Annotated in this window: 52 protein-coding genes (2 of these 52 running past the window's edge); 27 read left to right on the plus strand and 25 right to left on the minus strand. The window is 65.5% G+C overall.

Features of this window, described 5'->3' with window-relative positions:
- The 6 genes from lipP1 to NA5_RS13500 form a co-directional block, all read left to right on the plus strand.
- On the plus strand, positions 1-396 hold the 3' end of the coding sequence (lipP1, locus tag NA5_RS13475; RefSeq protein ID WP_062985595.1) for a LipP1 family hormone-sensitive lipase. The gene continues 552 nt to the left of window position 1, outside the view; only the last 396 of its 948 coding nucleotides appear in the window; the start codon falls outside the window, past its left edge; it ends in the stop codon at positions 394-396.
- Positions 393-737, plus strand: coding sequence for a VOC family protein (locus NA5_RS13480; protein WP_062985597.1), 345 nt, complete (start codon positions 393-395; stop codon positions 735-737). Before lipP1 ends, NA5_RS13480 begins: the two co-directional genes overlap by 4 nt.
- 92 nt (positions 738-829) lie before the next feature.
- A complete protein-coding gene (locus tag NA5_RS13485; protein WP_063813353.1) occupies positions 830-1,342 on the plus strand; it encodes a hypothetical protein in 513 nt (170 codons plus the stop codon).
- A gap of 104 nt (positions 1,343-1,446) precedes the next feature.
- Positions 1,447-1,863: a nuclear transport factor 2 family protein gene (locus NA5_RS13490; RefSeq protein ID WP_062985599.1), complete on the plus strand. Its 417-nt coding sequence runs from the start codon at positions 1,447-1,449 to the stop codon at positions 1,861-1,863.
- Between the two features lie 86 nt (positions 1,864-1,949).
- On the plus strand, positions 1,950-4,013 hold the full coding sequence (locus tag NA5_RS13495; RefSeq protein ID WP_084484096.1) for a TRAP transporter permease: 2,064 nt from the start codon (positions 1,950-1,952) through the stop codon (positions 4,011-4,013).
- Positions 4,010-5,005 (plus strand): TAXI family TRAP transporter solute-binding subunit, encoded by a 996-nt coding sequence (locus NA5_RS13500; protein WP_062985601.1) that lies wholly within the window; start codon positions 4,010-4,012, stop codon positions 5,003-5,005. Before NA5_RS13495 ends, NA5_RS13500 begins: the two co-directional genes overlap by 4 nt.
- Before the next feature lies 1 nt (position 5,006).
- On the opposite strand, the gene NA5_RS13505 is transcribed toward NA5_RS13500, so the two are convergent.
- Entirely contained in the window at positions 5,007-5,873 is an 867-nt protein-coding gene (locus tag NA5_RS13505) for a helix-turn-helix domain-containing protein (RefSeq protein WP_062985750.1), read from the minus strand.
- An 89-nt stretch (positions 5,874-5,962) separates the two neighbouring features.
- Here NA5_RS13505 and NA5_RS13510 point away from each other — a divergent pair, with 89 nt between their 5' ends.
- Positions 5,963-6,757 (plus strand): SDR family oxidoreductase, encoded by a 795-nt coding sequence (locus NA5_RS13510; RefSeq protein WP_062985602.1) that lies wholly within the window; start codon positions 5,963-5,965, stop codon positions 6,755-6,757.
- Positions 6,754-7,827, plus strand: a complete 1,074-nt coding sequence (locus NA5_RS13515; RefSeq protein ID WP_062985604.1) for an NAD(P)H-dependent amine dehydrogenase family protein — start codon at positions 6,754-6,756, stop codon at positions 7,825-7,827. Before NA5_RS13510 ends, NA5_RS13515 begins: the two co-directional genes overlap by 4 nt.
- A 48-nt stretch (positions 7,828-7,875) precedes the next feature.
- Here the strand turns inward: NA5_RS13515 and NA5_RS13520 are convergent, their stop codons facing one another.
- The 3 genes from NA5_RS13520 to NA5_RS13530 all read right to left on the minus strand — a co-directional run bounded on the left by NA5_RS13520 (position 7,876) and on the right by NA5_RS13530 (position 9,854).
- Positions 7,876-8,922 carry an aminotransferase class V-fold PLP-dependent enzyme gene (locus NA5_RS13520; RefSeq protein ID WP_062985605.1) on the minus strand — a complete coding sequence of 349 codons (1,047 nt, stop codon included), beginning with the start codon at positions 8,920-8,922 and terminating at the stop codon, positions 7,876-7,878.
- Between the two features lie 78 nt (positions 8,923-9,000).
- Complete coding sequence (locus NA5_RS13525) at positions 9,001-9,477, minus strand: nuclear transport factor 2 family protein (RefSeq protein WP_062985607.1); 477 nt, start codon at positions 9,475-9,477, stop codon at positions 9,001-9,003.
- A 44-nt stretch (positions 9,478-9,521) separates the two neighbouring features.
- Positions 9,522-9,854: a hypothetical protein gene (locus tag NA5_RS13530; protein ID WP_062985609.1), complete on the minus strand. Its 333-nt coding sequence runs from the start codon at positions 9,852-9,854 to the stop codon at positions 9,522-9,524.
- A 160-nt stretch (positions 9,855-10,014) separates the two neighbouring features.
- Between NA5_RS13530 and NA5_RS13535 the strand changes: the two genes are divergently transcribed.
- A complete protein-coding gene (locus NA5_RS13535) occupies positions 10,015-10,266 on the plus strand; it encodes a three-helix bundle dimerization domain-containing protein (RefSeq protein ID WP_157110384.1) in 252 nt (83 codons plus the stop codon).
- Positions 10,267-10,411: 145 nt separating this feature from the next.
- Positions 10,412-10,972, plus strand: coding sequence for a hypothetical protein (locus NA5_RS13540; protein WP_062985614.1), 561 nt, complete (start codon positions 10,412-10,414; stop codon positions 10,970-10,972).
- Positions 10,973-10,988: 16 nt separating this feature from the next.
- Here the strand turns inward: NA5_RS13540 and NA5_RS13545 are convergent, their stop codons facing one another.
- The 6 genes from NA5_RS13545 to NA5_RS13570 all read right to left on the minus strand — a co-directional run bounded on the left by NA5_RS13545 (position 10,989) and on the right by NA5_RS13570 (position 15,854).
- Complete coding sequence (locus NA5_RS13545; protein WP_062985616.1) at positions 10,989-11,951, minus strand: NAD(P)H-dependent flavin oxidoreductase; 963 nt, start codon at positions 11,949-11,951, stop codon at positions 10,989-10,991.
- A 71-nt stretch (positions 11,952-12,022) separates the two neighbouring features.
- Positions 12,023-12,910, minus strand: a complete 888-nt coding sequence (locus NA5_RS13550) for a VOC family protein (RefSeq protein WP_062985752.1) — start codon at positions 12,908-12,910, stop codon at positions 12,023-12,025.
- A 7-nt stretch (positions 12,911-12,917) separates the two neighbouring features.
- Entirely contained in the window at positions 12,918-13,919 is a 1,002-nt protein-coding gene (locus NA5_RS13555) for a ferredoxin--NADP reductase (protein WP_062985618.1), read from the minus strand.
- On the minus strand, positions 13,916-14,143 hold the full coding sequence (locus NA5_RS13560) for a hypothetical protein (RefSeq protein ID WP_062985620.1): 228 nt from the start codon (positions 14,141-14,143) through the stop codon (positions 13,916-13,918). Before NA5_RS13560 ends, NA5_RS13555 begins: the two co-directional genes overlap by 4 nt.
- An 11-nt stretch (positions 14,144-14,154) precedes the next feature.
- Complete coding sequence (locus tag NA5_RS13565; protein ID WP_062985622.1) at positions 14,155-15,288, minus strand: 3-ketosteroid-9-alpha-monooxygenase, oxygenase component; 1,134 nt, start codon at positions 15,286-15,288, stop codon at positions 14,155-14,157.
- Between the two features lie 92 nt (positions 15,289-15,380).
- On the minus strand, positions 15,381-15,854 hold the full coding sequence (locus tag NA5_RS13570; RefSeq protein ID WP_062985624.1) for a flavin reductase family protein: 474 nt from the start codon (positions 15,852-15,854) through the stop codon (positions 15,381-15,383).
- A 241-nt stretch (positions 15,855-16,095) separates the two neighbouring features.
- On the opposite strand from NA5_RS13570, the gene NA5_RS13575 reads away from it, so the two are divergent.
- Complete coding sequence (locus tag NA5_RS13575) at positions 16,096-16,938, plus strand: IclR family transcriptional regulator (protein ID WP_062985626.1); 843 nt, start codon at positions 16,096-16,098, stop codon at positions 16,936-16,938.
- A gap of 111 nt (positions 16,939-17,049) precedes the next feature.
- Here the strand turns inward: NA5_RS13575 and hemC are convergent, their stop codons facing one another.
- Entirely contained in the window at positions 17,050-17,979 is a 930-nt protein-coding gene (gene hemC / locus NA5_RS13580; protein ID WP_062985628.1) for a hydroxymethylbilane synthase, read from the minus strand.
- A gap of 100 nt (positions 17,980-18,079) precedes the next feature.
- Between hemC and NA5_RS13585 the strand changes: the two genes are divergently transcribed.
- The 3 genes from NA5_RS13585 (at position 18,080) to NA5_RS13600 (ending at position 21,125) form a co-directional block, all read left to right on the plus strand.
- Positions 18,080-18,712 (plus strand): PadR family transcriptional regulator, encoded by a 633-nt coding sequence (locus tag NA5_RS13585; protein WP_245672218.1) that lies wholly within the window; start codon positions 18,080-18,082, stop codon positions 18,710-18,712.
- A gap of 60 nt (positions 18,713-18,772) precedes the next feature.
- Positions 18,773-20,026, plus strand: coding sequence for a bifunctional 3,4-dihydroxy-2-butanone-4-phosphate synthase/GTP cyclohydrolase II (locus NA5_RS13590; RefSeq protein ID WP_062985632.1), 1,254 nt, complete (start codon positions 18,773-18,775; stop codon positions 20,024-20,026).
- Positions 20,027-20,273: 247 nt separating this feature from the next.
- Positions 20,274-21,125: an expansin EXLX1 family cellulose-binding protein gene (locus tag NA5_RS13600; RefSeq protein WP_084484097.1), complete on the plus strand. Its 852-nt coding sequence runs from the start codon at positions 20,274-20,276 to the stop codon at positions 21,123-21,125.
- Positions 21,126-21,261: 136 nt separating this feature from the next.
- Here the strand turns inward: NA5_RS13600 and NA5_RS13605 are convergent, their stop codons facing one another.
- Together NA5_RS13605 and NA5_RS13610 are read right to left on the minus strand one after the other, a co-directional pair.
- Complete coding sequence (locus NA5_RS13605) at positions 21,262-22,953, minus strand: FAD-binding dehydrogenase (protein WP_062985638.1); 1,692 nt, start codon at positions 22,951-22,953, stop codon at positions 21,262-21,264.
- A complete protein-coding gene (locus NA5_RS13610) occupies positions 22,950-23,591 on the minus strand; it encodes a TetR/AcrR family transcriptional regulator (RefSeq protein WP_062985639.1) in 642 nt (213 codons plus the stop codon). Before NA5_RS13610 ends, NA5_RS13605 begins: the two co-directional genes overlap by 4 nt.
- Before the next feature lie 162 nt (positions 23,592-23,753).
- Between NA5_RS13610 and NA5_RS13615 the strand changes: the two genes are divergently transcribed.
- The 5 genes from NA5_RS13615 (at position 23,754) to NA5_RS13635 (ending at position 30,723) form a co-directional block, all read left to right on the plus strand.
- On the plus strand, positions 23,754-24,794 hold the full coding sequence (locus tag NA5_RS13615) for a zinc-binding alcohol dehydrogenase family protein (RefSeq protein ID WP_062985641.1): 1,041 nt from the start codon (positions 23,754-23,756) through the stop codon (positions 24,792-24,794).
- Positions 24,795-24,977: 183 nt separating this feature from the next.
- Positions 24,978-25,637: a cutinase family protein gene (locus NA5_RS13620; protein ID WP_062985754.1), complete on the plus strand. Its 660-nt coding sequence runs from the start codon at positions 24,978-24,980 to the stop codon at positions 25,635-25,637.
- Positions 25,638-25,735: 98 nt separating this feature from the next.
- Complete coding sequence (locus tag NA5_RS13625) at positions 25,736-27,436, plus strand: bifunctional metallophosphatase/5'-nucleotidase (protein ID WP_062985756.1); 1,701 nt, start codon at positions 25,736-25,738, stop codon at positions 27,434-27,436.
- A gap of 304 nt (positions 27,437-27,740) precedes the next feature.
- The gene (locus NA5_RS13630) at positions 27,741-29,774 is read left to right on the plus strand and encodes an SDR family oxidoreductase (RefSeq protein ID WP_062985642.1); all 2,034 of its coding nucleotides are present in this window, start codon (positions 27,741-27,743) and stop codon (positions 29,772-29,774) included.
- Positions 29,775-30,081: 307 nt separating this feature from the next.
- Complete coding sequence (locus NA5_RS13635) at positions 30,082-30,723, plus strand: GAF and ANTAR domain-containing protein (RefSeq protein ID WP_157110385.1); 642 nt, start codon at positions 30,082-30,084, stop codon at positions 30,721-30,723.
- A gap of 1 nt (position 30,724) precedes the next feature.
- On the opposite strand, the gene NA5_RS13640 is transcribed toward NA5_RS13635, so the two are convergent.
- Positions 30,725-31,486, minus strand: a complete 762-nt coding sequence (locus NA5_RS13640) for a GAF and ANTAR domain-containing protein (protein WP_062985644.1) — start codon at positions 31,484-31,486, stop codon at positions 30,725-30,727.
- Positions 31,487-31,815: 329 nt separating this feature from the next.
- Between NA5_RS13640 and NA5_RS13645 the strand changes: the two genes are divergently transcribed.
- Positions 31,816-32,535: a GAF and ANTAR domain-containing protein gene (locus tag NA5_RS13645; protein ID WP_063813362.1), complete on the plus strand. Its 720-nt coding sequence runs from the start codon at positions 31,816-31,818 to the stop codon at positions 32,533-32,535.
- 328 nt (positions 32,536-32,863) lie between these two features.
- Positions 32,864-33,394 (plus strand): sigma-70 family RNA polymerase sigma factor, encoded by a 531-nt coding sequence (locus tag NA5_RS13650; RefSeq protein ID WP_245672219.1) that lies wholly within the window; start codon positions 32,864-32,866, stop codon positions 33,392-33,394.
- Positions 33,395-33,578: 184 nt separating this feature from the next.
- On the opposite strand, the gene NA5_RS13655 is transcribed toward NA5_RS13650, so the two are convergent.
- On the minus strand, positions 33,579-35,387 hold the full coding sequence (locus NA5_RS13655) for a hydroxysqualene dehydroxylase (RefSeq protein ID WP_245672220.1): 1,809 nt from the start codon (positions 35,385-35,387) through the stop codon (positions 33,579-33,581).
- A 76-nt stretch (positions 35,388-35,463) separates the two neighbouring features.
- Here NA5_RS13655 and NA5_RS13660 point away from each other — a divergent pair, with 76 nt between their 5' ends.
- The 4 genes from NA5_RS13660 (at position 35,464) to NA5_RS42180 (ending at position 38,965) form a co-directional block, all read left to right on the plus strand.
- Positions 35,464-36,123: a TetR/AcrR family transcriptional regulator gene (locus NA5_RS13660; RefSeq protein ID WP_062985763.1), complete on the plus strand. Its 660-nt coding sequence runs from the start codon at positions 35,464-35,466 to the stop codon at positions 36,121-36,123.
- 58 nt (positions 36,124-36,181) lie between these two features.
- Positions 36,182-36,418 carry a hypothetical protein gene (locus tag NA5_RS13665; RefSeq protein ID WP_157110388.1) on the plus strand — a complete coding sequence of 79 codons (237 nt, stop codon included), beginning with the start codon at positions 36,182-36,184 and terminating at the stop codon, positions 36,416-36,418.
- Between the two features lie 93 nt (positions 36,419-36,511).
- Positions 36,512-37,747: a tryptophan synthase subunit beta gene (gene trpB / locus NA5_RS13670; RefSeq protein ID WP_062985647.1), complete on the plus strand. Its 1,236-nt coding sequence runs from the start codon at positions 36,512-36,514 to the stop codon at positions 37,745-37,747.
- Between the two features lie 39 nt (positions 37,748-37,786).
- Positions 37,787-38,965: a hypothetical protein gene (locus tag NA5_RS42180; RefSeq protein ID WP_063813355.1), complete on the plus strand. Its 1,179-nt coding sequence runs from the start codon at positions 37,787-37,789 to the stop codon at positions 38,963-38,965.
- Here NA5_RS42180 and NA5_RS13680 read toward each other — a convergent pair.
- The 4 genes from NA5_RS13680 to NA5_RS13695 all read right to left on the minus strand — a co-directional run bounded on the left by NA5_RS13680 (position 38,909) and on the right by NA5_RS13695 (position 46,953).
- Complete coding sequence (locus NA5_RS13680) at positions 38,909-43,159, minus strand: type I polyketide synthase (RefSeq protein WP_062985648.1); 4,251 nt, start codon at positions 43,157-43,159, stop codon at positions 38,909-38,911. The genes NA5_RS42180 and NA5_RS13680 overlap by 57 nt on opposite strands.
- On the minus strand, positions 43,156-43,422 hold the full coding sequence (locus NA5_RS13685) for an acyl carrier protein (RefSeq protein WP_062985649.1): 267 nt from the start codon (positions 43,420-43,422) through the stop codon (positions 43,156-43,158). Before NA5_RS13685 ends, NA5_RS13680 begins: the two co-directional genes overlap by 4 nt.
- Positions 43,423-43,434: 12 nt before the next feature.
- The gene (locus NA5_RS13690; protein ID WP_062985650.1) at positions 43,435-45,102 is read right to left on the minus strand and encodes a fatty acyl-AMP ligase; all 1,668 of its coding nucleotides are present in this window, start codon (positions 45,100-45,102) and stop codon (positions 43,435-43,437) included.
- A gap of 285 nt (positions 45,103-45,387) precedes the next feature.
- Positions 45,388-46,953, minus strand: coding sequence for a threonine/serine exporter family protein (locus NA5_RS13695; protein ID WP_084484099.1), 1,566 nt, complete (start codon positions 46,951-46,953; stop codon positions 45,388-45,390).
- Between the two features lie 147 nt (positions 46,954-47,100).
- Between NA5_RS13695 and NA5_RS13700 the strand changes: the two genes are divergently transcribed.
- The gene (locus NA5_RS13700) at positions 47,101-47,955 is read left to right on the plus strand and encodes a TIGR03619 family F420-dependent LLM class oxidoreductase (RefSeq protein WP_062985768.1); all 855 of its coding nucleotides are present in this window, start codon (positions 47,101-47,103) and stop codon (positions 47,953-47,955) included.
- A gap of 27 nt (positions 47,956-47,982) precedes the next feature.
- Here the strand turns inward: NA5_RS13700 and NA5_RS13705 are convergent, their stop codons facing one another.
- The 4 genes from NA5_RS13705 to NA5_RS13720 form a co-directional block, all read right to left on the minus strand.
- The gene (locus NA5_RS13705; protein WP_062985651.1) at positions 47,983-49,896 is read right to left on the minus strand and encodes a VWA domain-containing protein; all 1,914 of its coding nucleotides are present in this window, start codon (positions 49,894-49,896) and stop codon (positions 47,983-47,985) included.
- A 170-nt stretch (positions 49,897-50,066) separates the two neighbouring features.
- The gene (locus NA5_RS13710; protein WP_062985660.1) at positions 50,067-51,704 is read right to left on the minus strand and encodes an ABC transporter permease; all 1,638 of its coding nucleotides are present in this window, start codon (positions 51,702-51,704) and stop codon (positions 50,067-50,069) included.
- Positions 51,701-52,633, minus strand: a complete 933-nt coding sequence (locus NA5_RS13715; protein WP_062985669.1) for an ABC transporter ATP-binding protein — start codon at positions 52,631-52,633, stop codon at positions 51,701-51,703. Before NA5_RS13715 ends, NA5_RS13710 begins: the two co-directional genes overlap by 4 nt.
- Complete coding sequence (locus NA5_RS13720; RefSeq protein ID WP_084484105.1) at positions 52,633-53,283, minus strand: TetR/AcrR family transcriptional regulator; 651 nt, start codon at positions 53,281-53,283, stop codon at positions 52,633-52,635. Before NA5_RS13720 ends, NA5_RS13715 begins: the two co-directional genes overlap by 1 nt.
- A gap of 227 nt (positions 53,284-53,510) precedes the next feature.
- Here NA5_RS13720 and NA5_RS13725 point away from each other — a divergent pair, with 227 nt between their 5' ends.
- Entirely contained in the window at positions 53,511-55,463 is a 1,953-nt protein-coding gene (locus tag NA5_RS13725) for an acyl-CoA dehydrogenase family protein (RefSeq protein WP_062985671.1), read from the plus strand.
- Between the two features lie 5 nt (positions 55,464-55,468).
- On the opposite strand, the gene NA5_RS13730 is transcribed toward NA5_RS13725, so the two are convergent.
- Both NA5_RS13730 and NA5_RS13735 read right to left on the minus strand, forming a co-directional pair.
- Complete coding sequence (locus NA5_RS13730) at positions 55,469-56,101, minus strand: phosphatase PAP2 family protein (protein ID WP_063813357.1); 633 nt, start codon at positions 56,099-56,101, stop codon at positions 55,469-55,471.
- 67 nt (positions 56,102-56,168) lie between these two features.
- Positions 56,169-56,895 carry the 3' portion of a nuclease-related domain-containing protein gene (locus NA5_RS13735; protein ID WP_062985673.1) on the minus strand. Its footprint extends 176 nt past the window's final position, so 727 of the gene's 903 nt are visible here — the last part of the coding sequence; the start codon falls outside the window, past its right edge; it ends in the stop codon at positions 56,169-56,171.

The raw sequence follows: 56,895 nt of genomic DNA on the forward strand, positions 1-56,895 counted from the left end.
CTGCTCATCTACCCGATGCTCGACCCGGCCCGTGACACCGCCTCCTACCGGGAGAATGCCTACGGTTACTTCGTCACCGACGACCATTTGCGCTGGTATTGGGAGCAATACCTCGCCTCGGACGCCGATGCCGAAAACCCGTACGCCGCACCGCCGCGCGCGACGAACCTGTCCGGCCTGCCGCCCGCCTACATCATCACCGCCGAATTCGACCCACTTCGCGATGAGGGCGAGGCCTACGGTCGGCGGCTGCGGGATGCCGGAGTCGAAACCGTCACGATCCGCTACGACGGCCAATTCCACGGCTTCTTCAGCATGGCCGACAACCTGTCCGATGCGAAAGAAGCCGCCGACCAAGCTTTTTCGGCAATGCGCCGAGCATTGGAGAAGCCATGACCGTCGAACGTCTCGGCACCATATTCCCCACCGACAACCTCACTGCCGCGATAGATCTGCTCACCGCGGTACTCGGCACCACGGCAACCTTCGTCGACGGTGATCGGTGGGCGCAATTCGATATCGGACCGACCCGGGTCATGCTCGCCGGTGCCGATGAGCGCGACATCCCCTCGCTCGCTGTCAAAGTGGGCGATCTGGACGCGACCCTCGCGCGCCTGCGTGCCGCTGGTTTTCCGGCCGACGATCCGGTGACCGGACCGCATGAACGGCGTACCTCGGTCCGTCCGTCCCGAGAATCGTCATGGGCGATCGTCCTGTACGAGCCGTCCGCCGGATAACGGGCGAATGTGGCTCGGATTACTTCGCGCCCCGGCTTCCATACGCTACCGTATGGGCAGTGTTCCATACGGTAGCGAATGGAGTTGGGGTCATGGTTCGAAATATCCACCAGCGGGAGTACCCGGTGCCCGCGGACCAGCTCGGCGCGTTGCTCGCCGGGGCCGCCGAGCCGAACAGTCCGGTGTGGCCGCCCGGCTGGCCCGCACTTGTTCTCGACCGGCCACTCGGAGTCGGGGCCGACGGTGGACACGGCATCATCCGGTACCGGTGTACCGAGTGGGTGCCGGGCCGCCGCGTGGAGTTCACTCTCGCGCCGGGATCGTTCCTGGTCGGTACGCACAGCCTCGAGGTGCTGGACGGCCCGTCGCCGGACCGCAGCATCCTGCGCCACGAGATCGACGGCCGCCTGCGCGGTATCGGCTACCTGCTGTGGCCGCTGGCCATCCGCTGGATCCACGACGCGATGATCGAGGCGCTGCTCGACCGAACCGCGGTCTCGCTCGGCCACCCACCCGTCACCCCGGCCCGCCCGTCCCCATGGGTCGGCTTGCTGCGCTGGATCATGTCGCGCCGTCCATCGGCCCGGACCACCGCGCCCGCATAGCGGGTTAAAGCAGGCGCGTGAACAGTCGCTTGTCTATTAACCTCGCGGATAACCGGACTATGCCTTCGTCTTCGGCAGGAGTGTGAGGCGGCAGGAGGATCTTCATGGCATTGTCGGTGCAGGATCGGATCGAGATCGGCGAGCTGATCGCGCTGCACGGTCATCTGATGGACGCGGGTGAGCTCGATCGGATGGATGAGCTGTTCACCGCGGAAATCACCTACGACGTGAGCGATTTCGGATCCGGTCAGCTACACGGGATTTCGGCGCTGCAGGAGGCCGCGGTCGCGCTCGGCAATGGGAATCCGGTCGGGCACCACATTACGAATGTGATCATCGCCGAGGTGGACGGTGCGGTTCGAGTACGGTCGAAGGGGATCGGGATCTATGCCGACGGGACCAGCGGCAGCGTCGAATACGACGATGTGGTCGTGCGCACGGCAATCGGCTGGCGCATCTCCTATCGCCGGGTGATCGCACATCGGGTGCCGCTGGGTGGGCGGGCGACGAGGTCGGCTTAGGGCGACAAACCGACCGCCTTTCCACTTTTCTCAGCTACATATTTGTTAGCCGTATACGGACGGTCGTGCGTTGATATGGTCGCGCCATGTCGGATACGCGGGACGCTCATCTAGCAGCCGAGCCTCCCGCCGACCGCCGAGTCGTGCGGCCCGGGGGCGATTCGCACCGTGCAGTTCCGGACAAGATCGAGGTCGACGACGAAGAGAAGCCCGCGCGGATCCTGCGCGGATGGGCCGAGGGGGTGGTTGCGGCGGCCGCGTTCGCGGTCGCGTTGCTGGTGCTGTGGCAGGTCTTTCGGCCGTTGGCGCAGGGTAGTCAGTACTACCTGGTGATCTTCCTGGCCGGGACGCTGCCGGTGGTGTTCCTGGCCTATCGGTCCGGGCTGCGATGGTTCGATCGACGGGCTGGTCCGGGACCGCTCGACTGGCTGCTGGCGGCGGTCACGCTGGTGGTGTGCCTGTATCCGGTGCTGCCGATGACGATCGGATCCGGTGGGGGCGGATACAACGCGTTCCTGGATCGGCAAGGTTTGTTCGATCCGGTCGATATCGCCATGGGCTCGGTGCTGTTGGTATTGGTGCTCGAGGCCTGTCGGCGCACCACGGGCTGGATATTGCCCGGGGTATGCCTGGTGTTCATCGCCTACGGCTATTACGGCGGATATCTGCCACAGCACTGGACCATCGCGCACGCCGGACTCGACTTCGGGCAGATCATCGATGCGCTCTACAACTCCGGCAGCGGGTTCTACGGAACGCCATTGGATGTCGCGGCCAGCTATATCGTGCTGTTCACCCTCTACGGCGCCGTACTCGAATTCTCCGGTGCGGCACAGTTCTTCGTCGATCTGTCGGTCGCGGCCTTCCGGCGCTCCCGTGGCGCGGCCGGACGCACCACCGTCGCATCGGGATTCCTGCTCGGTACCGTCTCCGGATCGGGCACCGCGACCGCGGTCACGGTCGGCGCGGTCACCTGGCCGATCCTGCGTCGTGCCGGATATCCGCCGGAACAGGCGGCGGGTGTGCTCGCCGCGGCGGGTGTCGGTGCCATCCTGTCACCGCCGACGCTGGGCGTCGCCGCCTTCATCGTCGCCGAGTATCTCGATGTCTCGTATGTGACGGTGCTCGGGTGGGCGATGATCCCAACGCTGCTGTATTACTTGGGAATTCTGCTCGCGGTGGAGATCGATGCGCGCCGACTCGGTGCCGAGTCGGTCGAGGTCAGGACCATCTCGGTGGGGCGGCTGCTGGCCCGATTCGGTTACCACTTCCTGTCTCTGATCGCGATCGTGGTGCTGCTGTTGATCGGCGTGAGTGCCGCGCGCGCCGTGGTGTACGCCACCGCCCTGGCCTTCGTGCTCGCCTTCCTCGATTCGCGCATCCGCGCCGAGGCGCGCTCACCGCTACGGATCTTCCAAATGCTCGGCAGCGGTGTGCGTTCGGCGCTGCCGGTGGTCGCGGTGTGCACATCGGCGGGGGTGGTCACCGCGATCGCCACCAAGACCGGACTCGGCGCGCAACTGGCATCCCTGCTGGTGAGTGCGGGAAAGGCGTTGTCGGACAACCACACCGTGGTGTTGGCGTGCACCGTGGTGCTCGCCGCGATCGCACTCGCGCTGCTCGGACTCGCTGTTCCGGTGACCGCGTCCTTCATCATCGGCTGGGCGATCATCGGTCCCGCTCTGCTCGCGCTCGACGTATCCCCGCCCGCATCGGCGATGTTCGTCTTCTATTACTCGGTGCTGTCCGAGGTGACGCCACCGACCGCCCTTGCCGCGGTGGGCGCGGCCGCCATCACCGGTGCGCGTGCGGTGCCGACCATGTGGCAGGCATTGAAGTACGCGCTGCCCGCCTTCCTGGTGCCGATTGTCTTCGTGCTCAGCGGACCCGGCGAGTATCTGCTCGGACACGGCCCGGTGCTCGGTGTGCTGTGGACGACGATCGTGGCCGGGGTCGGTGTTGCCGGACTGTCCGCCGCGACCGGCGGCTGGATCCTCGGCATCGGCCCGGCCGGGATCCCGGCCCGGCTGCTAGCCGCGGTGGCCGGACTGGCGCTGCTGTACCTGGAACCCGGCGCGCTCGTCGTCGGTCTGGTCGCGCTGACCGCGGCCGTCGGGGTAACGCTGCTCGCACGAAGGAGGACGACTTGAGAAGAGTTGCCATAGGATTCGCCGTCGCCGTGGTGTCGGCCGGATTGCTGACCGGATGTGGGGGCCGCCGCGACACGCCGCAGTCCGACACCGGCGGCGAGGTCACCTGCGAGGTGAACAGCGAGACCCGCGTCGGCATCGCGACCGGCAATTCGACCGGTGTGTACTTCGCCCTCGGCAATGCCTACGCCGACCAGATTTCGCAGGCCACCGGCGGCAAGGTGAAAGCTACCGCGGCCGAAACCGGTGCGTCGGTGCAGAATATCCAGCAGTTGGTGGCAGGCACCTATCAGGTCGCGTTCTCCCTGGCCGATACCGCCGCCGACGCGGTGCTCGGCAATGCAGGCTTCGACGGCAAAAAGCAACCGGTGCAGGCACTTTCGCGACTGTACCCGAATTACACCCAGGTGATCGTGCGTACCGATGCCGATATCGAAACGGCCGCCGATCTGCGCGGTAAGCGGGTCTCCACCGGCTCGCCGAAATCCGGCACCGAGGTGATCGCCCAGCGTGTGCTGCAGGCGGCCGGGTTGAATCCGGACAATGATATCCAGGCCCAGCGCCTGGATCTCACCAAGACGGTAGACGGTATGAAGGACGGCTCCATCGACGCCATGTTCTTCTCCGGCGGCCTGCCGACACCCGGTATCACGGACTTGTTGACCTCCACCAACGGCAAGGTGCGTTTCCTCGATATCGCCGAACTCACCGGCAGCATGCACGCGGTCAACTCGGTTTATGAGGAGGGCACGATTCCGGCCACCGTCTATGGACTGCCCGCCGATGTGAAGACCATTGTCGTGCCGAATCTGTTGCTGGTGCGAGACGATCTGGACGCGAATCTGGCGTGTGTCCTCACCAAGACACTGTTCGATCGGAAACCTCAACTGGAACAGGCCAATTCGGCCGCGAAAGGGATCAATCGCGATTCCGCGACGATTACCGCGCCGGTGCCCCTGCATCGGGGTGCGGTTCATGCGTTGACGAAGTAGCTCAGGATGCCAACGCCTCGGTCAACGCCCGAGCGGTTTCGACTGTGGCGGCTATGAATTCGTCGCGTTCGGATTTGCTGGTCGATGCCCGCAGCGGGCCGGATTGGACTTCATACGCGGCCATGCCTTTCGCATCGAAAACCGGTGCGGCGAGGTAACTCAGCGGGAGCTCGGCATCGGAGTCGAGTTCGGCCTTGGTGAACGGCCGCGAGGTGAGAAATGCGAGGCGGCGCAGGGCCCGCGTGCGCAGGTGTGGCTGCACGAGTTCGGTACCCATGGCGCCGAGCAGGTCGGCGAGGAGTTCGACCGTGCCCGCGTCGTCGGTGCGTGGACGGAACAGGGCCACTCCGCGATCGCGGACAAGGGTGAGCAGTCCGCTCGCGATGCGGCGGTCGGAGTCGGGTGCGGTGGCCAGCCAGGTGTTCTGCTCGGCCGCCGAACGCCACGGCATCACGCTGGCCCCGGCCGGAAATTGCATCGGGATGCGATGGCCGACCGGGATGCCGGGGACGACGCGTTCAGGTCCGTGGCGCACATCGAGCACGGTGAGGTGATCGGGTTCGATGCGACTCAACGTCGCGCCGTAGCCGGTCCGCACGGTGAGTCCGGCGAGGATATCGCCGAGCGCGTGCGGCAATGCGGGGCCGTGCAGGTTCGCCAGCGTCGGACCGAGCCCGTAGCCACGGCTGGAGTCGCGTCGCACCCAACCCGCCGAATCCAGTTCGGCCAAGATCGCCGTTGCGGTCGCGCGGGCGATATCGAGGCGGTCGGCGATGCCCGCGACGCTGATCGGCTCCGGCGATGCGGCGAGCAGCGACACGATATCGATGACGCGGCGGGTCGGCGGGGATGGGGACCGGTCCGACATTGACAACCCCTTGTGCGGTTCCACGGGACAGCTCTACGATGACGAATATTACAACAGGTAGCGTCGAATATTCGACAGTGGGAGCGCGCATGATCCTGGACAGATTCCGAATCGATGGACAGGTCGCCGTCGTGACCGGCGCGGGGCGCGGCCTCGGTGCGGCGATCGCGGTGGCCTTCGCGGAGGCCGGTGCGGATGTCGTCATCGCATCCCGCACCAAGAGTCAGCTGGACGAGGTCGCCGAACAGGTGGCGGCGGCGGGCCGCCAGGCCCACGTGGTGCCCGCGGATCTCAGCGATATCGAGGCGACGGCCGGGCTGGCCGCCGCGGCCGTGGAACGCTTCGGGCGGCTCGATATTGTGGTCAACAATGTCGGCGGTGCGCTGCCGTGCCCGCTGCTCGACACCACGCCGGATGCGCTGGTCGAGGCGTTCAACTTCAACGTCACCAATGCGCACGCGCTGGTCCGCTCGGCGGTGCCGAAGATCCTCGAAACCGCCGGTGGCGGTTCGATTCTCAATATCACGTCGACCATGGGCCGCCTCCCCGGCCGCGCCTTCGTCGCCTACGGAACGGCGAAAGCGGCGCTGGCGCACTACACCCGGTTGGCGGCGATGGATCTGAATCCACGCATCCGGGTGAATGCCATTGCGCCCGGGTCGATTCTGACCTCCGCGTTGGAGATCGTGGCGGGCAATGATGCGATGCGTACCGAGCTGGAGGCCAAGACTCCGCTGCACCGCATCGGCGAACCTGAGGATATCGCCGCCGCCGCATTGTATTTGGTGTCGCCCGCCGGGAAGTACGTCACGGGCAAGGTGCTCGAACCCGACGGTGGCCTGATCGCGCCGAATCTCGATCTCCCGCTTCCGGATCTGTCATGAGCTACCGCGTAGTCCAATGGGGCACCGGCAATGTCGGTGCCCATGCGCTGGCGGGTGTGATCGCGAATCCCGATCTGGAACTGGTCGGGGTGTGGGTGTCGGGTCCGAAGAAGGACGGGCTCGATGCGGGAACCATTGCCGGACTGGATCATCCGGTCGGTGTCGCCGCGACGACGGACACCGAGGCGATCCTGGCCGCGAAACCCGACTGTGTCGTCTACTGCTCGATGACCGACAATCGCCTGCTGGAGGCGGTCGAGGATCTGCGCAGATTGCTCAGCGCGGGCATCAATGTGGTGGCGTGCGCACCGGTGTTCTTCCAGTACCCGTACGGCGTGCTGCCCGACGAACTGTTGAAGCCGATCCAAGAGGCTGCGGCACAGGGGAATTCGTCGCTTTGGGTCAATGGCATCGATCCCGGTTTCGCCAATGACCTGCTGCCGCTCGCGCTCGCGGGCACCTGCCTGCGCATCGATCAACTGCGATGTCTGGAGATCGTCGACTACGCCAGCTACGACAACCGCGAGGTCATGTTCGACATCATGGGTTTCGGCAAACCGCTGGACGAAATCCCGATGCTGTTGCAGCCCGGGGTGTTATCGCTCGCGTGGGGCGGCACCGTGCGCCAGCTGGCGGCGGGCATCGGCGTCACGCTCGACGCCGTCACCGAGACCTATGAGCGCATCCCCGCTTCCGAATCCTTCGATATCGCCACCGGTCATATCGCCGAAGGTACCGCTGCCGCATTGCGTTTCGAGGTCCGCGGCATGGTCGGCGACGAGCCCGTGACGGTGCTCGAGCACGTCACGCGGCTGCGTCCCGACCTGTGCCCCGACTGGCCGCAACCCGCCCACCACGAGGGCTCCTACCGCGTCGAGATCACCGGCGAGCCGAGTTACGCGATGGATCTGGTCACCTCGAGCCGCAATGGCGACCACAACCACGCCACCCTGCTTGCGACTGCCATGCGCATCGTCAATGCCGTCCCGGCCGTGGTCCAGGCGCCATCGGGCATCCTCACCGCCCTCGACCTGCCGCTCATCACGGCACCCGCTACTCGCCCGGCGTAGTCGCTCGGGGATTCGCACCCGAGGTGTGAATCCCCGAGTGAGCGGTTGTTACTGGGCTAAGGCTGCGAGGGCTCGGTCCACATCGGCGGGGCTGTTGTAAAGGTGGAACGAGAAGCGGAGCCCACCGCCGCGCGCGGAGGTGAGTACGCCTGCCTCCTCCAACCGGGGTGCCGCATCGCCCGCTCCCGCCACCGCGACGATCGCCGAATCGGCCGGTACCGACTGGAAACCCAAATCCGCCAATCCCTTTCGGAATCGGGTGGCAAGATCGCGGTTGTGCGCGCCGATCCTGTCGACGGTCAGCTCTTCGATCAACGACAGCGCGGACAGTGTGCTGATGACGCCGAGCCAGTCCGGTGTCGAATCGAAACGGCGTGCGGTGGTCGGCAGCGAGATCGGGTCGTACAGCTCGGCCCACCGATCAGCCGCCGCGTACCAGCCGGGGCTGATCGGGCGCAGTTGCGCGGCCGCTTCCGGCGGCGCGGCGAAGAAGGCCACGCTGCGCGCGCCGATCAGCCACTTGAACGTCGCGCACACCCAGTAGTCGGCATCGACGAAACGCAGTGGCACCCAACCGGCGGCCTGGGTGGCATCGGCCAGCAGTCGCGCACCATGCGCCAGGGTGGCCGCGCGCAGCATCGGCAGATCGACGGCTCGACCGTCCTTCGACTGGACCACGCTCACCGCTACCAACGCCGTCTCCGGCCGGACCTCGTCGGCGATGCGCTCCAAGGGCACGAACCGAACACTCAGATCGCCACGATGCACGAAAGGCATGGAGACAGAGGAGAATTCGCCTTCGGCGAGCAATACCTCCGCCCCGGGCGGCAGCGCGGCGACCACCGGCGCGATCAACCCGGCGACAGTGCCGCCCAGTGCGATATCGTCGGCCGAAGCGCCCGCTAGCAGTCGCGCGAAACCGGCACGCAGTTCGGGTACCAGATAGTCCCGCGTCGTCGGTGCCGCACGGCCCGCCGCCCAGAGCGCGTTGAACTCCTGCAATGCCGCCAATGTTCGCGCGGCGGGCAACCCGTGCGATGCGGTGTTCAGGTAGGCGGTTTCGGTCGTGAATTCAGCGGGCGCAAGGGAGGGCATGCTCCCACCCTGCGCCGCCGCTGTGGCTCCGGTCGAGTGCCACCGGGAAGATAGTGGCCTCAAATCCGGCGCGCTGTCCTATTGCTGCGTGGCCCACATGTTGCTCAGCAGTTGGTAGCTGGGGGTGTCGGCGAGGGCCTGCATCGATTCGTAGATGCGCTGGTAGCTGGTCGAGGTGATGCGCCAGTGGCCGTCCGGATCGAGTCGGTAGGTGTCGGAGTAGTAGCCCGCGCCGCGGATGAGGATGCCGTATTCGGTAGCGATCACGGTGTCCTCGAAAGCCCATGAGCCGGTTGCGGTATCGCCGTTCACGGTGATCTCCGGATGGTTCGCGATATGGGTGGTCACCACGGCGGGGCCGAGGTTCTCGCGCATGAAGGCGGTGACGGCGTCGCGGCCGTCGAGGGTCAGCGGTTCACCGAGGGCGTGGGTGCCGTAGCGACCGGCGACGTCGACGGCGAGGGTATCCCCGAAGTCGTCCCATTGTTTGAGATCGAGGGTCCGGAAGTAGCGGTACTTGAGCTGGCGGACGGCTTCGGTGGCGGCGAGATCCATCCGTTCAGCTTGGCATTTGCCGGAGCCGCAGACAAGAACCTGTTCTACTTTTCTTGCGCTGCGGCGGCCTGGTTCGCGAACGCGTCGAGTACGGCGATCCGACTGGCGGGTACCTCGATATCCATCGCAATGATGTCTGGGCCCGCGGCGATGAAGCTGAAGCCGAAGAATCCGCAGCAGGAGCTTTCGCGGATGGCGAGGTCGCGAGCGGTGTCTTCATGCGTTGCGGCCAGCTCGAGCCGCAGGCGGGTCGGCGCGATGCGTTCGATTCGATGCAGTGCGGCGGCGAAGAGGTCGGTGAATTCGGCTACGCGCAATGGTTGCTCGGCCGTGGGCAATGTGCAGGCATCGGGCACCCAGAGCAGGTTCTCGCTCATTCCGTCGACCTTCGTAAGTCTGTTGACATATATCGAAATGGTAGTCCTTGATGCGGCCGATGTCCCGGGTGTTCGCCGCCGACCCATCGGGTACTCGATCGAGTGGACACGGTTTCGACCGCATCCACCGCACTGGAAGTTCCCCGACCAGGAGTCCGTGATGACCGAAGGTCCCGTTACCCACCCGCCCCGACACGAACCATCCCTCGATCAACAGTTCGCGCTGAGGGCCGCGGCGCGCCGCCTGGAACGCGAATTCGAAAGCACCCGCGACGAAGCCATCGAACGGTGGCTGTACTCCGCTTACGACCACCTCGCCGACCAAGCCACCATCCACAACTTCCTGCCGCTACTCGCCGAGCGCTACACCCGCGAACTGCTCCGAGCCTCGACCGAGGAACACGCCGACTAGTACGACAGCCGTAAGTCGAGTGCAGCGCGTTCACGATGATCGTGGCGCGAGTGTCGGTATCAGCTGCTCGCAGCAAGCGGGGGGTGGGTGAAGTCAAGCCCTGAGTGTGCTGGTGAGAGCTCTGGTGCACCGAGAAGATGGTGCTGTGAATATCGTTTTGCGGAATGCACCCTGGTGGGCTCTGTCGCTTTATTTCGGTGTCGTATTCGCCATCTGGATGGCGGTCCTTTGGCCGATTGTGAACCACGAGTATTCAAGTGGTGAGATCGGCGGCGGTGCCGTCGCGGCGGTAGTCGGCGGGATCATATTCGGGGCAGTCATGGGACCGGTCACCGCACGTCAGTTCCGGCAATTGAACTCCGTCATCGGCCCGCTCTCGAATAGTGCCTATCGGTTGGCCAAGCGCGCTGCGATACGTGGGCCGGTACCGTCCGATCCCGAGATTCGGCGCGCGGCATTGGCGATCGCCAGCCGCGGATCGGCTCGGCTGAAACGCGGCAAATGGACATATGGAACGTTATCGATCATCGAAGCGATCCTTGCCGTTTCCTACGCATACCAGGCGATCACGTCGTCAGCGTGGTACTGGGGCCAGGCAACACTTTTCGCCGTTTTGTCGGGCGTGATGCTGTATCCGTTGTGGTTGAGCGGACAACTCGAGCGTCGGATCGAGCTGCTGAGGTCGAGCGAGGTTTCAGTCGTATAGGAACCATGCTGTCGCGCTACTCGCATTGCGCCGCGGCTCGCCGCAGTACCTGTTCGGCATCGGTGCTGATGCGCCGCACCAGGTCCGCGGCGGATTCGAGACTGCCGATCAGGTCGATATTCTCGCCCGCCCAGATCGGCGCACAGTCGAGATCGCCCTGCTCGGCTGCCTCCCGATAGCGTTGCCGGGCAACGGGATCGGCCGCGAGTTCGGCCTCCCGTCCGGCCCATTCGTCGAGGAATCGGTTGCGCAGGGTGCGCGCGGTGTACTCGGCGGGCCACGGGGATTCCCGGGCGATATCGATAATGCGGTTGCGTTCGGTATCGCCGCCGCGTGCGGCGATGATGGCCTTGGCCTCCTCGGCCGAGAGCAACGATTCGTGGGTCGCTTCGAAACGAGTCCCGATCAGTGCGCCCGCGGCACCGAGTACGAGTGCGGCAGCGAGTCCGCGTCCATCGGCGATCCCACCTGCGGCCAGCACCGGCGTACCCGCCGCCATATCGACGACCGCGGGAACGAACGGCAGCGTCGCGCGCCCACCGCCGTGTCCGCCCGCCTCCGCGCCCTGCGCGATCAGCACATCGGCCCCCGCCGCCAAGGCGCGGGTCGCCTCGTCGGTGGTGGTGACCTGGACCAGCAGTAGAATCCCGGCGTCCCGGACCACGGCGGCGAACGGGGTGGGGTCGCCGAAGGACAGCAGGATCGCATGCGGTTGGCGCAGCACCGTCCTTCGCACGGTATCGAGATCGATGGCCCAGCTCAATAGACCGATGCCCCAAGGCTTTTCGGTGCGAGCGGTGAGCAACGCACATTCGCGGTCGAGGAGTTCCTCGTCGCCGCCGCCACCACCGATCATGCCGAGTCCACCGGCCTCGGAGACCGCCGCCGCCAATTCGCCACCCGCGACGCCGCCCATCGGTGCGAGCACCACGGGATGCTCGATGTCGAACAGGTCGGTGAACTCGGTGCGCAATGCCATCGCCAAACCCCTTCCGTCGCTATCGACGATAGTCAGGGGTTTCCGGCCGTGGGTCCGTGCCCGTGATCGTGTCAGCCGCGATCCCAGTCGTGACCCCAATAACTATCGGCGGTCATTTCCTCGGCGGTGTAGGTGTTCTCATCGACCAGCACGCCCTCGGTGCCGAATTCGAGATCCCAGCCGCCCGGTGTGCGGACATAGAAGGAGATCATTTTGTCGTTGGTGTGGCGGCCGAGCGTCGAGGACAGGTGATATCCGGCCTTGTTCACGCGGTCCAGTGCGCGACCGACATCGTCGAGACTGTCGACCTCGACCATGACGTGCACCAGCCCCGAGCCCTCCTTACCGCCGGAGGGGATCAGCGCCAAGCTGTGGTGGCGCTGATTCACACCGAGAAAGCGGATGCGCACCGGACCGTATTCGGGCGGTGCGGGCAGCCGGAACGCACCGCGCGGCGCAAACCCGAGTACGTCGGTATAGAACTGGAAGGCGCCGTCGAGGTCGGGGACCGGAAGCACCGCGTGGCCGAGCCCGAGTCCCGCTGTGACGAAACGGTTTCCGTACTTGCCGACGACCGGGCTGTGGTCCAGGACCGGCCCGTGAAAGATCTCGACGGTGGTGCCAGCGGGATCGCGGAAGGTGAACGCCTCCTCCACGCTGCGGGCATCCGCCTCGGCCAGAGTGAGGGCGGTGACCTCGATACCGGCCTTCGCCACGGCTGCGCGCGCCGCGGCGAGTGCGCGATGGTCGCGGACCTCCCAGCCGATGGCCAGCACCTTGTCGACCGCACCTGGCACCAGGACCAGTCGTGCGACATGCTCATCCATCCGCAGATAGATGGCGTCCGGATCCGGGCCGGTGCCCTCGGCGAAACCGATCACATCGAAGGCGAAGGTGCGCCAAGCGTCCGGGTCACTGACCGCGACCCGCACATATCCGAGCGAGCTGATGATTGCCATATTCTCCTCATTCATAGGTGACCCGGACCGTATCGGTGACCGGCACCGCCTGACAGGCCAGTACATAGCCGTCGGCCAAGTCTTCGCGTTCCAGAACTTCATTGCGCAGCAACTTCACTTCGCCGTCCACGACACGACAGACACATGCGCTACACGCGCCCTCGCGGCAGGAGTACGGAGGTTCCATGCCGCGCGCGAGCAGCACATCGAGTAGTACGGTATTGCGCGGCCAGTCGAATTCGCTTGTGGTGCCGTCCAGTTCCACCTCGACCACGGCAGCGTCGTCGGTGTCTTCGACCGCGGTTTCGGCGAAGGGATCACCGGAGAGCGAGACGAATTTCTCGACGTGCACCCGGTCCATGCCCAGGCTGTCGGCGGCTGTGACGACAGCGTCCATGAAAGGTGCTGGGCCACAGACGAATAGCTCGCGCTCGGTCCATGGTGTGAGCAAAGCGGTCAGCGGGGGCACCGACAGTAAGCCCTGAACAGACTCCAGCCAATGCAGCACAACGAGCCGGTTCGGGTGCTCGGCGGTCAATGATTTCAGTTCATCGGCGAAGATCACCGATTCCTCGTCGCGATTGGCGTAGATCAGCGTGCACCGTCCAGTGCCCTGCGCTAATACCGATTTCAGGATGGACAGCATCGGTGTTATCCCGCTACCCGCAGCCAACAGCAGCAGATCGGTGTCGAGCGAATCGGGTGTGAAAATTCCCGCGGGTGGCAAGCCGTCGATCGTCATGCCGGAAACAGCGTTGTCGCACAGCCAGTTCGAAGCGTATCCGCTCGCCGTTCGCTTGACGGTGACCGCGAGTCGGCCCTCGTGCGGCGCACTGGACAGTGAGTACGAGCGTGCCACCCAACCGGTTTGTTCGCTGGGTATCCGCAGTGTCAGAAACTGGCCTGGACGATAAGGGAGTTGCCGCTCCGGTTCGGCGACCATCTCCAGCGTGACCGCATCCCGGGTTTCGGCGATTACTCGAACGACTCGCAGCGTTACCGCACTCACAGCAGATCCCCGTCACGGGTACTCAACCCGACTTCGCCTGCGGTGACCGCCTTTTCGATGCTGTCGCGCAATGCCGCGCACCCGCGCACGGGGCCGCCGTCATTGCGAGTGAACTCGGCACACTGCGCACGGGCGGCGGAACTCCACTGCACACTGGTGTGCGCGGGGCTGAATTTGACCACCGACACCTGATTTCGGCAGGTATGGCAGGTGATGAAATCCATGACAGATCCGTTCAGGCGTCCGCGCGCTGCGCGGCCAGATTCTCGGCGACCTCGGCCTCCCACGCCGTGACGGCACGGGTGGTGTCGACCTCGAATTCGAAACGGTCGGTCATCTTCGACTCCACCTCGGCGATATCGGTGTAGAACTGCTCGTACCAGCGTCGCAGCTGATAGACCGGCCCGTCCTCCTCGCACAGCAGCGGATTGTCGATGCGGGTCTTGCGTTCCCAGATCGCCACATCCTGCTCGAAACCGCGCCCGAGTCCATTGGCGAACCGCACCGCCATCGCATCGGCCTCCTCCGGCGACAGGCCCGGCAGCTTCTTCACGATCGCGCCGTACTGCAGCACGAACTTCGTGGGCGAAACCGGATAGTGACAGTTGATGAGCACGGATTCGACCGTCTGCCCGCTGGATTCGTTGACGAGGTAATCGATCATGTAGGAGGGGCCGTAGTAGTGCGCCTCCGAATGCAGCGTGTTCCCCGCGCCCGCCTCCTTGGCCAATTCACCGTGGACGTCCGCGCGTCCGATCGAGGTCATGTACTGACTGGCGATATGACCCTCGAAGACATTCTTGAAGTAGGTCGGAAATGCGAAGTGCACGTAGAAGAAATGCGCCATATCCACCACGTTGTCGATGACCTCGCGGCAGTTCGCGCCCTCGATGGTGATCTGGTTCCAGGTCCAGTCGCTCCATTCGTCACTGAACGCGCCCTCGATGCGGGGGATAATGATATCCGCGGGCGGCGGGTTGCCTTCCGGATCGTTCCAGATGAACAGTTGCCGGTTCTGCTCCAGCGTGATCCAGGATTTGGTGCGGGCCAGCGGCGGTACCCGGCGCGCGTAAGGGATTGCGGCGCAACGGCCATTGCCCCGCCAGCGCCAATCGTGGAACGGGCAGGCAATGGAATCGCCCTTGATGATGCCGTCACCGAGGTTGCCGCCCATGTGTCGGCAGTAGGCATCGAGCACATTGAGCGTGCCGTCCGCGCTCGCGAAGACCACCAGTTCGGTGCCGAAGATTTCGATGGTGTGCGGTTTGCCGTCGCGGAAGCTGTCGGCAAGGCCGACACAGTGCCAACCGCGGGCATACCGGGTGGGCGGGGCGCCGGTGTCGATCACGCGCACCTGATCGTCGGTCATGGTTCCTCCACGTTCGTCGGGGTGTCATTTCGATGGTTCGGCGCGCTGATGGGCGCGCAAAGGAGTGGTCTCACTGGTCGGGAGACGGTTCATCACGTGGTAAGGCGCTCGAATCCGGAGCGGTAGAACAGGAGTGGATCGGCGTCGCGGCCTGCGCCGAGTGCGGTGACATGGCCGATGACGATGGTGTGGTCGCCGCCGTCCAACTCCCCACCGAGCTCGCAATCGATCCACGCGATGGAACCATCCAGTAGCGGTGAACCGTTGGGGGAGCGGCTCCAATCGAGACCGTCGAATTTGTCCGGACCGCTGCGGCCGAGCTGTCTGCACACCTGCTCCTGATCGGCGGCGAGCACATTCACGCAGAACTTGTGTGCCGTCCGGATCCGCGGCCACGTGGTCGAGGTCCGCGCCGGGAACAGCGCAACAGCAGGCGGATCCAGCGATAGTGCGGAGAAGGACTGGCAGGCGAACCCGACGGGTTGGGTGCCGTCCAGGGCGGTGATCGCGGTGACTCCGGTCGCGAACCGGCCGAGGACGGCCTTGAAGTCGAGTGCGACGGCCATGGCGCTCCTAGTTTCTATTAGAAATATTCCGTTTCGCCATGAAGGTACGCGGCGTGCGCGGTGGGCTGTCAATGATCGGTTCCGGCTACCGAGAAGATCCGTAGCGATCTCCGTAGTTTCCGGGATTCGACGCCGTTCGCCTGACGGCACTGTGATTGGGGACACAAGAAGGTATGCCGAAAACGGACATGCCTAATCGAAATACTTCTAAGCTGTATGGGCTACACAATGGAGGTGCGCCATGACGGTCGAGGTGCTGACCGGTCCGGGATCCGACGAGCTGTTATCGGGTCCGGGGCGTCCGACCACCCGGCCCACGCAGCCGCCGGTTTCCATGATCGAGCGAATGACGCTGATCCTAGACGCTTTCGACGGTTCGACACCGACTCTGACGCTGCTCGGTTTGGCCGAGCGAACCGGTCTGCCGCGGTCCACCGTGCACCGCATCCTGGACCAGATGATCCGGCTGCGCTGGTTGGCGCACGCGCCCGGCGGCTATCGACTCGGCCTGCGTCCGTTGGAACTCGGCGGACTCGCCGCCGACCATCACGAGATTCGCGATGTGGTGAGTCCGCTGCTACACGATCTGTGTCAGCGCACCGGCATGGTGGGCCACCTCGGCGTGCTCGACGGACGCGAGGTGCTTTACCTGGACAAGGCCGGTGGCCGCTACGCCGCGAGCATCCCGACTCGCCTCGGCGGCCGGATGCCCGCACACAGTACGGCCATTGGCAAGGCGATGCTGGCCTCGCTGGAGCCGAGCATTATCGAGACCTCCTTCCGGGATCGGTTGCCGCAATTGACGCCGCGAACCATCTGCGACCGGGCGGAACTGCACCGCGAGCTGACCCGGATCCGCCATCGGCAGGGCATCGCCGTGGACAACGAGGAATCGGTGACCGGAATCTCCTGCGTCGCGGTACCGATTCGGGGGCGCGGCGCCGCAGTGGGTGCGCTGTCACTGTCCGGCCAAATCGGCGGCGACCGAACAGCCTTGGACACCGCCCGTTTGGCACGAGTGCTGGTCGAGGTCGCACACGAGGCCGGACGCGCCCTCTTCCCCCGACACGCCAGATGGCGCTGATCTCCGTTGCGTCGCAATACACCTCGCCGCCGCTGTCGCACGCCCAGGGCCTATCTCGCACATGGTGTGCCCTATGCGAGGTAGGCAGTGGGTATGCGACAGCAGGAGCGTTCAGTGCGGGATCGAGTCGATGATCGCGCGTGCGCCCTGGCGCAGCAGGTCCGCGCCGACGAAGAAGCCGAGGGCGCTCGGGTCCTCCGGGACGCCCCAGTGTTTGGCGTCCAGCCATTGGCTGCCGTCGAGGTTGAAGACCTTGCCGTGCAAGGTGAGTCGTCCGGTGGGGTCGGTCGTCGCATGCCCGGCGATCGGGGAGTTGCAGTGTCCCTGCAGTGCGTGCAGCATCGCCCGCTCGGCATCGGCATGGCGGTGGGTGGCCGGATCGTCCAGGCGCGCACCGAGATCGAGCAGTTGGGTGTCGTCGTCGCGGCACTGCAGTGCGATCACGCCGGCCCCGATCGGCGGGCACATGGTGTCCAGGTCGAGGGTTTCGGTGATCCGGTGCGTCTGGTCGACGCGGTGCAGGCCGGAGACGGCCGCGATCAGCACGTCGATGTGCCCCTCTTCGAGGCGCGCCAATCGGGTATTGACATTGCCGCGCAACGGTTTCACCGCGAGATGCGGATAGTGCAGCCGCAGCTGTGCGGTCCGGCGCACCGAGCTGGTACCGACGACCGTGCCCTCGGGCAGTTCGGCCAGTGGTGCGCCGGTGCGGGTGATCACCGCATCGTGCACGTCCTCGCGCGGCAGATAGCCCGCGAAGGCGAGCCCTTCCGGCACCGGAATATCACCGGGAATGTCCTTGAGGCAGTGCACCGCCAGATCCGCCTCGTCATCGAGCAGTGCCCGATCGATCTCCTTGACGAAGGCGCCCTTACCGCCGAGCTTGGACAGATCGCCCATCCACCGATCGCCCGCCGTGGTTACCTTGACCAGCTCGCTCTCGACGCCGAGCCCGGCCAGCAGTCCGGCGACCTGTTCGGCCTGAGCCAGGGCCATCGGGCTGGATCGGGTGGCGATCCGAATAATGCGCGTACGCGACATGCGGCGAGACTACTCCCGGCGTCAGCGCGCCGATCACCGGGGCGTGTCCCACTCAGCCGGACTTTGCACCCGAAATATGCCTAAGCGGTATAGTCCCATCGTGACCGAAGCGAAGTCTCCGGCGAGCCCCGGGGTGCCCGACCTGCCGACGACGAGTTGGGCCGTGCTCGGCATGCTCTCGCACGCCGACGAACTCTCCGGCTACGACCTGAAGAAATGGGCCGACTGGAGCCTCCAATTCTTCTATTGGAGTCCATCGTTCAGCCAGATCTACGCCGAGCTCAAACGCCTCGAGAAACATGGTTACGCCACCTCGCGCACGGTGCTGCAGGACGACGGCGTGCGCGGTAAGCGCATGTACGCCATTACCGAGAGCGGTCGCGCGGCGGCGGCGCAGTGGGTCAACCACGCACCGGTGGAGGCGCCGGTGCTCAAGCACAGTGTCATGTTGCGGGCCTGGCTGGGGCATCTCGCCGAACCGGACCGATTGCGCGAAATCCTCTCCGAGCACATCGAATACGCGGAGCGGATGCGCAAACTGGCCGAGGTCGATGCCGAGGGGGCCGACGAGAATCCGAATTGGGCCTATCCGGGCGCGGTATTGCGCTGGTGCATACGGCATTACGAAGCCGAGCGCGATTTCGCCGAAGCGCTGCTCGCCGACGTGGACAAACTCGCCACAAAGCCCGCTCCGAAGAAGTCCGCGAAGGGTAGAGCGCGCCGCGCTTCCTGATCCCGCTCACTGAGCGGGATTGCGCTTGCTATGACTAATAGAAATACTTCTACTAGTTATATGCGCACCGAATTCGCACCGCAGCGTCCGCTGGACACGATCGAGACGGCACTGACCGCCCTCGCCGCGGGCGGCATGGTCGTGGTCGTAGACGATGAAGATCGGGAGAACGAGGGTGATCTGGTCCTCGCGGCCGCATCCGCGACGCCCGAGGCCATCGCCTTCATGGTCCGCCACACCAGCGGGGTGCTGTGCGCACCGCTGCCCGGCACGGATCTGGATCGGCTCCAGCTACCGCCCATGACACCGGTCAACGAGGACCCCAAGGGCACGGCCTATACCGTGTCCGTGGACGCGGCTTCCGGTGTGAGCACCGGGATTTCGGCCGCCGACCGCGCCCACACCGTGCGTACGCTTGCGGATCCGCGCACCACACCGGACGAACTGACCAGACCCGGCCACGTGTTCCCCTTGCGCGCACACCCCAGCGGTGTGCTCGGCCGCGCGGGCCACACCGAGGCCGCCGTCGACCTGACCCGGCTGGCCGGACTGCGCCCGGCAGGTGTCATCGCCGAAGTCGTGAACGACGACGGCTCGATGGCCCGGCTGCCGCAACTGCTCGACTTCGCCGAAACCCATGGACTACCGATCATTTCCATCGCCGATCTGATCGCCTACCGCCGCCGTGCCGAACGCACCTTGACCAGGGTCGTGGAGACCCGCTTGCCCACTCGATACGGCGAATTCCGCGTCATCGGATACTGCGACGACGTCTCCGGTACCGAAACCCTCGCACTGGTTTTCGGTGCGCCCGGCCGCGAATCCGTACTGACCCGGCTGCATTCGGAATGCCTCACCGGTGACGCGCTCGGCTCGCTGCGCTGCGACTGCGGCGACCAACTCGACGCCGCATTGCGCGCGGTCGCCGAGGAGGGCAGCGGCGTGGTCGTCTACCTGCGCGGACAGGAGGGGCGGGGCATCGGATTGCTGAACAAGTTGCGTGCGTACGAATTACAGGATCACGGTGCCGATACCGTCGAAGCGAATCTCGCACTCGGGTTGCCGGTCGATGCCCGTAGGTATGCGGCGGGTGCGCAGGTGTTCGCCGATCTCGGTATCCGGTCGGTTCGGCTGCTCAGCAACAACCCGGCCAAACAGGCGGACCTGGAACAATACGGGGTCACGGTGGTGCGGCGGCTGCCGCTGCAGGCGACGCCGAGCGAACACAACATCCGCTACCTGCGCGCCAAGCGCGATCGGATGGATCATCAACTCTCGGGTGTGGACGCCGAACCGGCAAGGGCCACCTCTTGATAACGGATCTTTTCCGATCTGCGTCGTCGAATGCTGGCTATTTGCCATGAGATTGCCGGTGTGTGCCTGTTTCACTACGGAGATTTTTCGTTCGAGTCATGCCGCGCGGGTCGGCCTGCTTTCCTGATGGAGTCAGGATGGAGAGTCCGCGAGTTGGGTGAGCCGGAAGTCGGGGACAGCGGTGCACCGAATACCGATCGAACACCAGCATTTCCGCTCGGGGTGGCTGTGGTCATCCGTTGGCGTCATGCTGACCGCCGTGGCGGTCGTGGTCTGGATCGCTAGACCCGAGCAGCAGTCGTCCTGCACGGCGACACCCGCGGTTCCGGATACCGGGACGGAAACCTCGCGAATGATGGTGGCCAGCAGCAGCACCGGCATTGCCAACTGGCATACGGTGGACGGATCGCCGCCCACACGGCCGGGGGAGGCGCGGTACTACTCGTTCGGCCCCGGTGCCGCCTGTTCGTTCGCAGGACTGCCGACGAATGGCTTCTATGTGGGCGTCTCCACTCGGGAATACGGTCGTGCGGATCTGTGCGGTGCGTACCTCGATGTGCACGGTCCGCACGGTGATGTTCGGGTACTCATCGCCGATCGCTGCCCGGGATGTGCTCCGGGACAACTGGATTTGAGTGCGGCCGCCTTCGAACAGATCGCGGATCGGTTCGACGGCGTCGCACCGATCCGCTATGCGGTGGTCCGCGATCCGCTCCCCGCACCCGAGCTGGTCTATGAGCTGAAGCCCGACTCCTCACCCTCCTGGCTGGCCATGCTGGTGACCGGATCGGGAAATCCCATCCAGCGAATCGCATTGCGGTCCGCGGCGGATGAGCCGTGGCGTGAGCTCAATCGCGGCATGGACAACTATTGGACGATCCGCGGCGCCGGGCGGGGACCATTCTCGGCACGAGTCACCGATGTGCACGGGCATCAGGTGGAGATCTCCGGAATCTCCCTGGAGCCGGGCGAGCGGTATACCGGTATGAGCCTCTACACCGAGCCTGTTCCGGAACCGCCGCCCGCGCCGACGCCGGATCTCGCGGCCACGACACCGCAGCCGCCGTCCAGCGTCGCCGCCACGGGCTGTGTGAGCTAGTGCCGCGCCCAGATAGCTTCTGCCGCACTGGGTTCCGTCGAACATAGTCGAATGGTGGTCGCCCACGCGGAATTAGACCGCCATATCACTGCGCTCGGCGAGCTGCCCAGCGCAAACAAGCGATCTGGACGCACTACTAGCGCAGATTCGTTGCGAGGGCCCGCCCCGCGGCGCGGCCGGAGAAGATGCAGCCGCCGAGGAAGGTGCCCTCCAGCGCGTTGTAGCCGTGCACACCGCCGCCGCCGAATCCGGCGACCTCGCCCGCGGCATACAGTCCGGGCAGCGGCGTGCCGTCCGGCCGCATCACCTGCGAATCCAGATTGGTCTGTAGCCCGCCGAGAGTCTTGCGGGTCAAGATATTGAGTCGCACCGCAATCAGCGGCCCGCTCGCCGGATCGAGGATGCGATGCGGTTTGGCCACCCGGCCCGCCTTGTCGCCGAAGTACTGGCGCGCGTTGTTGATCGCCATCAGCTGCGCGTCCTTGGAGTACTTATTGGCGATATCCCGGTCGCGGGCGACGATCTGTCGCTCCAATTCGTCGTAGTCCAGCTGCGGACCGCGCGCGATCTTGTTCATGCCTTCGACCAACTCGCGCAAGGTATTCGCGACCACGAAGTCGACCCCGTGTTGTTTGAACGCCTCGACCGGACCGGGCGCCCCCTTGGCCACCCGGCTCTTGAGGGTGAGCTTGAGATCCTTACCGGTGATATCCGGATTCTGCTCCGAGCCCGATAGCGCGAACTCTTTCTCGATGATCGACTGGGTGAGTACGAACCAGGAGTAGTCGTAGCCGGTGGCCAGGATCTCCTTCATGGTCGAATTGGTGTCGAAGCCGGGGAAACACGGTGCGGGCAAACGCTTTCCATTGGCGTCGAACCACAGCGAGGACGGTCCGGGAATGATCCGGATGGCGTGATCGGGCCAGATCGGATTCCAGTTGTTGATGCCCTCGGTGTAGTGCCACATACGGTCGCGATTGACGATGGCGCCGCCCGCGGCCTCGGAGATGCCGAGCATCCGCCCGTCCACATGAGCGGGCACACCGGAGATCATGGTTTCCGGCGCCGGACCGAGTCGTTCGGTGGGCCAGTTGCGGCGGATCAGCTCGTGATTGTGGCCGATGCCGCCGGAGGTGACGATCACCGCCTTGGCGCGGAATTCGAAGTCGCCGACCACATTTCGCGATGAAGCCCGACCGCGTTCCAGATCGGTCGGCTCGAGTACGCTGCCGCGCACGCCGACCACCGCACCGTTCTCGACGATCAACTCGTCGACCCGGTGCCGGAAACTGAAGCCGACCAGTCCGCGACGCTCACCCTCGAGCACCGGTTCCTGGAACACCCGCACCACCTCGGGCCCGGTCCCCCAGGTGAGGTGGAAGCGCGGTACCGAATTGCCGTGGCCGTCGGCGAAGGCGCCGCCACGCTCGGCCCAGCCGACCAGCGGTGTCACCCGTAAACCCAACTCGTGCAGGTAATCCCGCTTCTCGGTGGCCGCGAAGCGGACATACGCGCGCGCCCACTGGCGAGCCCAGTAGTCCTGGTCCTCGCGATCGAATCCCGCCGAACCGAACCAATCCTGCAGTGCCAGTTCGTAGGAGTCCTTGATGCCGAGGCGGCGCTGCTCCGGACTGTCCACGAAGAACAGGCCGCCGAGCGACCAAAAGGCTTGACCGCCGAGGTTATTGCGATTCTCCTGGTCCAGCACATGGACCTTGCGGCCCGCCTTGACCAGTTCATGGGTCGCCACGAGCCCGGCCAGGCCCGCACCGACGACGATGACATCTGCCTCTTGGGTGAATTCGGGACTGGGCTCGGTCATGGTCATCCTTCGGTTTCGGTGCTGTAGGCCAGCACGATGTGGCAGAAAAGGTCGGTGCGTCGGCTGCGCACTGTGCGACTGCGGGGTTCCATCAGCACCTGCACGGCGGTGCCGTCATGCACCGCGACCAGGGCCTGACCCAGTGCGACGGGATCGGGCACGGTCCGGCCGACGCGGGCAAGTGCGTCGACGATCGTCGGCATCAGTGCCGCGACGATTGCCTCCTCACGTCCGGCCATCACCTGCCGTAGGCCCTGGGTGCGCAGCGCGTGCGAGGTGAACTCGGCGGTAATGCGGAACCAGTCCTCATCGATCGGCACGGCGCGGTCCAGGCGCTCGACCGCGGCGCGGATATCGGCGACGCCGTCGACCGAGAAGCCGTCGAGGGTCGCGCGGATACCGGCGATCATGGCGGCCGATCGCTGCTCCCACATCGCGAGGAACAACTCGTCGAGCGAGGTGAAGTTGGAGTAGAAGGCGCCACGGGTGAACCCGGCCCGCTCACAGACCCGCTCTACCGAAGTGCGGCCGAAGCCCTCCTCGGCGAAGACCTGATACGCGGCGGTGAGCAGGCGTTTGCGGGTTTCGGTGCGACGGCGGGTCACCCGGCGCACCGGGGCTTGCGCATCGGTGGTCGATGCCAACGCACACCTCCTCGGGTTTGCGGTCTCCTTCGATACAGCCTTGTATTCAATACAGAAATGTATCAGAAGCCCGACTCACCTTCGGCGGAACGGGTGAACCAGCGACGTCGACAGGGATAATCCGAAGCGACCGTTCCCCCTGTCGGGTGAGGAGTGACCGGTATGAATGCGAGCACGGGCATGACCGGCTGGCGGGTGCGACGGCCGGGACCGATCGATGGCGGACCGCTCGACTTCGTTCGCGAGGCGGTGCCCGAACCCGCGGCCGGTGAACTCTTGGTGCGGGTGCTGGCCTGCGGGGTCTGTCGCACCGACCTGCACGTTGCCGAGGGGGATCTGCCGGTGCATCGGCCCGGTGTGGTGCCGGGACACGAGGTGGTTGGAGAGGTGGTGGAGCGGGGACCGGGATCGGCTGGGGCACTTGGCTCTTCGGCTCCCGAGTTCGCGGTCGGCGAACGCGTCGGCATTGCCTGGTTGCGCCACACCTGCGGCGTCTGTCGGTACTGTCTGCGCGGCGCGGAGAATCTCTGCCCGAATTCGGCGTACACGGGCTGGGACGCGGACGGCGGTTATGCTGAATATGCCACTGTCCCAGCGGCTTACGCGCATCGACTACCCGATGGGTACGACGATATGGAAACCGCGCCGCTGCTGTGTGCCGGGATCATCGGCTATCGGGCGCTGCAACGTGCCGATCTGCCGAGCGGTGGACGACTCGGCATCTACGGCTTCGGCGGCAGCGCGCATATCGCCGCGCAGGTGGCGCTGGCTCGTGGTGCCGAGGTGCATGTGATGACCAGGGATCCGGCCGCACGCGAGTTGGCCGCCGGGCTCGGCGCCGCCTCGGTGCAGGGCGCGGCGGATCGGCCTCCGGTGCAATTGGATTCGGCGATCTTGTTCGCGCCGATCGGCGAGCTCGTACTGCCCGCGCTGGAGGCGCTCGATCGCGGCGGCATCCTCGCCATCGCGGGCATTCATCTCAGCGATATCCCGGCGCTGAACTATCAGCGGCATCTGTTCCAGGAGCGCGAGATTCGCTCGGTGACTGCCAATACCCGCGCGGACGCGCGCGAATTCCTCGCGCTGGCGGGCGAACACCGTATACATGTGACCACAACGGGGTACTCCCTCGGTACGGCGGATCGAGCCCTCGCGGATCTCGAACACGGACGTTTCACCGGCGCAGCGGTTCTCATCCCATAAGCGCCCGAATCACCGTGCGCGCGAACGGATTCCAGGACACGATTCAGCACTGAACTGGTCTCGCTTCCGCTGAGTTGCTTGACGCAACTCTCTACCGTTCTTACCTTCGCGGGTATAGCCGGGTGACACTTGTCGCTGACAAACGTCACTCGGCTTCTCACAACGGCGTGAGAGGTGATCACGATGGAAATCCGGACGGTAAGAATTCTCGAGAAGTGGCGGCTGGCACGGATATTCGCTGTGTTATTGCTGGTCGCCGCGGCGGGGGTGGTGACAAGCATCGGCGCGCAGGCACGGGCGGACTGTGCCGCGGTCGATGTGGTCGTCGCCAGAGGCACCGGGGAACCGGGGTGGCTCGGCACCGTCGTCGGCGATCCGCTGTATGGCACACTGCTGCAAGCACTTCCGGTGAGCAGCAGCGCTTACCGGGTCGACTATCCCGCGGACCTGCTCGACCCGACGTCGCTGAGCCGCGGCACCCAGGACATGACCGACCATGTCATTCGGCAGTCGCAAATGTGCCCGGATCAGCAGTTCATCCTGGTCGGTTACTCACAGGGTGCGGCCGTCGTGCACGGTGTCGTCGGCACCGGCATCGTGACCGCGCTGCCCGGGATCTACGTGCTCCCAGGCGATCTCGAGTGGAAGGTGTCCGCGGTCCTGCTGTTCGGTGATCCCCTCCGCCTGATCGGCTGGGGCGTCCCAGGCAACTATGCCTGGAAGACCGCCGATTACTGCACCGGCGGTGATCCGGTCTGCGGTGGCGGCCTCGACCCGAACCAGCACGGGAACTACGGGTGGGCATTGTGGCCTGCCGCGGATTTCGCGGCGAGCCGGGTTTAACCGGGAAATCCGCGCGGCGGGGTCGAGCACCGACCCCGCCGCCGGTGTGTTCGCACGAGATTCATGCCGATGGCACCAGGGCATGGCACAGTCGGAATATGACAGCGCACCGTCGCATCGGCATGATCATTGCGGGACTCGTGAGCATCGCCCTGGTGGCGGGCTGCGGTACCGCATCCGACAGCGCTCACCCGACCGCCTCGACGGCGCCGGGGGTGATCCCGCTCATCTCGACCGACGATCTGCGCGGCGCGCAGTCGGACGAGGTACATCTGTTCGGGCTCAACGACTTACACGGCAACCTGCAGCCACCCGCGGGGTCGACCGGCAAGATCGCCGGATACGACGCGGGCGGCGCCGCCTACCTCGCCACCCATCTGGCTCGGTTGAAGAAGGCGTACCCGGCCAGCGCCGTGCTGTCCGCCGGGGACAATATCGGCGCGAGCCCGCTGGTCTCCGGCCTGTTCCACGACGAGCCGACCATCACCTTCCTCAATTCCATCGGACTGGCCGCATCCTCGGTGGGCAATCACGAATTCGACAATGGCGTCATCGAATTGGCGCGACTGCAGCAGGGTGGATGCGCACCCGCCGGATGCTCGCCGGGCACGCCGTTCACCGGCGCGAAGTTCCCGTTCCTGGCCGCCAATGTCACCGATGCGGACGGCAAGTTGCCGCCCACGCTGCGGCCGTGGATGATGCTCGAGGTCGGCGGACACAAGATCGGCGTCATCGGCACCGTGACGCCGGAAACGGCGAGCATCGTTTTTCCGGAAGGCATTCGGGGCTACACCTTCGGCGATGAGGTCGCCGCGATCAATCGGTATGTCCCCGAGGTGAAGTCGGCGGGCGCGCAGACGGTGGTCGCGCTGCTACACGACGGCGGGGTGCAGAAACCGGCACAGAATGCCGCGGTCGACTACAACGGCTGCGCGAATATCTCCGCGGAGGTCACCGCATTGGCCACCGGTGTCGATCCCGCGGTGCGGGTGCTGTTCACCGGACATTCGCACCAGCCTTATGTCTGCACTATCGACGGCAAGGTGGTCACCCAGGCCGCCTCCTACGGTCGACTGATCACCGATGTCACCTTGCGCTTCGGCACCGACGGTGTGCAGGCATCGGCGGTCAATCGGGTAGTGACCAGGGACGTCACTCCGGACGCGGCGACCACCTCGCTGGTCGACTTCTACGGCGAGCAGGCCAAGCCGCGCGCGGAGCGCCCGGTCGGCATCGCGGCGGCGCCGCTGCCGCACGAACCGGCGGGCTCCGGTGAATCGCCACTCGGTGATGTCATCGCCGACTCGATGCTCTCGGCCACCGCGGCCGCGCCCGCGTCGGCGGTCGCGGCATTCATGAATCCGGGCGGTGTGCGCACCGATCTGAAGTCGGGTCAGATCAGCTACGGCGATATCTATAGCGTGCAGCCGTTCGGCAATCAGGTCGTCACCGTCACCATGACCGGCAGCCAGATTCTGCGCCTGCTCGAACAGCAATGGAGCAACGGCAAGGCGACCGTGCTCTCACCCGCCGGGCTCACCTACACCTATGTCGAGTCGAGTCCCAAGGGCGGCAAAGTGGTCGCCGACAGCGTGCGCATCGGCGGCCAACCGCTCAACCCGGTCGCCACCTACCGCATCACCACCAACAGCTTCCTGGCTTCGGGCGGCGACGGTTTCAGCGTCTTCACCGAAGGCACCGACAAAACCGTCGGGCCCGCCGATCTCGACGCCTTCGAGACCTATCTGAAGGGCCGTCCGCCGCTGGAATCCCCGCCTGCCCGCGCCGAGAAGCGCTGAGTCGACGGGCAAACACGGTGTCCTGATTCAGATTTCGCGTTCCGGCATTATCTGAAAACTGTTGTAACACACAATATTAGCGTCACCCATTGGTGACCAGTCACACATCGCACCGAGCCGTCATTCGCTTGCCCGGGACTAGCTGCGCCCATTAAAGTTACCCACCAGTAGGGCAACGGTGTTCCTGCATTGGCTCAGCAAACTGGTGGCTGATAGCCGAATCAATGATGTCCGCATTCACTGCTGCATGTCGGGCGCGCTTGTGTGACAACTCAATTCGAGTGCGACAGCAGGAGGAAATGCGATGACGACTTTCATCGTGACGGGCGGAACCGGATTCTTGGGCCGTCGGGTGGTTCAGGAACTTCTGGCAGCCGATTCCGAAGCCATTGTGCATGTGCTGGTTCGCACCGCGTCGGTGGCGAAATTCAGTGAACTCACCGCGGGCTGGACCGGTGGCGAACGCGCCTTTCCGATGCTCGGTGATCTGACCGCCGAAGGCCTCGGTCTGATCGAGGACGCACCCCAGGCCGACCACATCATCCACCTCGGCGCCGTCTACGACATGACCGCCGATGAGGAGACCGCGCAGGCGGCCAATGTCGCTGGTACCCGCTCGGTCCTGGAGCTGGCCCGCGAATTGGGCGCGGTGCTGCACCACGTCTCCTCGGTGGCCGTGGCCGGTGACCACAAGGGCAAGTTCTTCGAGGAGGATTTCGACCTCGGTCAGCGGCTGACCTCGCCGTACCACCGGACCAAATTCGCCGCGGAGAAGCTGGTCCGCGAATCCGAGGGCGTGCGCTGGCGGGTGTACCGGCCCGCGATCGTGGTCGGCGATTCGCGCACCGGTGAGATGGACAAGATCGACGGTCCGTACTACTTCTTCCCGGCCATCGCGCGCCTGGGCGCACTGCCCGCCGAACTCCCGATGCTGCTGCCGGATCTGGGCGCGACCAATATCGTGCCGGTCGACTATGTGGCGGGTGCGATGGTCGAGCTGGTGCGCCGCAAGGGACTCGATGGACGCACATTCCACCTGGTCAACCCCGAGCCGCAGCCGTTCGGCGAGATCTATGCCGCGCTCGCGGCCGCGGCGGGCGCGCCGACCGGAATCGGTACGGTGCCCGGCAGCGGGCTGGCGCTGAACGGGCTCGCCCACATCCCGGGTGTGTCCACCGTTCGCGATTTCCTGTTGGAGCAGTTGGGAATTCCGGCGGAGGTCGCGCCGCACACCTCGTTCGCGGCGGAATTCGTCTCCGACTCCACCCGGGCGCAGCTGCGCGGGACGGGTCTGGCGGTGCCGTCGTTCGACACCTATGCCGAGCGACTGTGGCAGTACTGGGCCGAGAACCTGGACCCCAACCGCGGCCTGCCCAGCGACAGCGATGATCCGCTGGACGGGCGCGTCGTCCTGATCACCGGTGCGTCCTCCGGTATCGGACTGGCCACCGCCCATGCCGTCGCGCAGCGCGGTGCGACCGTGCTGATGGTGGCGCGCGGTGTGGACGATCTGCACGCCGCAGCGGAGTCGGTGCGGGCCGAAGGCGGTGTCGCCCATGCCTATCCGTGCGATATCACCGATTCCGACGGCGTCGACGATTTGGTCGCCGCGGTGCTCGCCGATCACGGGCATGTCGATTATCTGGTGAACAATGCGGGACGGTCGATTCGTCGCTCGGTGGTCAATTCCACCGACCGCATGCACGATTTCGAGCGAACCATGGCGGTCAATTACTTCGGTGCGGTGCGACTCATTCTCGGGCTGCTGCCGTCGATGCGGGCGCGGCGCTTCGGACATATCGTGAACATCTCCTCGATCGCCGTGCAGACCAAGGTGCCGCGCTTCGCGGCATATGTGGCGAGCAAATCCGCGCTGGACAACTTCAGCGAGATTGCTGCGGTCGAAAATCGGGATGCGGGAATCACTTTCACCTCGGTGCGCATGCCATTGGTGCGCACGCCGATGATCGCGCCGACCGACATCTACCGCTCGCTGCCGGTACCGGATCCCGACCGCGCCGCCGCCATTGTGGTGCGCGCCATCGAGGATCGCCCGCACCGCATCGATACTCCGGTCGGCACCTTCGCCCAGGCCGTCGAACTGCTGATGCCGTCGGTCAAGCGGACGATCATGCACCAGGGGTTCCGCTGGTTCGGTGAATCGCATGCGGCGCAGGGGAAGCAGACCGTGGCGCCCGACGCGGTCGAGGAGGCGCAGGCGGATCAGGATTCCGGTCGCAACGCACTGTCCTACCTCGCACCCGTGGTGCTGCCGCTGATGGCGTTGCCGAGCCCGGCCGCGCGGGTCACCCGGGTAATCCCCGGTCTGCACTGGTGACAGATCCCATGATGGGCTGACCCCGCACCCTCGCCCTGCCTACCGCGAACCGTGGGACGTTCGGCCCTGGTGTGGACGATCGTTGTTTCGTATTCTTGCGGAGCCGACCCGCCGTATTTCCCGCGGCGTAGTTGCGGTCCAGTGCCGGTGTCGTGACGAATCCTCGGACAAGGGGACCGTCGACCTCGTGGCAGGGACAACGGTCGTGAGAGTTCGTAGGAATGGTGTGGGGCAGTTCGATCAGTTGACCGATGAATTTTTGTCGGCCCTCGAGTTTCTGACGAAGCTGTCGGCCGAAGGCGGTGGGATGACCGCCCTGTGCGGCGCCTGTGTGCGGGTGCTGCCGGTGCAGCGCGCGGCGATTCTGATCCAGGAGCGCGATGCCGGACTGCAGCCGTGGGCCACGAGCGATTCGGTGGCCGCGCGGGTGGAGGCGGTGCAGGCCACCGCGGGGCAGGGCCCGGCCGTGGACGCCGTCGTCGCCGGTGTGCCGGTACTGGTCGCCGATCTGGCCGAAACCGATGTGCGGTGGCCGGGTTTCGCCGATGAGTTGAACCGGGTAGCGGTGGCCGGGGCGATGGTGGCGGGTTCGATGGTCGCGGTGCCGTTACAGCTGGGTGTGGTGCGATTCGGTGTGCTCGATCTGTATCGGGCCGAACCGGGCAAGCCGGAACCGTATGTGATTTCGGCGGGGCTGCATATCGCCGATCTGGTCATCACACAGTTGGTGGCCGGATCGGCGAAATCCGTACACGCCGCCGCGCAATGGTGGGATCAGCCGCTGACCAGTCGCACGATCCACCAGGCGGCCGGAATCGTGCTCGCGCAGTTGGACATTCGCGCACCCGACGCTTATGCGCGGCTGCGCGCCTATGCCTTCGCGCACGGGCTGTCGCTGGCCGAGGTCGCGGCGCTGGTCGTGGACAACCGGCTCCGCTTCGACGCCTGACTCAGTCCGTCGCGTCGGCGCGCAGATCGATGCGTCCCTCGACGATGTCACCGGCGATATCGGTGAGTCGCCGTCCGGTGGCGCGGGCGTAATCGCGCATGATCTGGAATGCGCGATCCATATCCCGGTCGCCGCGCTCGGCGAGCACACCCTTGGCCTGCTCGATGGCCACTCGGGTATTCAGCGCGGTCGGCAACTGCGCCTGGATCGTCGTACCCTGCGCGCGCAGCACATGGTGCGCGATGCCGACGGCCGCGATATCGGCGAGGATCTGCCCGATGCGCAGATCCAGCTGTCCGAGCGGCGCGGCCGAGTCGGCGAGGACCGTGAGCGCGCCGATGCTGTCGCGGTGCAGCCGCAATGGCACAGCACAGGCGCAGCGATACCCGGCGGCCGATGCCGTATGTGCGAACTCCGGCCACAGGTCCCCGGCGGCAGACAGGTCGGGGACCGATACGGCGGTACTGCTCCGATAGGCATCCAGACCGGGTCCCTCGTGCTGTAACAAACCGAGCAGTCGCGACGACTCGTTGGTTGAGGCGAGTACCTGTAGCTCACCGCGTTGGTCGGCTAGCAACAATCCGGCATCACTCGCGTCGGTGACATCGGTACAGGCCTCCAGTAGCTGCTGACATAGTTCGACAACGTCGAAATCGCTAGCCAGCGAGTCGACCGCGCGCACAAGTGACCGTAATAACTGGATCGAATCCGGCAGCGGCTCGGAGGATCGGTCGTGCTGCCGATCGTCGAATGGGGGCGCCATTGCAGTCTCCCGGTCGCGGTGATTGCTACTCGCCGCAATGCGGCACATTTCAACGGAGAGAATCCAGCGAAAATATGGCCTCACCGGGCGCATCATCGCGCACAGTCAGGCCGGGCATGTTGTCCATGGTGGCATCCGGATAGTGGTCATGTCGACCACTGCGGGACGGCCGGTCAACGGAATCCGATGAGTAGCTGGACAATTCAAGGGAGGATGGTCGTGACGAAATTGTGGTGTGTAACTTCGCTTAGCCATACCATGGGAAGGTCAGCAAGTGCGGCGCGGGACTTGAGGGGACGACCGACTTTCGCACGTGCGGGGTGATTCGGGTGTCTGACAACGAGGTGCTGGTCGCCGCGGCAGCGCGGCTCGCCGAACTACTACCGGCGATCGGTGACACAGCAGAGATGGTTCGCCAGCTGATGAACAGCGCGATCGTCGCGCTCGACTTGGTCGGCTGCACCGTCATGCTGATGCCGGACGAGACGCTCACGACCGATGAGAGCTCCCGGATGGCCGCCGCGGCTCCGGACGAGCTGGTGGCGATGGAACTCTGTCAGCATCGCAGCGAGCGCGGTCCAAGCGTGGACGCATTCCGGTCTGGCAAACCCATCGCGATCGACGATATCGGCCTGCACAGCGAGCGCTGGCCGGAGTTCACCGCCGAGGCGGTCCGGCATGGTCTGTCCTCGCTGGCCGAGATTCCTATGCGGGTCGGTGAGACCACGGTCGGCGCGCTCGGCCTGTACGGTCCGAGCCCGCGGGTGTGGTCCGACCAGGATCTCTCGGTGGGCGGACTGCTGGCGAGCATGGCGACCGGCCACATCGTCAATTCCCACATGCTGCGTCGTCAGCAGCGTTTGACCGCACAATTGCAGCATGCGCTTGATTCGCGGATCGTCATCGAACAGGCCAAGGGTGTGATCGCCAATGCCAGGCGGACGACGCCGGAGCTCGCCTTCGAACTGATCCGCACGCATGCACGCAAGAATCGGGTCGCCGTACATGCGGTGGCGAAGGGGATCGTGGAGCTCGGCCTGCGGGTCTGAGTCGACCCATTGCCTCCGGGAAAGTGCACGGGCACGTGCGCCCGCGGGGTAGTGTGGAATTGGATTATCGGCCCCAGTCCCCGGCCGGATCCCGTTCTCCGCCAGGTCCGTCCATGTCCTCGACGGTCTGCTTCGACGCTGCGTCATTCGTCGAAATCAATACGCTTGTCGCATCACTTGTTGTCTGGGGGCAATCGTGATCTTGCTCGTTTCATCTCGGTCCGAACGCAATTCGCATCGGTCTGAACGACTTCCAACCAGTCTACGGTCCGTCGCTCGTCCGGTTCGTAATCGGATTGATACCGAATCCGATGCTGTCGATGCCGAATTGGTACATCGCATCGGCGACGGCGATCAAGAGGCCTTCGCTCAGTTCTATCGCCGCACTCGCGGTCTGGTCTATCGCCGCGTGCTGGCGATCGTGCGTGACCGTGGGTACGCCGAAGAGACCTGTCACGACGTCTACCTCGAGGTGTGGCGCTGTGCGATCGGGTTCGACGAGCGCCGCGGTTCGGTGCTCACCTGGTTGCGCATGCTGGCCCATCGCCAGGCTGTGGACCGGGTCCGGCACGAGCGCGCCACCACGGACCACAATCACTCCTGGGGCAGTCGCGATTATCAGCCGCCGACCGATGTGGTGGCCGAGGAGGCGATGCGGCACGACGAGAGGGATGCCCTGCGTCGCAGCCTCACCCATCTGACCGCGCTCCAGCACGAATCCATCGCGCTCGCGTACTACTCGGGCCTCAGCTATCCCGAGGTCGCCGAGCGTCTCGGCGTCGGTCTCCCCACGGTGAAATCCCGGATCCGGGCCGGACTCGAACACCTGAAGACCGACCTGTCCGAACCGCTCAAATAGCGCCTGATCAGACTGCCCGCGCCGACTGTGAAAGACGCGCTGAGCGCGCCCGTGTAGTCCACGCGCGGGCAGGTCTGTGCGGATCGATCCAACGAGTCGCTATCCGGATCCGATTGTGTCGGTGAGGATGTCGGCGATATCAGCGCGGAATGATGCTCGGCGAGCTGCCGGAGGGTGAGAGGCACTAGCCGAGATCGAATAGATTGGGCTGACCGGCCCGATAACGAGCGGCGTCCATGTGACGGAACGGTTCGAAAGCGGGAATCGAATCGCGAGTGAAGAGTTGGGCGTGGGCGGCGGGGGAGTCGGCTGCGTCCAGCAGTGCGTTCACCGCGGTGCGGCCCGCCTCGTTGGCGCCCTCCATGGTCGCCAGATCGAAATTGGTCCGCACGTAGTCGGCGGCCAGGAACAGATTCGGGATCTGCGTGTGCGCGGTCGGTCGGTCGGCCCACGATCCGATCGTATTCACAAGCAGCGGTTCGTCATTCGTATTCCGTCCGTTCGCCCACTCGATGCCGGGATCGAGCATCCACTCGCGGACGATGCCGTCCTGCAACTGGATTCGGCCGTCGTCGTTCAGCGCCGCGGTCATCTGCGCCCAGGTCTCCTGGTAGATCTCGTCGCGGGTGCATTGTTTGGCGGTTTTGCCGAACAGAATGCCGGGGGTATCCCAGTCGGCGATATCGATGGTGAGGCCGTCGACGATCGATCCGTCACCGTATTTCGCGGCGTAATCGACATTCCAGAACACTCGCTGGGTATAGGAGGTCAGTCGCCATGGCGCGTCGAGATAGATGTTGTATCCCTTGCCGAGGTCCAGCTTTTCGGTGACGAACATCTGCATGCCGTTCATCCAGTCGACGGTCAGCGCGTCCATTCGGTCGAGTGCCGGATCCAGCTCGCGAATCTCCGGTGACCACAGCCCTCGCGCCCGGTCGGTCGGCACCGCGCAGACATACCAATCCGCGTCGAACACCTCGGTGCCGCCATCCGGGCGCCGAATGCGCGCACCACCGATGCGGCCATCGGCCACGACGAATTCCGCGAGCGCGTGACCGGGCCGGAATTGCACACCCATGCCCTCCAGCAGCGCGATCCACGGATCCAGCCAGGCCTCGTTGGTCGGTCCGTTGAGCACCTCGTAGACCTTCGGGCCGCCGGTCAGCTCCTGTAGCAGTGCGATGAAGAAGCCCTCCATCATGTTGCCCATGGTCCTGGTACTGGCCACATATTCCTTGGCCGCCACCAGCGCTCGGGTCAGACCCGTGGCGGCCAGCGCCTGGAACTGTGCCGATCTGCTCGCCGCGCCGACATAATCCCACCAACTGACGTACTCCCATTGGCCGAGGCGACGCTCCTCGCTCGACGTCAGATAGGTGACGACCCGCCCGGCCATATACATGGCCTCCGGCAGCGGAACGAGATTGTTCTTCATGAACACCTCGACCAGGATGCGCTGCAACCCCTCCGGTGTGAGCGCCTGCGCGGGATCGAAGTAGAACCCGAACATCAGCGGGAAGCCGTCGGGCAGATTGCCGGAGCGCGGGTAGCGCGGATCGCTCACCGAGAACGGAATCAGATTGTCGTACACCGACTTTCGGGTACCAGGCAGCGGAATCCGGCGCATCGTGTCGTGCACGTGGTGATAGAACGAGGTGAAACCGCGCGCGCCGTGCTCGCCGGGGAGCGGCGCGCGGCCGCCGATTCCGGTGCCCGGCAGCGGAATCGTGCGGGACTTGCCGCCGAGTTCCTTGCGATCGAAGACGGTTACCGCGAAGCCGCGTTCGGCCAATTCGTGCGCCGCGGTGAGACCGCCGATGCCCGCGCCGAGGACCGCGACGGTATTGCGCGCCGGGCCCTTTCGGCGTCGCGGCCTCGGCTCGGCCGCCGCGATTCCGGTCGATGTCGCCAATCCCGCGGTGCCCGCCACCGCGGCCGCGCCGCGCAGCAGCAACCGCCTGCTGATCTGGTTGTCCCGATGCTGAGTTGTCACTGCACGACCCCTAAATCTGACTATCTCGATCGTCATATTTATCAGATCGCGGGTCGGGATGGGAGACAATGCGAAGATGACGTTGCAGCGACGCCCGGTGCGGACCTATGGCGGTATCGGCGCGGAGGACCGAGTCGCGGCGCGGCGCGGCAAACTCCTGGAAGCCGGGCTGGAGCTGTTCGGTACGCGCGGATACTCGGCGACCGGCGTCAAGGATCTATGTCGCGCAGCCGGATTGACCGACCGGTACTTCTACGAATCGTTCGCTGGTACCAAGGATCTGTTCGCGGCGGTTTTCGACCATGTCATCGATGAGTTGTTCGCGGCCGTTGCCACGGCGGTCGAGGCGACCGAGCCGCGCGGGACCCGCAAACTGCGGGCCGGGATCGGCACGTATCTCACCGCATTGGCCGAGGACCCCCGCAAGCTGCGCATCGTTTTCGTCGAACCAACCGCTGCGGGTGCCGAATATCGGATGCGCGAGGCGCTGTGGCGCTTCGCGCGATTGGTCGCGGCCACGGCCACCGAGGCGCGGCCGGATGTTCAGCCGCCCGCGGAGATCATCGATATCTTCGCGCTGTCGGTGGTCGGGATGCTGGAGCGGGTGATCGTGGAGAAGCAGGGCGGCCGGTTGGATGTGCCGATGGACAATCTCATCGATTATTGCGCGGCCTTCGCCGGAGCCTCTTTGCGTGCGGCTTACAGCGGCGAGATCGCCGGGCGGACAACGGATTAGCCAGCTGGCCCACATCGAGGTGCATCTGAACGATCCTGAACTGGAACAGGAATTGACCATGGCGCTGGACGAGCTGTGGGACGATGCACCTGCGCTGCGGGATCCGCTGCAACAGCGAGCCGTCGAACAGATAGAAGCCGGTCGCAGTGGTTTGGCGCGAGTATTCGGATTGGTGAAAACGGACCGGTTCGGCCGGTCCCGCGAGCAGGGGAATGACGCTGGCCATCGGCGACAACATCTGAACTGGCCGTTGCACCGAACTGCCGATGCGGTGAATTCCGAATCGGAAACCTAAAGAGACTGTTAACTAATCCGTAGCGGACGCGCGCCGCGCGGCGAGTCGAAGTAGACAGATACTGGGGACTCGCGGCAGGAAGCGTTGGTGTGGATGGTTATTGATCAGGTCTTGCGAGGCGCATTGCTATCGAGCACACTTCCGGACGAGCGCGGGCGCTTCGGTGAGTTCGGCGGCAGGTATGTACCCGAAGGACTGATGGCGGCGCTGCTGGAGTTGGAACAGACCTATGCGCTGGCACGGGCCGATGCCGGATTCCGTGACGAACTGCGCGAATTGCTGCGCACCCGGGTCGGCCGTCCGACGCTGTTGCATCAGGTGCCGCGCTTCGCCGAATTGCTCGCGGTGCCGGGCGTGCGGGTGTATCTGAAACGCGAGGATATGACGCACACCGGTGCGCACAAGATCAATAACGCACTGGGCCAGGGCCTGTTGGCCAAGCGGATGGGCAAGACCCGGATCATCGCCGAGACCGGTGCCGGTCAGCACGGAGTCGCGGTGGCGACCGTCTGCGCGATGCTCGGCATGACGTGCGTCATCTATATGGGCGCGCACGATATGCGCCGCCAAGCTTCCAATGTCATGCGGATGACGCTGCTCGGCGCGCAGGTGCGTCCGGTGGAGACCGGCAGTCGCCGACTCAAGGAGGCCATCAGCGAATCGGTGCGCGATTGGGTGTCGAATCTCGACACCACGCACTACCTTTTCGGTACCTCGGCGGGACCCGCGCCGTATCCGATGATCGTGCGCGATCTGCAGACCGTCATCGGGCGCGAGACCCGACTGCAGATTCTGAAATCCGAAGGCCGACTACCGGATTACCTCGTGGCGTGTGTCGGCGGCGGCAGCAATGCCATCGGCCTTTTCCATCCCTTCGTCGATGAACCGCAGGTCCAGTTGATCGGTGTCGAGGCAGCGGGGCTCGGCGTCGAAACCGGTGATCACGCGGCCACCCTCAGCGCGGGCAGTCCCGGCGAAATGGATGGCGCCTACAGCTATCTGCTGCAGGACGACGACGGACAGGTCACGCCGACGCACAGCATCGCCGCCGGGCTGGACTATCCGGGCGTCGGCCCGGAACTCAGCTACCTCAAGGACACCGGTCGCGTTACCTACCGCACCGCCACCGACGCCGTGGCTCTGCGAGGTCTGGACGCACTCACCCGCACCGAAGGCATCATTCCCGCCCTCGAATCCGCCCACGCCGTCGGCTATATCCTCGAACTGGCCGAGCGCGGTGGGCTACCCGCCGATTCGATCGTGGTAGTCGGCCTTTCCGGTCGCGGCGACAAGGATCTGGCCATCGCGGCGGAGCGGTTGGTCGGATAGCCGATTCGCGGATCGGCTGGGCCATGCCAGGATGACCGAATGACGAACGCCGCGAACCGAATTGCCCAGCAAACGGTCGAGCTGATGATGGACTACGGCCAGTTCTGCATAGACGGCGGTTTCGGTGATCCGGATGCCGAACTCGACCTCCTCGATCAGGCATTCGCGCACCGACCGTGCGCGGGCGACGGTACCGCGCTGCTCGTGCTGAGCCCGCATCAGAACAACTTCGAGATGTCGATCACGGTGCAGGTGTGGGACGGCAGGCCGCCGAACGATCGCGATGGCTGGGAGCAGGTCTGCGAGGCTCGGCTCGGCGTGGATTCCGATGGAGCGCTGAGTATTTCGTCACCGCCTGGTTACTGGGCCGACCCGTGTCCGGTTCCGCCCGGTGATTATCTGATCGAAGTCAGCGGACGCGGGTTCGTGAGCTACGGATGGCCGGGGACCACGACGCCCGGTGATATCTGGCGGATCCGGTTGTGGCCCGACGACGGTGGTGATCTCCTGCCGCATCGGCAGTGGGATATGCCCGGATACGGCATCCCGGAAAATGTGCCGATATCCGAAACCACGGCGGCGGATTTCGTGGATGAGGACTGGGTTGTCCTGATGGACTCCAAGGGTTCCCGACGCATCCGGGCCACTGACCTCGAGGCGGAAGTCGCGCGCACGGAATGGGGTGGCGAACCGATACCGGAACTGCGCGAACATCTTTCTACCGCGGAACTGGCACGCTTCGATCGCCCGCTCGCCGAGACGATCGCCGCCATGGATGAGCCGACCCTGCGGCGGCTGGCTCGACGGTGCGCGGTCAAGGCCTGCGAATTGGCTGGTATCGCCGAAAGACCCTGGGTGGCATCGGCATTGACGGCGTTACGCGAAGGGCGACCACTACCCGCGCCGTTCGATGACATGGCGACCGCCTTCGCGCGTCTGGACCAGGAGGAGTTCGGACCTGCCGAGGACAGCTCGCGGCAGCTTGTCGCGACCTTCGGCGCGTCGAGGCGTTTCCAGACGAATCCCTTCGATATCGGTCCGGTGCATCGCCCCCACTTCGCATTGAGCGTCATCGAGCACGCGATGGATCCGGACGCATTGACCGCGGCGATAGCAGCGCTGCATACCGCCGCGGTCACCTTCGGCGCCGATGCCCCGGTGCTACTCGCCGAAATCGGTAGTGAGTTCGGCTCGGTCAGCCGACCGAAGCAGGGCTGACTCCTCGGCGAGAACCTTCACCGTGTCGCGAATCTGGTCCTCGGTGTGACACGCTGTAACGAAGAAGCGCAGGCGGGCAAGGTTTTCCGGGACCGCAGGGTAGAGAATCGGGTTGACATTGATGCCGCGGCGCAGCAGCGCGTTCGACAGTGTCAGCGTCCGCATCGAGTCACCGATGATGCACGGAATGATCGGGGTATCCGCGCTGTCGCCGGTGTCGATACCGGCGTCGCGAGCCAAGCGCAGGAACAGCTCCGCGTTGCGCCGCAAGCGATCCAGCGGCGTGCGGTCGGCGCGCAGTTGGCGGATCGCCGCCGCCGAGGCGGCCGCGTTCATCGGAGTCATGCCGACGCTGTAGACGAATCCCGGCGTGGTGTATTTGAGGAAGCGGATCAATTCGGCGCTGCCCGCCACGTACCCGCCGCACCCGGCCAGTGCCTTCGACATGGTGCCGGACCACAATTCGACATCGCCGCGATCGACGCCGAAATATTCGCCGATCCCGCCACCACCGGCGCCGAGCACACCGATGCTGTGCGCCTCATCGATCATCAACAGCGCCTGATGCTTGCGCTTGACCTCGATGATCGCGGGCAGATCCGGAATATCGCCGTCCTGGCTGTATACGCCTTCGATCAGGATCAGCACGCGGCGGTACTGGTGCCGGATCTCGGTGAGCAGGCGGTCGAGTGCCGCATGGTCGTTGTGCGGGAACGGCCGCCGCGTCGCGCCGGACAGTTTGCAGCCCTGCAGGATGCTGTCGTGCGCGAGGCTGTCGTGGATCACCAGATCCTGCGGGCCGACGATATGGCCGATGATCGTGACATTCGTCGAATGCCCGCCGACGAGTGCCATCGCATCCTCGGTGCCGAGCAGACCGGCGAGTTCGGCCTCCAGTTCGCGGTGCACCGGCTTCTCGCCGGAGAGCACGCGGCTGGCCGAGCACGAACTGCCGTAGCGGGCGACCGAATCCTGCACCGCCGCCACGACCGCCGGATGACCGGACAGGCCAAGGTAGTTGTAGCTGGAGAAGTTGAGCACCGGCGCGCCGTCGATCAGTGAGGTGTCCCGGGTGACGCCGTCGTTGACCAGGAAGTACGGATTCGACAGTCCGAGCGCCTCGGCGCCGGAGAGCCGATCGGCGATCGCCCGCACCTCGGCGAATTCGGAGATCCGATACTCCGGTGCGACGGCGACGCGTTCCGGTTCGGGTTCGGGCGTGGGCGCACCGGTGACCTGAGCAGCGACATAGCCGATGACATCACCGAGTGTCGTCGCCGCCGTGAACCAACTCGGATCGATGCGCAGTCCGGGAAGTTTGCGGACGAGTCCGCCGAACAGGTCGGTGAGCATGATCGAATCGAGTCCGAGGCCATCGGTGATCGTCTGGTCGTCCCGCAGTCGGTCGGCCGGGAAGCCGCTGACCCTGGCCATCTCCGCGCGCACCATGCCAGCGACCGCCTCTGGGGCGACGGCCGTCCGCTCGATATCCGGCAGCGGTGTCCGGACGTCGGTGGATGCCGTTGCGATACTTGCCAATACGGCTGCCTGCTCGCGGAAGAGTGCGATCAATTGATCCATAGTGGTTGTTGCCTCGGGGGGTGTGGAAGTCGTGGTTTGGGTGCGTGGTTCGAGCCAGAATCGGTGTGCGGTCGAGAATTCGTAGGTGGGCAGGCGGTGACGGACTCGTTGCGCCGGTCCGTAGAGCTGATCCCAATCGGGGGTGAAACCGTCGCGGTACAGCGAGGCAACGGTTTGCGCGAATTCGGCGCCCGTCGCACCCGGTCCCGGGTTCGGCACCAGGCAGCGCGGTGTCATCTCGGGCCGTATCCGGCCGACCAAGGTGGTCAGGATGCGGCGCGGGCCGATCTCGATCAGATGGCTGGGCTCGGTGCCGAGCGCGGCCTCGACCGCATCGGCGAAACGTACTGTGGCACTGATGTGTTCGGTCCAGTACCCGGCATCCATCATTTCGGACTCGTCGAGCAGGCGGCCGTGCACAGTCGAATAGATGGGAAGGCTCGGCGGCCGGTAGCTGCAACCGCGGGCGACGGCCTCGAATTCGGCCAACATCGGTTCCATCAGTGGACTGTGGAACGCATCGGATACGTTGAGCGCCTTGGTAGTCACCCCGCGTGCCTCGAGCGCGGCCCGGATCCGGTCGAGCGCGGCGCCGGGACCGGAAAGCACGAGTTCCGCGCCCGCGTTGACGGCGGCGATCGCGACCATGGGTTCGTCCGCGATCAGATCGGCGACCGTGTCCGCGTCGGCGCGCACGGCGAGCATCGCGCCGCCCTCCGGCAGCTGCTGCATCAGCCGACCGCGCGCCACCACCAGTCGACAGGCGTCGTCGAGGTCGAAAACTCCCGCGACGGCCGCTGCCGCGAATTCACCGATGCTGTGCCCGATGAGCCATGCGGGCCGCACGCCCGTGTCGGCGAGTGCCCGGGCGAGCGCGTATTCCATCGCGAAGATGGCGGGTTGGGCCAGCTCGGTGCGGTCGATATCGGTGCTCTCATCGAGCAGCAGGTCGCGCACCGATCGATCCAGGTATTCGATCATGCAATCGTCGACTGCCCAGAGGGCGTGCTGGAACGAAGGGTTCGCCGCCTCCAATGCCCTTGCCATGCCAGCGAATTGCGAGCCCTGACCGGTGAACATCCACCCGGTGTGGACCGCTTGTGCCACACCGACTTCCGGATCGTCCCGCAGGCGGGCGATGGCTTCGGCACGATCGGCCGCGACGACTGCGAGTCGAGTGCGCCCCGAGGCTTTGACCTGGTTACTGGTCCAGCACAGCTGCGCGAACCGGTCCTCGGGCGCGGTCGTCAATGCATCGGCGAGACGAAGTGCGTTGCGTCGCAACCCTTCCTGGTCATTCGACGACAGCGTGAGCACACCACCACCGGGCGCCGCCGCAGCTGTCTTCGCGGGTGCGCTCGCCAGCACGATATGCGCATTCGTGCCACCGATCCCGAAGCTGCTGACCCCGCCGAGCGCCGGTCCGTGCAGCGGCATCGGTTCGGCGACCAGGCGCAGACCATGCTGACTCAGCCGCAGACGAGCGTTTTCCTGCTCGGCGAATCTCGTCGGCGCGACCACACCGTGGTGCAGACCGAGCGCGACCTTGATCAGTCCGGCGACGCCGGCGGCGCCCTCGGTGTGGCCGAGATTGCCCTTGATCGAGCCGATGCCGCAGGGCTGCGCGCGGTTCGATCCGTGCAGTGCGCCGAGCGCCTTGACCTCGATCATGTCACCGAGAATCGTTCCGGTGCCGTGTGCTTCGATGAAGTCGACGTCCTGCGGCCGTACTCCGGCGCGCTGATACGCCTCGCTGATGACCTGCTGCTGTGCCCACCGGTTCGGCGCGGTGATGCCGTTGCTGCGGCCGTCGGAGTTTACCGCGCTGCCCTTGATCACGGCGTAGACCGGCAGCCCCTCGGCCACCGCATCGGCCAGACGCCGCAGCACGAGCACGGCGACACCCTCACCGCGCACGATTCCATCGGCATTGCCGCTGAACGGTTTACAGCGGGCATCGGGCGCGGACAGGCCCGCCTGGGTATAGAACACACCCACGGCCGGAGTGAGCACGAGGTTCACGCCACCGGCGACCGCCTGATCGCATTCGCCGGAAGCCAATGCGGCGCAGGCGAGATGGATCGAGACAAGCGATGAGGAACAGGCGGTGTCGACCGCCATACTGGGACCGCGCAGATCGAGCTGATAGGACAGCCGGTTCGCGGTCATGAAGTAGCCATTGCCCGAACCGTGCTGCGGCGTGATCGCGGCGTAATCGCTCATCTGCAGATTCGCCCACTCGTTGGCCATCACGCCGACGAAAACGCCGGTGCGCGAACCGCTCTGGGTCCGCGGATCGAGCGCGGCATCCTCGAAGGCGCGCCAGGTGGCCTGCAGCAGCAGGCGCTGTTGCGGATCCATCGCTTCTGCCTCGCGCGGTGCGATGCCGAAGAATTCGTGGTCGAACGCGTCCGCGTCGTCGAGGAAGCCGCCGCTGCGGGTGTTGATGGTGCCGGGCGCACCGGCCGGATCGTGGAAGTCGTCGGCGTGCCAGCGGTTCGCGGGCACCTCCGAAATCGCATCTCGTCCGTCGAGCAGCAACTGCCACAGTGCGGCGGGATCGGGGGCGTGCGGGAATCGGCAGTCGAGGCCGACGATGGCGATATCGGTCATGCGGCTTCGGCGAGTTCGGCGGTCAGGTAGTCGGCGATATCGGCGATGGTGGGGTACTCGAACACGATGGTCGGGTCGAGATCGAGCGGCCACCGGTCTTCGATTTCACCGCACAGGCTCACCGCCGAAACGGAGTCCATGCCGAGTTCGGCGAGCGGGACCGTCGGATCCACCTCGTGCGGGGCACGGTCGGTGTAGTCTGCGACGCGGGTCACGAGCCAGTACTCGATGGTCCTCGGGCGGGATGCGGTGGTGGTGAACAAATTCGCTCCTGTTCAGACGGTCAGTGACCGACGCAGTGCCGGTTCGAGATCTTCGTGCAGGACACCCTCGATGCGGTGTTGCAGAAACGCCGTGCGCATCGAGCCGCGCTGCACCTTGCCGCTGGTGGTGCGATGCACCGCGCGGCGTTCCACGAGAACGACATTCGGCGCGGGCACATCGAAACCGCGCGCGACGGCGGCCTTGATCGTGGAGGTCAATTCGGCGAAGGTGGTGTCGCCGAGCAGCGCGGGCTGCACACCCTGCACCACGAGCAACCGCTCCCGACCGCCGGTGTCCACCGACACCGCGACCCCGACGCTGCCCGCGAGTGCGGGATGCAATTCGCGCACCGAATCCTCGATGTCCTGGGGATAGAAATTGCGGCCGTTGATGATCAGCAGATCCTTGCGGCGGCCGGTGACGAACAACTCGCCCGCGCTCAGCAGGCCGAGGTCACCGGTGCGCAGGTACGGCCCTTCGGTGTCGATATAAGCCTCGAAGGTGTCCCTGGTTTCCTCCGGACGGTTCCAGTAGCCCGCCGCGACGCTCGCGCCGCGAATCCAGATCTCGCCGATCGACTCGTCCGGCACCGGCTCTCGCGTGTGCGGGTCGACGATGCGAATGTCCAGACCGCGTGCCGCACTGCCGCATCCGACGAACCGGGCACCGTTTTCGGTATCGAAGTAGACCGGCGCCGCATCGATCCCGCCACCGGTGGCCAGCAAGGTCACCTCTGCCAGACCGTAGGCGGGCAGGAAGACCGACGGGCGCAGCCCGGCCGGTGCGAATCGCTCGAGTACTGCCGCCAAGGTCCGCTCGCGCACTGGCTCCGCCCCGCTCATCGCGATCTGCAAGGTGCTCAGATCCAACTCGGCCAACTGCTCGTCGCTCACCCGCCGCACGATCAGGTCGTAGGCGAAATTCGGGGCAGCGGTCAGGTTCGCGCGGTAGTCGTGGATGGCCCGTAGCCAGCGGACGGGACGCTTCAGGAACGTCGTCGGCGCCATGAAAACCAGATTTCCGCCGTGGTAGATCGTCCCGAGCAGCATGCCGATGAGGCCCATATCGTGGAACTGCGGAATCCAGCTGACGCTCGTCATGGAATCGTCGATTCCGAGTTCGGCGATGGCGGCCTCGTTGTGCAAGAGATTGCCGTGCGTCACGACCACGCCCTTCGGCGTACCGGTCGAACCCGACGTGTACTGCAGGAAGGCGATCGTCGCGGCATCGATGGCGGGCATCCGCCACGCATCGGGATCGCCGAGCGGCCGGTCGGTGGCGAGCACGGTTGCGGTGGTCGCCGCCGCGACGAGCGGCTGCACGTCCTCGGTCGTGAGCACCAACTGGGCACCGGAGTCCGCGATCACCCCGGCGACCCGGCGCGCGCTGCGCTCGTCGTGCGGCAAAGGCGCGGGTACGGCGATGACACCGGCATACAGGCAGCCGAGGAATGCCCGCAGGAACGCTATGCCGTCGTGGTAGAGCAGCAGCACCGGCTCGGCCGACTCGGGACGTGTCGCCAACCAGGCCGCGAGGGCCCGTGCGTCGCGATCGAGTTCGCGGTAGGTGACGCGCTCCTCGACCAGTTCGCGCCCGGCTTCGCGCAGGTAGATGTAGGACCGAGTATCCCCGTATGCACAGACCTGCCGCCGGACGTGATGAACGTAGGTCGGCTGCATAGCTGGTATTCCTCCGGGGGCATCGGGAACGGGAACACGGATAACTTTCCGGTGTTCGCGCCCCGGAGAACAGGAACCTCAGGGATCGCCCAGCAAACCCGAGGGTGAGCGAATCTCACCCTTGGTGGCCGCAGCAGTGTCCGACTCCGCTGGTCCAGAGCCTGCCGTCGGTGCTGTTGGTCGTCAAGACGATCGGCGCGGTACGCGCGGGGAGGGTGCGTACTGAGAGTCAGCTCGGGCGCCGTGCTGGGAATTCGGCGGCGAGTTCGGCGAATACCGCGGTATTCAGCGCGAAGGCCCGCTGTCCTTCGTCGAGCGACCGGATTCGCGACGATGCGGAGGGCGCGGCAATCGGCGTCGGTGCACGATGACCGGTCGGCGGATCGAACCGAATCGGCTCAGGATCCGCGGTCTGCGCACGGTGCGGTCGAACCACTCACCGAGGGTGACACCCGCGGCCAGCGCACAGCCGACGCCGACCGCCGCGAGGACTTGATTGCCTCCGATCAACAACTCGTCGTTGAGCAGGGCATAGAGCCCGCGATACACCTTGAGACCGGGCAGCAGCGGGGTGATGCCCGCGAGCGCGACGACCAGCGGGGGAGTCAGCGCTCGGCGCGCCATCAGACCACCGGCCAGACCGACCAGCGTCGCGGCGACCGCGGAGGAGATCACCGGACCGAAGCCGAGATGCTGTACGAGCAGAAAACAGATCGTGCCCGCCGCACCGCCGAACGCGGCCGCGGCGAGCGCGCGGCGTTCGGCGTAGCAGGCGAGTGCGAACGCCAGCGCGGCCACCGCACCGGCCGCGATCTTGATCGGGAGATCGGTGATATCGCGGCTCGAGGTCAGATAGACCGGTGGGATCGTGGCGCCGAGGATATCGCCGATCCGCAGTGCCATCGCGATGCCCGCGATAATGCCACCGGTCATCATCATGACCTCGAGCATGCGGGCGGTCGCGGTGATCGGCGCGCCGGTTATCGCGTCCTGCACCGCACCGACCAGCTGTAATCCACTGAGCAGCACGGTGATTCCGGCGGCGATGACCAGTGTCGGGTCGACATCGATATGCAGGGTTGCCGCCAGGGTGGCCAGCAGCAGCGCCGGTGTCGCCGCGACCGCGCCGCCCACCACGTGCTGGAAGAAGAACGGCAGACCGTAGCGATTCAGGACGCGATTGACACGGTCGATGGCCAGGGTGGTGCCGAAGCTGACCGCGGCGACCAGCCAGCCGCCGCCGAGCAGTGCCGCGATCGATGCGGCGAGCAGCGACCAGCCGAAGGTGGCGACCCAGCGGTGGTACGGATGCGGCGCTGAGGTGATCGCGTCCAGGCGGGCGCGCGCGTCCCCAGGTGGGACGACCTCATTGCGGATGCGGCGGGTGAGCCGGTCGACCGCGGCGAGGCGGGTGAAGTCCAGGGATCGGTACTTGACCACTCGCATGCTGCTGGCGGGCGGGAGCAGTGGACCGCGGTCGGCCCAGATCCTGATCGCGTCATAGGTGACGTCGATATCGCAGCGGGCCAGACCGTAGGTGGCGGCGATGAAGCGCACCTGCGTCATCGTGTCGTTGACGCCGGTACCAGAGGCCAGCACCACCTCGCCCACCCGCACGGCCAGATCGAGCACCTCGGCGACGCGGGCATCGTCGGTGAGATCGATCGGTTGCAGCGGCGTCGGCGCGGCGACGATGTGGTCGGCGGTGGCCGGACGGTCGGCGACCAGCAGGTCGACCGCCTGTTTGACGACCGGAACGCGGGGCGCTCGCAGGAAGCGCAAGCGCGGCCGCCTGGCCGCTTGATCGCCCGGGGCGGTGTCGTCTCCTCCTGGAAATGTGTCCGGACCCATGAGCGCGACCGTAGTCAACCGAGGCCGGGGTTCGCATCCATGGTGGTCCGAGGCACCCTCTCGAGGGCCGGACGGTTGTCCGGACACTTGGTCGAAGCCGCCAAAAGTGATAGAACTTGTTCTAATTTGCAGATGGGAGCGTGCACGGTGCGGTACGGAATTGTGTTGTTCACCAGTGACCGGGGCATTACGCCCGCCGATGCGGCCGCGGCCGCCGAACAAGCCGGATTCGACGCCTTCTACGTGCCAGAACACACCCATATTCCGGTGGTTCGAGCGGCGGCGCATCCGCGCACCGGGGATGCGAGCCTGCCCGACGACCGGTATCTGCGCACGCTGGACCCGTGGGTCGCGCTGGCCACCGCGGCGGCGGTCACCAGCCGGATCACGCTGTCCACCGCGGTCGCCCTGCCCGCCGAACACCATCCGATCACGCTGGCCAAAACGCTCGCCTCGCTGGATCATCTGTCCGGCGGTCGAGTCAGTCTCGGCGTCGGCTTCGGTTGGAATACCGACGAAATGGCGCACCACGGAGTGCCCGCGAATAAGCGCAGGACGGTGTTGCGCGAACATCTGGATGCCATGCGCGCATTGTGGTCGGAGGAGGAGGCCAGCTTCGCGGGGCAATTCGTGAATTTCGGGCCGAGCTGGTCCTGGCCCAAGCCGGTGCAGAAACGGATTCCGGTGATTCTCGGTGCGGCCGGGACCGAGCAGTCGTTCACCTGGCTGGCCAAGAACGCCGACGGCTGGCTCACCACCCCCACCGAGGACGGCCTCGGAGCGAAGATCGAACTGCTGCACCGGGTGTGGCGCGAGCACGAGCGCGAAGGCAGCCCGGAGATCATCGCACTGGCCGGACGGCACGATGCGGCGCAGCTCGCGCGGTGGGCCGAATTGGGTATTACCGAGGCCGTTTTCGGCCTGCCGGATCGCGATGCCGATGACGTGCGCGCATACCTGAGCCGTCTCGCCGGGAAGCTCGGTCTCGAAGCAGCCCGCTGATACCGAGCGGTGTCGGCGGGCTTTCCGCTAACCGCGTCGCCTGCGTGCTACGAGCAATCCGATCAGCACACCGGCCACGCCGATGATCGCGACGCCGATCACACCGATCGCGATCAAGCCGGTCGACGAATCCGATTCGGACGCCCTCGATTCCGCCACCGCGGGGGCTGCACCCGGCGTGCGGCTCGTCGGCGTCTTCACCCCGGTGGAATTCTCGCCGAAAACGCCATCGCCGATGGTGCTCGCGTACGTCGGACCGCTCTCCTTGGTGTCGGTGACGGTGAGATCCAATTGCACCGACACCGGGTGGTTTTCGCCCTGTTCGAAGGTCGACCCGAGTTTGACTGCGATGTAGTACCAACCGGCCACCGCCTCCCGCCGTGACTCCAACTGGTCGGCCTTGCGGTTGTTGTACCGAATCGGCACGGTGGCCATCGGCTTATTCGCCGGAAGGACACCCTCGGTGCCGGTATAGGCCGAGAAGTCGGAATCGATCTCTTCGCGGATCGGACTGTAGAGGCTGGTCCGGATATTGGAGAGATTGTCGAGTCCGCGACCGCCGTTGGCCCCGAACCGAACTCGATACGCCAGGCCCTGACCCCAGTCCAATCTGACGCGATAGAACACGAATTCACCCGGCTGCAGCGTATCGGTGTAGCGACCGCTGCCCGACAGCGTACCGGCCACGGTGAACGATGACCCGCCGGATACGGGTGTACCCGCACCGCTCGGTTCGACGAAGGTCGTCGGTGGTGCGACGGCAACCGGACCGGCGCCGGTCACCGCAGGTTCGATACCGACGATCAGTTCGACCGGAAGTCGTTCCGGCACACCGGCGGACACCTTCTCCCAGGTCAATTGGAAGTAGTAGCGGCCGCCACCCTTGCATTTATCGGAGCCGCTGTTGCCCTTGCGTTCCTTGGTCGCACCGTCGAAAGCCTTGGCCACCGTGAGTGCGGCGCCGTCGCTGGATTTGGTGGAGAGCTCGGATTCGAAGACATTGCAGTCCTCGCCGTCCGCGCCGAAGATCCGCATTTGCAGCGTGTTCAGATCATCGGTGGCGGAGATATCACGCAGTCGCGGAAAGGAAAGGGTGCCACTGAAATATGCCGTCGCACCCGCCGGGACATCGACTGCCCAATACCGCTTTTCCCGCTGTCCGATGGTGTCCAGATACTGGCCCGGGGCGGCGACCGGTGCCGCGCCGTAGGTGGGTGCACCGGTGATCGGTATGCCGACGGCCTGGTAATTGCGCAGGGCGGCCGACGATATGCGCGGTAGCGTACGTTCGAGTGCGGGACCGTCGGCGGCGTCGCTGTAGGTACCGCCGGTGGCCTGCGCCATGCAGGTCAGCTGGGCGCGGGCCTTGGCGTCGACGGCGAATCCGATGGTGTGCACGATGAGATCGAACCCCTGTTTTTTCAATTCGCGGGCGACTTCACAGGGTTCGGGCGGGGAGCAGGTGTCGTCGCCGTCGGAGACCAGGACGATCGAGCGCGGTCCCGATTTCGGCAGGGTCTCGGCGGCCTGGCGCAGTGCGGTGCCCATCGGCGTCCAGCCACTGGCCTTGATTCCGTCGACCGCGCTGGTCAGTGCGATCCGGTCCAGGGTTTCGGGTTTGTGCAGCACCCGGACGTCACGGCAACCCGATACCTTCTCCGCCTCGGTATTTCCCGTGTTCGTGCCATAAACGGTCAGTCCCACTTTGGATTCCGCGGGTGCGGAGCCGACGAAGTTCCGCACGGCATTCTTGGCGGCATCCATCATGGTGCCCGCCGGATCGGGGCGCTGCATGGAGCCGGACGCGTCCAGAATGAGCATGGTCGGCGCATACTGCGGGTTGCCCGGACTCTGCTGTGCCTGCGCGGGCAGCGCCGCCACGGCGAGTCCGATCAAGCCCGCAGCAGCGGCAGCGGTGAGTCGGGTAAAGCTTCGGGTCATCCTCGCCATTCGCCTCCTCTGCCTATTTCGCTTTGATAACGGAGCAGACGTTACCCACAGCTGATGGATGTTCCCATTGGTGAAAGGCGCACTGGCGCGGACACTGAGGACATCGAAAGACGCCCTGCAACGAGCGGTGAAACTCGTTGCAGGGCGATGGTTATCCGAATTCAGCGCAGATCGCGGCGACGGAAGCCCACGATCCCGACCCCGAGCAGTACCACTACGATCCCGAGCAGCCACAGGATCGGTGTGGCCTCGAAGGATGAGCCGGGCAGCTTGGGCGGGTGCGCGAAAGGAACCAGATCACGGACCCACTGCGGGAGTCCGTCGAGCGCGCCGATGACGAAGATGATGATCATCGTGCTCAGCACGCCCCAGGCGACCGGGGTGTAGCGGGGCGCGAGCCCGTAGATCGCCACCGTGATCGCGGTGAGCACCCACACCGCGGGCAGTTGTACCGCCGCGGCTGCGAGGCAGTCGCCCAATTTGCCCGCCAGATCGCCGTCGGAGATGCCGTAGATGACTCCGACCGCCGCTCCCGCGAGGAACAACAGCACCACCGGTCCGAGCAGCGCGATGCCGATGTGGCTGAGCGCGTAGCGTTCTCGGCTCACCGATCCGGCCAGCGTGGCCTCGGCGCGCTGGCTGGACTCCTCCTCGTGCAGCCGCAGGACCGCCGAGATGGAGTAGGCCGATGCCGCGATGGCCAGCATGCTCAGGGCGAACGTGATGAACGAATTCTGCAGCACATCGGTGCCGCCCATCCGGTTGATCACGTCGCGGACCTGCTTGCTGTTGTCGAGCATATCGCCGACGCTGTTGATAGCGCCGCCCATCAGTGATCCGTAGAGCACGAAACCGATGGACCAGGTCAGCAGCGAGCCGCGCTGCAGCCGCCACGCCAGTCCGGCTGGACCGGAGAGTGTGGACGCCGCTACCGGTGCGCCCGGTCGCTCGGCGAGCAGACCTGAACCCGTATCACGTTGCCGCAGAAGGAGGTACGCCGCGCCGGTAGTCGCAATGGCGACGGTGAGCAGTGGAATCAGCACCCACCAGCGCTCATCCGCGTAGGGCCGCATGTTTATACACCAGCCCAGTGGCGAAACCCATGACAGCACACCGTTTCCGGCGTCGCCGACCGCGCGCAGCGCGAAGGCGGTGCCGAGTGCGCCGAATGCCACCCCGCGCGCGACCCGCGCACCCACACTCACCTGTGCCGCGACGGCGGCGACTCCGGCCCAGGCAAGACCGGAGCAGCCGAGTGTCGCGCCGTAGGCCAGTGAACCAGCTGCGGGCAGGTCACTGCCGTAGAGCGCGAGGGCACTCAGGATGGCGACGATCAGACAGCCGGTCGCTGTCATGATCATGGCGGCGGTCAACCCCGCATAGCGGCCGATACTGGTGGCGCCGACCAATTCCGCGCGACCGGTCTCCTCCTCGACCCGAGTGTGCCGGATGACCGTGAGGATCGTCGCGATCGCGATCATCGCGTAGAACGGCCCAGCCTTCCACAGACCGATCGAGCCGAGATCGGTGCTGAACACCGGCCCGTACATGGCAACGAGCGCAGGGCTTTCCATCACCGACTTCGCGGCATGATCGAGATCGGCCTGTGTGGTGTAAACGGCCTTGGCGCTGCTGACGTAGAAGGCGGGCAGCAGCCCGAAGGCAAGTACCCACAGCGGCAACACAATTCGGTCGCGACGCAGGAACAGTCGCAGCAATTGGGCGGTACCGGCGAAGTCGGACGACCCGCGCACGGCGGGTGCGGCGTAATGGCGGCCGCCCGCGGTTGCGGTTGTCATGATCCCACCTTCTCCATGGTCGCCCTCGCCTGCTCGGAGGTCGCGCCGTCGACGTGGTAGTGCCGCATGAACAGCTCCTCCAATGTCGGCGGCGCACTGGTCAAGGTGCGCACACCGGTATCGCCGAGGACTCGGATCAGCTCGCCGAGATGTTCACCCTCCACCTGGCAGCGCAGGGTCGACCCGTCGAGTTCGATATCCTCGACGCCCGGGATCCGGCTGAGATCGCCTGGGTCGCCGAGCAATTCGGCGGTGATGGAGGTACGCGAAAGATGCCGCATATCCGACAGCGATCCGCTCTCCACGGTGCGCCCGGCCCGGATGATGGTCACCCGGTCACACAGCACCTCCACCTCGGACAGGATGTGACTCGACAGCAGAACTGTGGTGCCGCGCTGATTTGCCTCCTCCACGCATTCGCGAAAAACCTGTTCCATCAACGGATCCAGGCCCGAGGTCGGTTCATCGAGCAGTAGCAGGCGCACATCGGAAGCGAGCGCGGAGATCAGGGCGACCTTCTGCCGGTTGCCCTTGGAATAGGTGCGTGCCTTCTTGCGCGGATCGAGATCGAACCGCTCGATCAATTCGGCGCGGCGCTGGGAATTGATTTCCCCGCGCATTCGAGCCAGCAGGTCGATGGTCTCCCCGCCGGATAACGACGGCCACAGCGTGACATCGCCTGGTACATAAGCGATTTCGCGATGCAGTTCGACCGCATCGGTCCACGGGTCGCACCCGAGCAGCCGGACCTCGCCGGAACTGGCCCGCAGGATGCCGAGCAGGATACGGATGGTGGTCGACTTACCCGCGCCGTTCGGGCCGAGGAAGCCATGGATTTCGCCTTCGCGGACCGCGAGTTCCAGCCCGTTCAGGGCGGCGAAGTGGCCGAAGTTCTTGTGCAGGTCGCGAACTTCGATGATGTCGGACATCAGATCTCCTTGCTGAGAGTGTCCAAAATCGTGGGGTCTGTGAGTAATCCCTGGGTGTAGAACTCCAGGGCGGGGGGCGTGAGCTCTTCGGTCAGCTCACGGATTGCCTTGCGGTAGTCGAGTTTTTCGCCGCTTTGCTGGCGCATCTGCATGTACAGCACGGTCGCGCCGACGTTCAGCATCATCAGGTATCTGGCACGCGCCGCCGGATCGCGACTCGGTTTGATCACTCCGGCGTCGACGCCCTGCTGGATGTAGACCTCGGCATCGGCGGTCATATGCTCGAGCAGCGATTGCGCCATGGGCCCGCCTGCCTGCAGGCTGCGCACCATATAGGCGACCAGTGGACCGTACTCCTCGATCTCGGCCAGTGCGGTGAGCATGCCTTTCGCCACCGACGGCGCCGTGATCGCCTTGGTTTTCTGATCGCGGATCAGCTGCAGCACCCGCTCATCGCAGGCGGCTCGCAGCCCATCCTTGGAGCCGAAGTGATGGTTCACCAGTCCGGGGGAGACCCCCGCGGCGGCGGCGATGGTCCGCACACCGACCTGGAATCCGTGCTCACCGAAGACTTCGATCGCGGCATCGCGAATTCGGGCAGCGGTGCTGAGGTCGGGCGAACTCAGGTCCATGGCGCTGCCATGCCTGATGGGTAGCTGCGCGGCGGATCCTTGCGATACGGCTCTCTGGTTGAACACATGTTTAGTATGTTAAACACGCGTTCAATCGCAAGGCAAGAGCTTTACGAAGATGTCGTGTCACGATATTTTTCCCGACTGAATCCACTGGTCAGAACCCCCGGTGGCGGTCGACGCCAGGAACATCCGATCCGCCCAGGCGCCCCGCCAGGTGTCCGCGAAACGCTACTGTCGGGGGTATGCCTGACACCGAGACCGTCTCGACATCGGACCACCTCCGCGACGCACTCGACGGGCCATGGCGCGCGGTACGCGCCGAGGCCAGGGTGCAGCTGGCCGGAGATCAGTTCACCGGCGATCCCACTCTGGATTACCGAGCGGCGCGGGCGCGGGTGCTCGAGCAGATGCGGACGATCGCGTCGATGGGCTACGCGGAGCGTGGTTTCCGACGCGAGAACGGCGGCACCGGGGAACCGGGGGAGGCGGTGGTCGGTCTGGAGATGCTGGCCTATGCCGACCTGTCGCTATGGGTGAAATCGGGCGTGCAGTGGGGTTTGTTCGGCGGGGCCGTAGAGAACCTCGGGACCGAGCGGCATCGCGATGTGGTCAAGCGGCTGATATCACTGGATCTGCTCGGCTGTTTCGCGATGACCGAATCCGGCCACGGCAGCGATGTCGCGAATCTGGAGACCACCGCGACCTACGATCCGCAGACCCAGGAATTCGTCGTGCATTCGCCGACACCGTCGGCGCGCAAGGACTACATCGGCGGCGCGGCCGAACATGCCAGGATGGCAGCGGTTTTCGCGCAGTTGATCACCGAGGGGACCAGTCAGGGCGTGCACTGCTTCCTGGTGCCGATCCGCGATGAACACGGCGCCGACCTGCCGGGTGTGACCACCTACGACGACGGCCTCAAAGGCGGTCTGCTCGGCGTCGACAACGGCCGCATCGTCTTCGATCAGGTCCGTATTCCCCGGGAGAACCTGCTCAACCGGTACGCCGATGTCGCGCCCGACGGTACCTACAGCTCCGATATCGAGAATCCGAGCCGTCGATTCTTCACCACACTGGGCACTTTGGTGCGCGGGCGGGTCAGCGTCGGGGGTGCGGCCGCGGCGGGTGCGCGGGTCGCATTGAGCATTGCCACGCGATACGCGCTGAAGCGCCGCCAGTTCTCGGATCCGGACAGCGGCCAGGAGACCTTGCTGCTCGACTACCGCAGCCATCAGCGACGGCTGCTGCCGTTGATCGCCCGCTCGTACGCGCTCGCGTTCGCGCAGAACGATCTGGTCCGGCGTATGCATCTGGTGCAGACCGGCCAGGATCTCGATCCCGGCGCGCAGCGCGCGCTGGAGAAGCGGGCCGCCGGACTCAAGGTCGCGCAGACCCGATTCGCCACCCGCGCCATCCAGGAATGTCGCGAAGCCTGCGGCGGCGCAGGCTATCTCACCGAGAACCGCCTGGTCACGCTCAAGGCCGATACCGATGTATTCACCACCTTCGAGGGCGACAATGTCGTGCTCACCCAGCTGGTGGCCAAGGAACTGCTCACCGCCTACTCCGATGAGATCCGTGATCTGGACGCGCTGGGCTGGGTGCGCTTCGCCGCCACCATGGCCGGTGATGTGGTGCGCAAGCGTTCCGGTGTGCGGCAACTGATTCAGACGCTGCGCGACCGCAGTGACGACACGGTCGACGACGGCGACCTGTCCCGCCGCTCGGTGCAGCTGCAGCTGTTCGCCGACCGCGAGGACTATCTGGTGCGCACCGCCGGATACCGGCTGCGCGCCCGCGCGAAGGACACCACACCGTTCGAGGCGTTCAACAATGCGCAGGACCATATCCTCGCCGCGGGCACCGCACACATCGACCGACTGATTCTCGAGGCGTTTATCGAAGGTATTGCCGGAATCGAGGATCCGGCGGCGCGCGAACTCGCCGAGACCGTCTGCGATCTATACGTCTACTCGATGCTCGAGGAGAACCAGGCGTGGTTCATCATGCACCGGTTCATGTCGGTCGAACGGGCGAAGGCCGTGCGTCGCGGCGTCAATGAACTGGTCGACCGGCTGCGACCGGATGCGCTGACGCTGGTCGAGGGCATGGGGGTGCCCGAGGGCATGCTGCGTGCGGCGCTGCTGGATGATGCGAGTGTCTTCGATCGGGTCGGCAGCCATACCACGGTGTAGCGGATCTAGCGGTCGACACGCGTCTGTTCCGCGAGAAATCGCGCGGCGAGCTTCCAGCACACGACGACGAGCGCGATCGCCACCGCCGCTCCGCCGAGAATGTCGGTCGGCAGGTGATAGCCGAGGCCGATCATGCCGACCGCTGCGCAGACCAGTGCGACGGTGGCGATCACGATGGTGACGACACGCGCCCGCGTCGATTCGGCCAGCACGACGAACGCGGTGGCGATCGCGACCAGATGCACGGTGTGCCCACTCGGATACGCGAGATAGTCGTGCAGCGGTCGATCCCATAGCGGTTTGAGCACCCAGCTGTTGAGCCCGACCACGACCTCGGGAATCACCACCATCGCCACGGCCCGCCGCCACTGCCCCCGATGGCCGAACCAGGCGGCGGCCGCGAGCAATAGCGGGATCAGGATGTAGCCGTTGCTCGGAATCACCAGCGCCTGGTAGCCGCCGGGATGGTCGTCCAGCGCCGAGTGGATCGGCTGGGCGAGCGCGCGATCCAGATCGGTGGCAGCGCCGTCGCCGGGGAAGGTCAGCGGCAGCGTGATCGCGACAGCGAGGCCGACGAGCACCGCGCACAGCGCGACGAGGTTCGCCCGCACCCGGGCGAGCCACCCCTCCTGTTTCATGATCACCGCTCGACGATAGGGCACCCGCGAACAGACACCACCGGTCGCGGGCAGCCGACGCGTGCCGTCACCCCGGCCCGTAGGTCAATACCGCGGTGACCACGAACCAGATCACCCACGCGAAGGCGATGAGCATGCCCGCCGCCAGGGTGATCCGCATGAATGCCCGGCCGAGATCCATATCGCCGGGCTGCCGCGGATACAGCTTCCACGGGCTGTACCAGGGCGCCTCGATGACCATGGCCGGTGCGTTGGCATCCTTTTCGGCCTGCGCCAACTCCTCGGCATAGGCCTCCGCCTGCGCCTGGTTCGGGCCGCCGTGCCACAGCGTGATATCGATCGGGCCGAGGAACCCCTCCTGGATCAGCTCCTGCGGGGCGGGCAGATAGGGCAGTATGCCCAGGCTGCGGAAGGCCACCGCGACATCGTTGGCCGTCCATAGATGGATATTCTTCTCCGATTCGGCCAGCGTCTCGAAATAGTGCCGCAATCGTTCCGGATCGCTGCCGAGGATCACATCGAAACTCGGATCGCTCCATTCCTGTTTGACCGACAGCTCGGCGCCGCGCAGCGGCACGATCAACGCGACACCGTGCACCGCGCGCTGACCGAGACCGCGTGCGGCCAGCCAATTCTGCAGTGCGAGTGTATGTTCGCGCGACTTGTCCAGCGGGGTGCGGCGGTCGCGGCCCTCCGTGGCGACCGGCTCGCCGGAGATCGTCCACGGACCGCTGAGCGGCACCTCCAGCACGCCGTCCTGCCGCGCTACCAGTGCCTCGGCCTCGATCACCACG

This window comes from Nocardia anaemiae NBRC 100462 (assembly GCF_001612725.1).
Classification (GTDB): Bacteria; Actinomycetota; Actinomycetes; order Mycobacteriales; family Mycobacteriaceae; genus Nocardia; species Nocardia anaemiae.

What these genes read in the sequence shown, in the direction of transcription:
- NA5_RS13480 (WP_062985597.1), top strand. Translation starts at nt 393, where the DNA reads ATGACCGTCGAACGTCTCGGCACCATATTCCCCACCGACAACCTCACT.
- NA5_RS13485 (WP_063813353.1), top strand. Translation starts at nt 830, where the DNA reads ATGGTTCGAAATATCCACCAGCGGGAGTACCCGGTGCCCGCGGACCAG.
- NA5_RS13490 (WP_062985599.1), top strand. Translation starts at nt 1,447, where the DNA reads ATGGCATTGTCGGTGCAGGATCGGATCGAGATCGGCGAGCTGATCGCG.
- NA5_RS13495 (WP_084484096.1), top strand. Translation starts at nt 1,950, where the DNA reads ATGTCGGATACGCGGGACGCTCATCTAGCAGCCGAGCCTCCCGCCGAC.
- NA5_RS13505 (WP_062985750.1), bottom strand. Translation starts at nt 5,873, where the DNA reads ATGTCGGACCGGTCCCCATCCCCGCCGACCCGCCGCGTCATCGATATC.
- NA5_RS13510 (WP_062985602.1), top strand. Translation starts at nt 5,963, where the DNA reads ATGATCCTGGACAGATTCCGAATCGATGGACAGGTCGCCGTCGTGACC.
- NA5_RS13515 (WP_062985604.1), top strand. Translation starts at nt 6,754, where the DNA reads ATGAGCTACCGCGTAGTCCAATGGGGCACCGGCAATGTCGGTGCCCAT.
- NA5_RS13520 (WP_062985605.1), bottom strand. Translation starts at nt 8,922, where the DNA reads ATGCCCTCCCTTGCGCCCGCTGAATTCACGACCGAAACCGCCTACCTG.
- NA5_RS13525 (WP_062985607.1), bottom strand. Translation starts at nt 9,477, where the DNA reads ATGGATCTCGCCGCCACCGAAGCCGTCCGCCAGCTCAAGTACCGCTAC.
- NA5_RS13530 (WP_062985609.1), bottom strand. Translation starts at nt 9,854, where the DNA reads ATGAGCGAGAACCTGCTCTGGGTGCCCGATGCCTGCACATTGCCCACG.
- NA5_RS13535 (WP_157110384.1), top strand. Translation starts at nt 10,015, where the DNA reads ATGACCGAAGGTCCCGTTACCCACCCGCCCCGACACGAACCATCCCTC.
- NA5_RS13545 (WP_062985616.1), bottom strand. Translation starts at nt 11,951, where the DNA reads ATGGCATTGCGCACCGAGTTCACCGACCTGTTCGACATCGAGCATCCC.
- NA5_RS13550 (WP_062985752.1), bottom strand. Translation starts at nt 12,910, where the DNA reads ATGGCAATCATCAGCTCGCTCGGATATGTGCGGGTCGCGGTCAGTGAC.
- NA5_RS13560 (WP_062985620.1), bottom strand. Translation starts at nt 14,143, where the DNA reads ATGGATTTCATCACCTGCCATACCTGCCGAAATCAGGTGTCGGTGGTC.
- NA5_RS13565 (WP_062985622.1), bottom strand. Translation starts at nt 15,288, where the DNA reads ATGACCGACGATCAGGTGCGCGTGATCGACACCGGCGCCCCGCCCACC.
- NA5_RS13570 (WP_062985624.1), bottom strand. Translation starts at nt 15,854, where the DNA reads ATGGCCGTCGCACTCGACTTCAAGGCCGTCCTCGGCCGGTTCGCGACC.
- NA5_RS13575 (WP_062985626.1), top strand. Translation starts at nt 16,096, where the DNA reads ATGACGGTCGAGGTGCTGACCGGTCCGGGATCCGACGAGCTGTTATCG.
- hemC (WP_062985628.1), bottom strand. Translation starts at nt 17,979, where the DNA reads ATGTCGCGTACGCGCATTATTCGGATCGCCACCCGATCCAGCCCGATG.
- NA5_RS13590 (WP_062985632.1), top strand. Translation starts at nt 18,773, where the DNA reads ATGCGCACCGAATTCGCACCGCAGCGTCCGCTGGACACGATCGAGACG.
- NA5_RS13600 (WP_084484097.1), top strand. Translation starts at nt 20,274, where the DNA reads ATGCTGACCGCCGTGGCGGTCGTGGTCTGGATCGCTAGACCCGAGCAG.
- NA5_RS13605 (WP_062985638.1), bottom strand. Translation starts at nt 22,953, where the DNA reads ATGACCATGACCGAGCCCAGTCCCGAATTCACCCAAGAGGCAGATGTC.
- NA5_RS13615 (WP_062985641.1), top strand. Translation starts at nt 23,754, where the DNA reads ATGAATGCGAGCACGGGCATGACCGGCTGGCGGGTGCGACGGCCGGGA.
- NA5_RS13620 (WP_062985754.1), top strand. Translation starts at nt 24,978, where the DNA reads ATGGAAATCCGGACGGTAAGAATTCTCGAGAAGTGGCGGCTGGCACGG.
- NA5_RS13625 (WP_062985756.1), top strand. Translation starts at nt 25,736, where the DNA reads ATGACAGCGCACCGTCGCATCGGCATGATCATTGCGGGACTCGTGAGC.
- NA5_RS13630 (WP_062985642.1), top strand. Translation starts at nt 27,741, where the DNA reads ATGACGACTTTCATCGTGACGGGCGGAACCGGATTCTTGGGCCGTCGG.
- NA5_RS13635 (WP_157110385.1), top strand. Translation starts at nt 30,082, where the DNA reads ATGACCGCCCTGTGCGGCGCCTGTGTGCGGGTGCTGCCGGTGCAGCGC.
- NA5_RS13640 (WP_062985644.1), bottom strand. Translation starts at nt 31,486, where the DNA reads ATGGCGCCCCCATTCGACGATCGGCAGCACGACCGATCCTCCGAGCCG.
- NA5_RS13660 (WP_062985763.1), top strand. Translation starts at nt 35,464, where the DNA reads ATGACGTTGCAGCGACGCCCGGTGCGGACCTATGGCGGTATCGGCGCG.
- NA5_RS13665 (WP_157110388.1), top strand. Translation starts at nt 36,182, where the DNA reads ATGGCGCTGGACGAGCTGTGGGACGATGCACCTGCGCTGCGGGATCCG.
- trpB (WP_062985647.1), top strand. Translation starts at nt 36,512, where the DNA reads ATGGTTATTGATCAGGTCTTGCGAGGCGCATTGCTATCGAGCACACTT.
- NA5_RS42180 (WP_063813355.1), top strand. Translation starts at nt 37,787, where the DNA reads ATGACGAACGCCGCGAACCGAATTGCCCAGCAAACGGTCGAGCTGATG.
- NA5_RS13680 (WP_062985648.1), bottom strand. Translation starts at nt 43,159, where the DNA reads ATGACCGATATCGCCATCGTCGGCCTCGACTGCCGATTCCCGCACGCC.
- NA5_RS13690 (WP_062985650.1), bottom strand. Translation starts at nt 45,102, where the DNA reads ATGCAGCCGACCTACGTTCATCACGTCCGGCGGCAGGTCTGTGCATAC.
- NA5_RS13695 (WP_084484099.1), bottom strand. Translation starts at nt 46,953, where the DNA reads ATGGGTCCGGACACATTTCCAGGAGGAGACGACACCGCCCCGGGCGAT.
- NA5_RS13705 (WP_062985651.1), bottom strand. Translation starts at nt 49,896, where the DNA reads ATGACCCGAAGCTTTACCCGACTCACCGCTGCCGCTGCTGCGGGCTTG.
- NA5_RS13710 (WP_062985660.1), bottom strand. Translation starts at nt 51,704, where the DNA reads ATGACAACCGCAACCGCGGGCGGCCGCCATTACGCCGCACCCGCCGTG.
- NA5_RS13715 (WP_062985669.1), bottom strand. Translation starts at nt 52,633, where the DNA reads ATGTCCGACATCATCGAAGTTCGCGACCTGCACAAGAACTTCGGCCAC.
- NA5_RS13725 (WP_062985671.1), top strand. Translation starts at nt 53,511, where the DNA reads ATGCCTGACACCGAGACCGTCTCGACATCGGACCACCTCCGCGACGCA.
- NA5_RS13730 (WP_063813357.1), bottom strand. Translation starts at nt 56,101, where the DNA reads ATGAAACAGGAGGGGTGGCTCGCCCGGGTGCGGGCGAACCTCGTCGCG.